Below are 56,048 nucleotides of genomic sequence, written 5' to 3' on the forward strand. Positions count from 1 at the left end.
CCGGCTTGAAGCGGCGCAGGTATTCCATCAGCACGAGCGAATGCTTCTGCTCCTCGAAGAACCACACGCTCATGAACGCGGAAAAGTCGCTGTCGTGCTGGTTGTCGCGCAGGAACATTTCCGTCGCCGGCAGCGCCGACCATTCGGTGATCGCGTTCATCTTGATCGTCTTCGCCTGCTCGTCGGTGAGCAGCGAAGCGTCGAACCTGTCCCACGGAATGTCCTTCTCCATGTCCCAGCGGACAGCTTCGAGCGACCTGAAAAGTTCCGGATAGAGCATCGTCGTCACCGTCGTCGCCATGCAATCCGCACCGGCGCTCATGCCGACTGCGTCGACGCCGGCGCGGCGGCTTCCGCATCGGGCTCGCGATCGTCCCGATCGTCGTCCACCGAACGCGGCGCGAGCCGGCCGCGCAGCAACGCATGGTAGAACTGCCGATACGAGCGGTGGTAATAGCGGATGCGCGGCGCGATCGCGCCATGCAGGTCGTGCAACCGCTCGATCGGCAGGTTCGGCATCATGTGATGCTCGACGTGATAGTTGTTGCCGTTCGTGAACCACGTCATGAACGCGTTGCTCTCGATCGTCCGCGTGTTGCGGAACGGGTCGGTGCTCGTCAGGTCGCAGCGGTAGTGCTCGGGCATCTCGACCAGCGCGTGCACGGGCGCCGCGACGAACACGAGCGGGACGACCCACACCCAGACGACGAACCACGTGTGCAGCACGAACGACAGCGCCGCGAGCAGCGCGATCGCGGCCGCCATCAGCAGGTAGTCGCGGCGGATCGCGCGCGACACGAGCGCGTTGTCGCCGAAGCGCGCACCCGGCACGACGAGCTTCACGACGTTCCTCGCGAACTGGATATAGTGCGCGGCCATCGACAGCCGCCACATCCACAGCCCGACATTGACGACGGGGCTCGCGCCGTACTGGTCGCCGTAGTCGAAGAACTCCTTGTTCTCCGGCGTGCCGAGCAGCCGGTGATGGCGCAGGTGGCTGTCCTGGTATGCGTGGAACGACACGAGCATCGGCATGCCGAGCAGCACGCCGAACACCATGTTCAGGCGCTTGCTGCGGAATCCCTGGTAATGCAGCGCCTGGTGTTGCAGCTCGACGCCGTGCGCATACATCGCACCGATCAGCAGGATGCCGACCACCTTCAGGATCACGAGCGCCGACAGCGCGAACATCATCCCGTGCGCGACGAGCGCAACGTATACAACCAGCTTCAGCGAGAAGACCACGCCGCTCGGGCGGCTCTTCATGTCTGTAACCGGTTTCGGCCGGGCGACAAGCGATGAGGTGACGGACAAGACGCTCTCCTTGGGCCGGGTTGCCCGGCACGATGACGCGGCGACGCTGGCGCGCTGCCGGGTTGCCATTCTTCTGTGAGTCGATGTTTCGGACAAACGAATTTTCCGAACGCATTGCATGACGCCCGCGCATGAGCGCACCACATCGTGAACTAGACGACCGGTCGAATGAGACCGACCAGTCACCTCGTGGATGCGTGCCGCTCATGCATAGCCTGCATAGATTCCGTTTGTCGCCGCCGATCGATCCGGCAAGAATCCTCCTCACTCGACGAACGGCGCCGCCGGCACCGTGGCGCGAGCGGCCGTGTTCCTCAAGGGGAGAACCCTCGTGACGAAGTACGCATCCACCATTCATCGCCTGATCGAATCGCTCGAGGACGTCGCGGGCGCCATGCATCGCATGACGTTCGTCGACGATGCGGGCCGCGAAGCGGGCATCACGTACCGGCACTTCGCGCAAGAGGTGTTTCGCCAGGCCGGCGCGCTGCACGAGCTCGGCGTGCGCGAGAACGATCTCGTGATGCTCGCGCTGCCCGCGTCGGTCGAGCATGCGGCCGCGATGATGGCCTGCGTGATGACGGGTGCACTGCCCTGCACCGTGCCGGTTCCCGTGCGGCGGCCGACGGCCGCGCGGCAGGTGGCGGACGTCGCGTGCGAGCTGTACCGGCCGCGCCTCGTCATCGCCGCGGATGCGCAGGCCGCGGCCTGGCGCGACGACGCGTTTCCGGCGGCCGCCACGCGCGTCGTCGATCTCGCGACGCTGTCGAGCGCCGCGGATGCCGGCGCGCGCGCGCCGATCAGCGCGAAGAGCGGCCACGATCCGCATCATGTCCAGCTCACGTCGGGATCGACGTCGCATCCGAAAGCCGCGGTGCTGAGCCACGAGAACGTGATCGCGAACGTGCTCGGCATCGGCGGGTCGGTGCGCTTCGATATCGCGGCCGGCGACGGCACCGCGTCGTGGCTGCCGCTCTATCACGACATGGGGCTGCTCACGCTGCTGTCCAACCTGCATTACCGTGCGCCGCTGCTGATGATGCAGCCGAACAGCTTCATCCGGAATCCGCTCGGCTGGCTGAAGCGCATCGCATCGGCACGCGCGACGACGACGTCCGTGCCGACCTTCGCGCTGCGCTACTGCGTGCGCCGCTTCAACGCCGCCGCGATGGACGGCGTCGATCTGTCCGCGTGCCGCAACATCTTCATCGGCGGCGAACGCGTGGACGACGCGACGCTGCGCGATTTCGCCGCGACGTTCGCGCCGTACGGGCTAGCGGCGTCGGCACTGCAGCCGTGCTACGGGATGGCCGAATCGACGCTCGCGGTATCGATGCATCGTGCATGGCACGAAGGCGCGGTCGAAGGCGCACCGTACGTGATCGCCGATACGCTCGACCGGCGCGCGCTGATCGAGCGCCGCGACGCGCAGCCGGCCGCCGCGAACGACGGCCGCGAGACGGAGACCGAAACGGTGCTCGCGATGGGCACGCCGATCGACGGGATGGCGTCCTGCATCCTCGACGACGGCGACCATGCGCTGGGCAACCGCGCGGTCGGCGAAGTCGCGATCCGCGGCACGTCGGTGATGCTCGGCTACCTGAATCCCGACGACGGCACGATCGCCGCGCCGCTGACGGCCGACGGCTGGTTCCGCACCGGCGACATCGGCTACGTCGCGGACGGCCAACTGCATATCCTCGGCCGCAAGAAGGAAGTCATCATCATCCGCGGCAGCAACTATTTCCCGCACGAGATCGAGGAAGCGCTCGCGTCGCACAGCGCGCTGCGCAAGAGCACGTGCATCGCGTTCGGCCTGCCCGACCCCGAAACCGGCACCGAGCGGCTGGTCGTCGCGATCGAGGCACGGCCCGTCGACGCGACGCCGCAAACGCGCACCGAGTGCCAGCAGTTGCTCGCGTCGCGCATCGGCTTCGCCGCGCAGGATTTGTGTTTCGTCGAGCCCGGCTCGCTGCCGCGCACCACGAGCGGCAAGCTGCAACGCCTGAAATGCCGCGATCTCTATGCGAACGGCGCGTTGCCCGTGATCGCCGCATCGGCCGCCGTCGCCGAAGCCGGCCAGGGAGCGTTCGCATGACGCCCGCGTCGCTTTCGCCGGTGCTCGAGCTACGCGACGTCACGCGCGTGTACGAGGGCGCGGGCCGTGTCGTCGCGGTGCGCGGCGCGACGATCTCGATCGCCCCGCGCGACGTCGTCGCGCTCATCGGCCCGTCGGGCAGCGGCAAGAGCACGCTGCTGAACCTCGCAGGCTTTCTCGACGTGCCGAACAGCGGCGAACGCTGGCTCGAAGGCCGCCGGATCGACGACGCGCCGGGCACGCTCGAACGGATTCGCCGCGAACGCATCGGCTTCGTGTTCCAGCAATTCAACCTGATTCCGGTGATGTCGGCGCTCGAGAACGTCGAGCTCGGCTGCTTCGCGTGGGGCACGCCGCGCACGCGGCGCGAACGCGCGCGCGCGATGCTCGACGCGGTGGGGCTCGCCGCGCGCGAACGGCATCGCCCAGGCGAGCTGTCCGGCGGCGAGCAGCAGCGCGTCGCGCTGGCCCGCGCGCTCGCCAAGGAGCCGGCGATCGTGATCGCGGACGAGCCGACCGCGAGCCTCGACAGCGCCAACGCGCGGGCGGTCGCCGAGTTGATCCTCGACACCAACCGCACACTGGGCACCGCCTTTCTGATTGCGTCGCACGACGATCGTCTGTGTGCGCACCTGCCGCGCCGCATCGAGATGCGCGACGGCGTACCGGGAGTGAATCGTGAACTGGTCGACGTTTGCGTGGCGTAACCTCTGGCGCAACAAGCGCCGCACCGTGCTGACGATGGCGATGATCGGCGTCGCCGCGTTCGCGTCGAGCCTCGCGCTCGGCTACGTGATCGCGACCTTCGACGCGGTGCGCGAAGGGTCGATCGACAGCGGCGTCGGCCATGTGCAGGTGCTGCACCACGGCTATCTCGACCTGATCGGCGAGCGGCCGCTGCAGTACGGGCTGACCGCCGACGAGCAGGCCGCCGCCACGCACGCGATCGCAAAGCTGCGCGGCGTCGCGACGACCGCGCGCGGCATCGACTTCGACGGCCTCGTGTCGAACGGCGACCTCAGCTACGGTTTCGTCGGCGAAGGCATCGAGCCGAACCGCGAGCCGCCCGGCTTCTTCGACTATCACACGGTGCTGTCGGGCCGCTACCTGTCGCCGACGAATGCCGGCACCGAAGTCGTCGTCGGCGCGGAACTCGCGCGCAAGCTCGGCGTGCACGTCGGTTCGGTCGTGCAGTTGATGGCGTCGACCGCGCACGGCGGCATCAACGCGACCGACGCGCAGATCGTCGGCGTGATGAGCACCGGCAACAAGGACGTCGACGAACGGATCGTCGACGTGACGTTCACGGCCGCGCAGGCGCTGCTGCGCACCGACCGCGCGTCGCGCATCGCGGTGTTCCTCGACGACACCGCCGGCACGCCGGCCGCCGCCGCGACGCTGCGCGCCGCGCTGCCGACGCTCGACGTGAAGACCTGGGACCAGCTCGTGTCGCTCTATCACCAGGTCGTCGCGCTGTACAAGAACCAGTTCTCGGTGTTCGGCGCGATCCTGTGCGTGACGATCCTGCTGTCGATGAGCAACTGGATCTTGATGAGCATCGTCGAGCGACGCCGCGAGATCTCGACGCTTCGCGCGCTCGGCGTGCCGGCCGCGACGGTGCGCGGCGTGCTGATCCAGGAAACCGCGCTGCTCGGCCTGCTCGGTGCGGCCGCCGGCATCGCGCTCGCGCTGCTGACGATGGTCGCGCTCAATCATGCGCAGATCCACCTGCCCGCGCCGCCCGGCCGCGTGAAGCCGATCCTGCTCGAATTCACGGTGTCGCCCGCCGCCGTGGCCGCCGTCGAAGCCGCGTTCGTCGTGCTCGGCGTGGCCGCGGCGCTGCTTGCGACGCTCGGTCTCGCGAAACGCAACATCCTCGAAGGACTCGCCCCATGAATCGCATTCGCCTGACGTTCGCCGCGCTCGTCGCGTGCGTGCCGCTCGCCGCGCAGGCGGCCGACACGCCGACGGCCCAGACCATGCTCGCCCGTGCCGACGCGTACCGCAGCACGGCCGCCGATACGCAGACCAACATCGAGATCACCAACGAGGTCGGCGGACAGTCCGGCGACGCGACGCGCTATCTCGTCTACACGCGCGGCAACGGCGACACGCTCGCGCTGACGCGCAGCGGCGAGAACGACGGCCAGAAGTACCTCGCGACGACGCGCGGGCACTGGTTCTACGTGCCGAACACGCGCAGCGCGGTGCGCATCAACGGGATGCAGCGGCTGCAGGGCGAAGTCGTGATCAGCGACATCACGCGCACGCACTGGGCGGACAGCTATCGCGCGACGGCCGCCCCCGGCACGACCATGATCGCCGGCAAGCCGGCCACCGAGCTCGACCTGAGCGCGACCGATCCCGACAACGTCTATCCGACGATCAAGCTGTGGGTCACGCCCGACACCGACGTGCCGGTGCGCGCGCAGTTCTTCCTCGCGAGCGGCCTGCTGTTTCGCAGCGCCGATTTCTCCGCGCCGGTCGACGCGAACGGCCGCAAGGTGATCCGCAAGATCACCTATCGCAACGAGGTCGAGAAGCAGCGCGCGAGCGTCGTCGACATCCTCGACGGTCAGCCGCGCAAGATTCCGTCGGGCTGGTTCAACCCCGACACGCTCGCCGATGGCCAGTGAGTACGACGCCGATGCCGATGCTCATCGTGACCGCCTCCGCTCATCACCCGATCGCGCCCGCCGCGGCTGGCCCGGTGTCGCGCTCGCGATCCCGCTCGCGCTCGGCTGCACGCTCGCGCATGGAGAATCGCTGATGGACCAGCTCGGCACGCTCAACGGCATCGGCTACGCGCGCTCCGTCGACAGCATGGACGGCCGCGCATTGCTCGGCCGCCTGATCGGCGACTCGCCGCGCAACCAGCAGGAAGCCGGGCTGCTCGCGCGCATCGACGGCGAGAACCTGTTCGCGAATGCGCGCATCGTCGCGAGCAACCATTCGCTCGGCGCGCAGGCAAGCCGCTTCAACGAAGCCGGCGTGCGCTACGCGTTCGACAACGGCATCACGCTCACGGCCGGCAAGCGGATCGACGCGCTCGACACGTCGCAGGCGTTCTTTCCGCTCGGCTTCTTCCAGAAACGGGCCGCGACGGCCGACATCTACGATCGCTACGGCGACGTCGAAGGCACGCCGCTCGTCGAAGCGAAATGGGCGGGCGAGCAGACCACGCTGCAGTTCATCGCCGGCGAGAACCGCACGCTGCGCAACGACGTCGACAACCGCGACGTAGCCGGCGCGACGCAGCTCGTGCGCGGCGCCTACAACGGATCGGGCGGCTCGGCCGCGCTGCTCGCCGGCCGTCACGCGGGCCGCGGCGGCGTCGGCGCGACGCTGTCGTTCGACGTCGCGCGCTCGAACACCGTCTATGCGAGCGCGTGGCTCGAACGCGGCACGACGCGGCCGCTGCCGGCCTTCATCGCGAACGGTACGCCGCTCGATTCGGCGGCCGCGTACGACGCCGTCGATCGCCGCAACGACCGCCAGTACATGTGGCGCAGCGCGCTCGGCATCCAGAGCGCGCTGCCCGGCAACCTGTCGCTGATCGTCGAGTGGTCGCACGACGAAGCGCGTTACGACGCGAGCCAGTGGCGCCGAATGGTCGGCGCGGCGCAGGCGAACAACGCGCTGCTGCCCGTCGCGCCCGGCGCCGCGCTGGCCGGCCTCGGCGGCACGGCCAACTTCGTGAGCGTCGACGGCAACCTGCGCGACTACCTGTTCGCGCGGCTCGGCAAGAAGATCGGCCGCGTCGAGTATTCGCTGCGCGGCGTCTATTCGCCGCAGGACAAGGGCCTGCTCGCGATCGCGCAGATCGTCGCCGACGTGAACAAGCGCGTGAGCGTCGATGTCGCCGTGTCGCGCGCGTTTTCCGACAGCAATTCCGAGTACCGGATGGTCGGTCTCGGCACCCGCATCGACGCCGCCGTGCGCGTGCGTTTCTGACTGGAACCCTGCCATGTCCACGCTTTCCGCCCCCACCCCGATCGCACCGCCGCTGCGCCTGCGCGTGGCCGACCAGGCCGCGTATCCGGTGCTGCGCCACCTCGACGCGATCGGCACGCCGCCGCACGCGGCGGCCCGGCTCGTCGAAGCCGCCGCCGTGCGGCTGCTCGACAGCGAGATGGTGATCGCGCTGCGCACCGCCGCACCGGACGTACTGCCGGATGCGTCCGCGTCGACACCGCTGCGGCACGACGAGGCGCCGCTCACCGAAGCGCTGCTCGAACAGATCGGCCGCGAAGGATTTCATCACCTGTTCAAGCCGTTCATGCGCGCGTTCATCCGCATCATGTTCGGGCTGTTCTTCTCCGACGACCAGAACCGCCGCGCATGCGAGTGCATCGACGCCGGCCATCACTTCGCGTTCCTGATGAGCGACGGCGGCGGCCCGACGCTCGCCGCCTGGCGCACGGTCGTGCGCAGCGACGACAACGGGCTCGCGCTGACCGTCGACAAGGTGTGGGGCATCGAGGCGCACCGCGACTGCATGGCCGTCGTCGCGGCACGCCTGCCGGGCGTGATGTTCCCGGCCGCCTATCTCGTGTGGCCCGACGAGTATCGAAAACTGAAACGCACGACCTGCGGCGCGCCGTTCCTCGCGGGCAACCTGCAGCTTGCGAACGTCGGCGGCCAGGTGCGCGTCGCCGCCGAGGATCGCCTGCGCATCGGCGGCCCGACCGTGTTCAACAAATACCTGACCGTCGTGCGGCCGTATTTCGTGCGCGCGCTGATGGCGCACGTCGGCTGGCTCGAACGAACCGGCCGCATCGAGCTCGACGCAGACGCGCGCGCCGTGCACCGCTTCATCGCGGACGCCGCGCGCAGCCAGACCGACGACGCGCACTACAGCTTCGGCAAGGTGCAGCGCGTGCTCGCGATCAAGCTGCTGTCGAACGAGTTCCTGACCGCGCTCGTGCGCGACGGCAAGGTGCAGCTGTTCGACGACCAGCGCGACTTGCTGGCGTTTTCGAAGATGGAAGGCAGTTCGTACCGTTGTTATCACGAGCTTCGCAAGAGCCTGCGCTGCGAAGCCGGCAGTTGACCCACGCGACAGGCCGATCGATCCCGATCAAAACCACTCAACTCCAGGAGCTCCTCTCATGACGACCCAGAACGTTCCGGCCGACGCGCTCGACATCCTGTCCCGCGAAGTCGCGAAGATCCTCAACGTCGAAACCGTCGACACGGACGCCGGCATCGGCGAACTCGGCATCGATTCGCTGAACATCGTCGAGCTGATCGTGTTCTGCGAACAGCTTTACGGTTCGATCGATCCGGAAGCGCTGAACATCACGCAGTACACGACGCTGCAGCAGCTCGACGCGCAACTGCGCAGCCAGCAGCACGCGGCCTGACACGGCGATGCTCGCGCCCCTCGCCCCCATGGCGGCCGCCGCCGTCCAGCCGGCCCCGGCCACTGCGCTGACCGTGCAGGCGCTCGCGTACCGGCGCGTCGCGCCGTCGCGCGACGGCGTGGCCGCGCCGCTCGACGACACGGCCCGCGCGATCGGCACGCTCGCGTGCGCCGAACGCGAGCGGCTGTGCGGCGCGGTCGGCGCGGACGACTACGTGGTCAGCTCGACGATCCTGTCGATGCTGCTGATGAACGATTCGCCGCAGCATCGCGTGTTCGCGCAGGCGCTGGCCGGCGCGAACGACTACACGCCCGACTGGATGACCTGCTCGTACGAATGCGCGGGCTGGGGCTACGTGCTGCGCCGCACGCTCGCGACCGCGGCCGAGACGGGGCCGCGCACGCTGCTGCTGCAGATCGTCGACATCGACGTGCACGGCTATACGTACTGGCACGGCAATCCCGCGTGGGGACGCTCGGGCTTCGGCATCTGCACGCTGCTCGTCGACGTCGGCCGCGAACCGGCGGCGTCGGTGATCGCCGACGCCGCGCCGCCGGCCAGCGCGGTCGTGCGGCTCGGCCGCGACATCCGCACGTTCTGCGCGGCGCGCCCCGGGCTGCACGCGGCGCTGCCGTTCTTCCCGGCCACGTCGCGCCGCGCGCTGCTCGCGTCGGTCGGCAAGACGCCGCTGCTGCCGGACGGCCACGGCGTGTTCGGGCATGCGTTCGGCAGCGACCCGTGGCTGTCGGTGCTGCTCGCTAACCGCGACGGCGACACGCCGCGCCGCGCGGCCGTCTGCTCGCTCGCGCTGAACGGCTATTACGCGATCGCGGACGTCGCGTTCGCGCCGGACGCGACGTTCTCTCTCGACGGCGAGGCATGACATGGTGCGTCCCGTTCATTTCACCTACCGGATCGAGCGCGACGCGCGGCAGCCGGTCGCGGTCGCGGCCAGCGCGTACCGGATGCCGCTCGGCACGCCGGCCGACTATGCGCGCGCCGCGCTCGCGGAAGCGGCCGGCGACGCGTACGACGCGGGCAATGCGTACGACGCGGCCGGTGGCGAGCGCCGCGTGCTGCTCGACCACGTGCAGTATTTCGGATTCCTCGCGGAAATCACCGTGCGGATCCGCGACGCCGTGCATCCGGACGCCCGCGTATTCATCGAAGTGTGCGCGCCGTATTTCGGCGCGCTGCCGGCCGAACTGCTCGCGCCCCACGTGCTGCTCGGCGTGCACCTGTACGACGAAGCGTTGCGCGACGCCGCGCGCGGCGCACCGGTCGTCTGGATCGGCGACCGCATTCTGCGCGATGCGGAATTCGCCGGCGACAACCGCGTGTGCTGCGCGATCTGGCCCGCGCGGCTCGCCGACGCGTTCGACGCGCAACTGCGCGGCGCGTGGCCGTCGTTCGCGATCCGGCTCGAACCGCATCCGGGCGCGTCGCGCGCCGCCGCCCCGCTCACCGATTCCGCCCATCATTCCGGCGCCGCCGCGCGGCCGGGGAGACCCTGACATGAATGACACGCTTACCGTGATGCAGGACACGGCCGATATCCGCTGGTCGATGCCCGTCGACGCGCTGATGTCGAACGACTACGCGCTGCGCGAAGAGGCGCTGAACCGGCTGTACGAGAAGGCGAAGGCCGCGCAGTGGGACGTCGCGACCGACGTCGACTGGCGCCACGACCTCGATCCGGCCAACCCGCTCGGCATGCCCGACCCGACGCTCCTGATCTACGGCACCGAGCTGTGGGGCAAGCTCGCCGACGCCGACAAGCGCGAGGTGCGCCATCACGCGCAGGGCTGGCTGCTGTCGCAGATCCTGCACGGCGAGCAGGCCGCGCTGATCTGCGCGTCGAAGCTCGCGTCGGCCGAGAGCGGCCTGAGCGCGCGGCTGTGCGCGGCCGCGCAGATGATGGACGAAGCACGCCACGTCGAGGCGTACGCGAAGCTCGTCAACGAGAAGCTCGACGTCAGCTACCCGATGAGCCGCTCGCTGAAGGGGCTGCTGCACGACACGATCACGAGCAGCGCGCTCGACATGACGAACCTCGGGATGCAGGTGCTCGTCGAAGGCATCGCGCTGTCGATCTTCCAGAGCGTCGTCGCGTACAGCACCGACCCGTTCATCAAGGACTTGTTCCTGCGGATCCAGCGCGACGAAGCGCGCCACTTCGCGGTCGGCCGGATCACGCTGTGCCGCGTGTACGCGGAAATGAGTTCGCACGAACTGCGCGAACGCGAGGAGTTCATCTGCGAAGGCGCGGCCGTGCTGTACGAACACCTGTGCGCGGACGACATCTGGGAACCGATGGGGCTGTCCAAGCGCGAATGCAGCGCGATGGTGCGCGAATCGCCGGTGTCGAGCTCGATCCGCCGCTCGATCTTCCGGCGCCTCGTGCCGACGATCCGCGAAATGGGCCTGCTCACGCCGACCGTGCAGGCGACCTTCGAAAAGCTCGACGTCCTCGACTACGCGGCGATGCCGCTCAACTGACATGACGATGCCCTCTTCCCACGCATCCCGCGACGCCGGCTTCTGGATCGGCATCGACGCGGTGGCCTACGAGCTGCCGGGCCCGCCCGTCGACATCGAGGCCTGGGCCGCCGAGCGCGACTATCCGGCCCAGCGGGCGGCCGCGATCGCGCAGTCGGGCAGCCGCTATTTCCACATGGCGCTCGACACGAGCGAGACCGATCTCGCGATCGCGGCGGTCGGCCGGCTGCTCGACACCGCGCGCGTGCATCCGTCCGACGTCGGCGCGATCGTGCACGTGCATACGCAGCAATTCAGCGTGCCGCCGGCGCCGCGCAGCCTGCCGCACGAAGTGGCCGCGCGGTTCGGCATCGAGCCGCTGTGGCTCGGCTCCGTCGCGCAACTGAACTGCGTGTCGGTCGCGGCCGGCATCGAAACCGTGCGCGCGCTGATGCGCCGCCATCCGCGGCTCGACGCGGCGCTCGTCGTGTCGTCCGACCGCGTGTACGGCGAGGACTACCGGATGCGGCAGATGACGGGCGTGCAGTGCGACGGCGCGGCCGCGATGCTGATCGCGCGCAACAGCACGAAGAACCGGCTCGGCGGCATCGCGATCGAAACGCACGCGAAATGGCATCGCGGGTCGGACACGGTCGCCGCGAACGAGGCCGACCTGATCATGATGGAGTGGCCGTACACGCGCCGGGCGATCGACGCGGCCGTCGCGCTCGAGCCGCATGCGCTCGACGCGTACGACCTCGTGCTGCCGCACAACGCCGACCTGCCCGGCTGGAACGCGCTGTGCCGCGCGATGCGCGTGCCGGCCGAGCGGCTCTATGCGGACAACATCCATGCGCGCGGCCACGCGTGCTGTTCGGATTTCCCGATCAACCTGGCCGACGTCGGGCTCGATGCGCTCGCGCACGGCAAGCGCGTGCTCGGCGTGATGCAGTCGAACTGCGGCGCGTATGCGGCCGCCACGCTTCATCCGGTGGGCCGCCATGACGCCTGAGCGCCCGCTTCCGCCCGCCGCCGATCACGCGTGGATCGCCGACCTGCGTACGCCGTGCTACGTGTACGAGCCGGAGGTCGCGATCGCCCGCTACCGGTCGCTGAAGGCGCGGCTCGGCACGCGGCTGATCGTGTCGCTGAAGGCGAACCCGAACCAGGACATGCTCGCGCGCTGCGCGCATGCGTACGAGGACGGCGTCGAACTCGCGAGCCGCGGCGAACTCGATGCGGTAATCGGCCGGATCAGGACGCCGCGCTACCTGAACAATCCGTCGATGGACGAGATGTTCATGCGTGCGGGGCTCGCGTCGCGCTGCCATTTCGTGCTCGACAACCCGGACGCGGTCGCGCGTTTCGTGCCGCTCGCGCGCGAAGCGGCGGCCGGCGGCAGCACGCCGGGCGCCGTGCTGCTGCGCGTGAACGCCGGCGCGCTGGCCGGGGTTCATGCGCGGGCGCAGTGGCACGACCACTTCGGGATGACGCCGAACGAGGCGCACGACGCGGTGCGCACGCTCGCGGCCGCCGGCTTGCCCGTGGCCGGGCTGCATGTGTTCTCCGGCCCGCATTCGTTCATCCGCCAGGACCCGGCGCAGCCCGACACGCTCGTGCTGCCCGAACTGCTCGCGGCGCTCGCCCGCGATCTCGCGCCGGCCAACGGCGCGCCGCTCGGCTCGTTGAGTCTCGGCGGCGGTTTTGCCGACGATCATCCGGGCGATGCCGCGTTCGAGCGCTATGCCGCCGCGCTCGCGCCGCTGGCCGGCCAGTATTCGCTCGCCCATGAATCCGGCCGCGCGATCTTCGCCGATGCGGGCGTGTTCGCGACGCGCGTCGTCGCGGTGAAGGCGTGGCAGGACCGCACGATCGCCGTCTGCGACGGCGGGCTGTCCCATGCGTTCCTGCTCGCGCAGACCGAATCGGTGATGCGCCGCCTGGCCGCGCCGTCGCTCGTGCGCCGCTCACCCGCGCCGCCGTCGCGCGGTGTGCCGACGCTCTACGTCGGCAGCACCTGCAGCCGCGCGGACGTGATCGGCCGCGACGACACGGGCGCGCCGCCGCAAGTCGGCGACATCGCGGTGTTCGCACGCTGCGGCGCGTATCACCGCACGTACTCGATGGCGCATTTCCTGTCCCACGAAGCCGCGCACGTGTACGTGCGGCCTGCCTGAACCAGAGGAGCCGATCATGAACGCATTGATCAGCATCGCCGACCTGCTCGAACATGGCGCCGCGCGCTGGCCGCATCGTCCGGCTTATGCCGACGGCGGCGGCACGCTGACTTACGACCAGCTCGCCCGCGCGGTCCGGCGCGCCGCCGCCGTACTCGCGGCGCGCGGCGTGCAGCCGGGCGAGCGCGTCGCGATCTATGCGCCGAAGCGCATCGAAACCGTGGTCGCGATGCTCGCGGCCAACGCGCTGGGCGCGATCTTCGTGCCGGTCAACCCGCAATTGAAGGAAGCGCAGATCGAACACATCGTCGCCGACAGCGGCGCCGCGCTGTTTGTGACCGGTGCGCAGCGGCTCAAGCGCCTGCCGGCGCTCGCCGCGCTCGTCGGCACGCGCACGCTGCTGATCGAGGAACTGGCCGATGCGATCGATTCGCCCGGCACCGACACGCCGACGTCGGCGGCGGCCCCCGCCGGCCGCCCGGTCGACGACGATCCGGCCGCGCTGCTCTACACGTCCGGCTCGACCGGCAAGCCGAAAGGCGTCGTCGTATCGCACCGCAACCTGGTGTCGGGCGCGTTCAGCGTCGCCGCGTACCAGCAGCTCGCCGACGACGACGTCGTGCTCGGCGTGCTGCCGCTCAGCTTCGATGCGGGCCTGAGCCAGCTGACGACCGCGCTGGCGTCCGGCGCGTGCTACACGCCGCTCGACTTCCTGCAGCCGGCCGAAGTACCGCGCCATTGCGACGCGTTCGGCGTCACGTCGATCACCGGCGTGCCGCCGCTGTGGATGCAGCTCGCGTCGGCCGGCTGGAGCGACGCCGCGCGCACGCGGATCCGCCGCTTCGCGAACACCGGCGGCCATCTCGCGACGCCGCTGCTGCACCGTCTGCAGGCGCTGTTCACGCACGCGTCGCCGCACCTGATGTACGGGCTGACCGAAGCATTCCGCTCGACCTACCTGCCGCCTGCGGATGCGGCGCTGCGCCCGACGTCGATCGGCAAGGCCGTGCCGAACGCGGAAATCCTCGTGCTGCGCGCGGACGGCAGCGAATGCGCGGCCGACGAGCCCGGCGAACTCGTGCATCGCGGCGCATTCGTCACGCTCGGCTACTGGAACCGGCCCGAGCTGACCGCGCAGCGCTTTCGCCCGCTGCCGCGCCGGCACGGCGAGATTCCGCGCCCGGACGTCGCCGTATGGTCCGGCGACATCGTGCGGCGCGACGCGGACGGCTACCTGTACTTCGTCGCGCGCGGCGACGACATGATCAAGACGTCGGGCTATCGCGTGAGCCCCACGGAGGTCGAGGACGTGCTGTTCGCGCTGCCGCACATCCGCGAGGCCGCGGTATTCAGCGTTCCGCATCCGGCGCTCGGCGAGGCGATCGCCGCGTGCGTCGTGTCGACGCTCGACGCCGACGCGTGCCGCATCGACATCGCCCGCGCGTGCCGCGACGCGTTGCCCACCTACATGAACCCGCTCGTCGTCGAGCCGCTGCCGGCGTTGCCGCGCAACCCGAACGGCAAGATCGACCGACCGGCGCTGAAAGCGCAGTATCGCGACGCGTTCGCGCGCCCGAACCTCGAGGAGACCGCCGCATGACCCCGTCGACGCTCGATGAACCCTGTGTCGGCGCGCCGCGCGTCGCCGCGCCCGGCACGCTCGCGTTGTCCGGCGGCGTCGTGGTGCTGCCGCCCGCCGTCGTGTTCAGCGCGATCCAGGCGCAGGAGCGCCATCCCGGCTACCGCCATCTGCTGCTGCCGCAGGCGCGCTTTGCGCGGCCGCGCGGCATGGGCGCGCTAACGCCCGACGAAGGCACGCGCCTCGCGCCGGGCGGCCGGCCCGCGCTGCGCGTCGCGCCGCCGGGGCGCAGCCTCGCGGATCTCGCCGCCGACGCGGCGCTCGACCTGCGCGACCAGCTCGGCTCCGGCGCGCTCGCGCGCACGACGCATCTGATCGTCGCCAGTTGCGCGCTCAACGAAGGCATCGGCGACTCGGTCGTCGGCCGCATGCAGTACGAACTCGGGCTGCAGCGCGTGACGCCGTTCGCGCTCGGCCAGAACGGCACGCTCGGCTGGTATTCGGCGCTGATGCTGCTCGACGGGCTGCTGCTCGACGAAGGCGACCAGGCGCTCATGATCCTCAGCGACAAGTGGCTCTACCCGTTCTTCCGCCAGTTCGGCGATCTGGTCGGTTACGGCGACGCGGCCGCCGCGCTGCTCGTGTCGCGCGCGGGGCCGGCGCCGGAGCCGGCCGCGTGGGGAGGCGTGCGCGCCGTCGCGATGGAGTTCGGGCCATCGGTCGCCGATCCGTGGGCCGATGCGCCGGCCGCGCTACGCGACACGCTCGCGCCGGTCGCCGCCCGCGCGATCCGCCGCGCGCTCGACCAGGCCAACCTGCGCGCGAACCAGATCGACTGGTGCGTGCCGCCCGGCTTCGATCCCGGCTTCGCGGCGCGCGTGGCCGACGCCGCGTCGATCCCGGTGGGCGCGCGCATCCAGCACGACGGGGCCGGCCATCTGTCGTCGGCCGAATCGGCCGCCGCGCTGATCCGGCTCGCGGGCGCGCTCGATGAAGGCGAACGCCGCACGGTGCTCGTATGGGACGCGGCGCTGCATGGCGCGGCGGCGGCGGCCGTCGTCGATCTGGCCGGCGGCCTCGACGCCGCGCTCGATATCGAAGGAGACGCATGATGAGCGCATACAAAGTCAGCCTGCGCGAGCTGCGCTTCTTTCTGTGGGAACTGTTCGAGGCCGATCGGCACTTTCTCGAACACGGGCCGTACAGCGCGCACGATCGTGCGTCCGTCGACGCGCTGCTCGAACGCGCGCGCGACTTCGCGCTCGACCTCGGGCGCAGCTACCAGCAGGCGGACGTCGAGGGCTGCACGCTGCTCGACGACGGCCAGGTACGGATTCCTTCGCATTTCCATGCGCTGTGGGCACGTTTTCGCGACGAGTGGTCGAACACGCTGTTCGGCACCGCGCACGGGCTGCCGCCGATCGTCACGCAGATGATCTACGAGATGTTCATGGGCGCGAATCCGTCGTTCATGACGTACGGCGGCTTCACGCGCCCCGCGGTCAAGCTGCTGCAGATGCACGGCACGCCGCATCAGAAGGCGCTGATCGCGCCGCTCGAAGCGTACCGCTGGGACGCGTGCTTCTGCGCGACCGAACCGCAGGCGGGCACCGACCTCACCGCGGTCGCGCTGCGCGCGACGCCGCTCGAACGCGATATCTACGCGATCGACGGCGAAAAGGTCTACATCTCGGCCGGCATGCACGAGCTGACGGAAAACACGCTGTATTTCGTGCTCGGGCGCATCGATACCGCATCGCCGGATTCATTCTCGCTGTCGTGCCTCGTCGTGCCGCGCTTCTGGCCCGACGAAGAGACCGGCGAGCTGCGGCCGAACCATGTCGACTGCATCGGCCTGCCGCGCAAGATGGGGCTCAAGGGCTGCGCGAACACGCATCTCGTGTTCGGCGCGAACGGCACGACGAAAGGCTGGCTGCTCGGCGGCCGGCGCAACGTCGGCCTGCTGCAGTTGATGCCGCTGATGAATCAGGCGCGGATGAGCACCGGGATGTTCGGCGTCGGCGTCGCGTCGAGCGCGTACCTGCACGCGGTCGAGTATGCGGGCCGCCGCCTGCAGGGGCGGCCGATCGAGCGCGCGTCGAACACGAACGCCGCGCGCGTCGCGATCGTCGAGCATGCGGACGTGCAGCGCATGCTGGTCGACATGAAAAGCCGCGTCGACGGTTGCCGCGGCCTGCTCGGCAAGCTCGCCGCGACCGCGACGCGCGCGGCGATGCTCGAAGCGACGCCCGACGCCGACCCGGCCGAAATCGAGCGCCACCGCAAGCTGCAACTGCTGCTGACGCCGATCTGCAAGGCGTTCATCTCCGACCAGGCATGGCGCATCTGCGAGACCGCGATCCAGGTGCATGGCGGGCTCGGCTATACCGACGCGAGCCCCGTCGAGCAGAACGCGCGCGACGTGAAGATCCTGTCGATCTGGGAAGGCACGAACTACATCCAGGCGCAGGACCTCGTGCGCGACAAGCTCGGCTTCGGCCGCCATTCGCGGCTGATCCAGTACTACCGCGACGAACTCGACGCATTCCTCGCCCAGCAGCATCACGCCGGCACGCAAGCGGAGCTGCGGCCGCTGTTCGACGCGCTGCGCGCGGGCGCCGACCGGATCGCCGCCGCGCTCGACGACATCGCGCGCGACGTGCAGGACGGCCACACGCATCGCAGCAGCCAGTTCTACACGCGCTTTCTGGAGATGTTCGGCGTGGTCACGTCGGCGTGGGTGCTGCTCGAATCGGCGACGATCGCCGCGCGCCGGCTCGATGCGCCGGAAACGGCCGACATGCCGGCCGAGCTCGCGTTCTATCGCGGCAAGCTGAAAAGCGCGCGCTACTACTTCGCGAACGTGCTGCCCGTCGTCGACCAGCACGCGGCCGTGATCGCCGCGATGGCGCACGCGGCGATCAGCGTCAGCAGCGACGAACTCGCCGCGGCGGAATGACATGGACACGACTCTCGATTCCGGCATCCCCGCCGCCCCGACCGCCGATGCGCCGCGCAACCTGCTCGGCCGCCCGACGACGCGCCATCGCGGCACTGACATCGACGGCGCGACGCTCGACCCCGAAGCGCTGCGCGTGCGCGATCTCGACCTGAACGCGCTGATCGGCGCGACGACGTTCGAAGGCGCGCTCGCGCATCTGTGGTTCGACGTCGCGCCCGGCCGCGCCGACCATCGCGCGCACGAGGCCGCGATCGCCGCGCGGCTCGCGGCGTTCGCCGACGCGCTGGCGCCCGGCTCGGTCGCCCAGTCGGTCGCGGCCGACCTCGGTGCGGCGGGCGTCGCGCCGGTGTTCGCCGCCGCGTCCGGCCTGCTGCGCGGCCTCGACGACGTGCTCGAACGCATGCGCGGCCCGGCGCCGGACGACGCCGATCTCGACACGATGCTGCTGTGCGCGGCCGCCGCGCCGTTCCTGCTGCACGCGGCGATCGAGGGCCGGCCGTTCGCCGCCGGCCCGCGCGCCGGCGGCGGCACGGCGCTCGACGCCGCGCGGACGCAAGCGCAACGCATGCTCGCGCTGACCGGCGCGACGCGCCACGACGCGCCGGCGCAAGCCGCGATGGACATGCTGCTCGTCGCGTGGCACGCCGGCTTCGGCTACATCACGCCGACCGTGCTCGCGCCGCGCGTCGCGATCGGCACCGGCGTCACGCTGACGCAGGCGATCGCGTCCGGCTTCCTCGCGAGCGGGCCGTCGCACGTCGGCGCGGCGCTCGAAGCGATGCAGTGGCTCGCGGCGCTCGCGCGATCGGTGCCCGGCGGCGCCGGCGCACCGTCGGCCGCGCTCGACGCAGCCGGGCGCGCGGCGATCGACGCGGCGCTCGACGCGAAACGCACGCTGTACGGCTTCGGCCATCCGCTGTTCGTCGCCGATCCGCGTCCGCCGCACATGCGCGGCCGGTTCGCGGCCTGCGGCTTCGGCGGCGGCTACGTGACGCTGTTCGACGCGTGCTGCGCGCAGGCCGACGCGCGCCGCGCGCTGCGGCCGAACATCGATTTCCTGACCGCCGCGACGCTGCTCGAACTCGGCGTCGCCGCGCCGTCGTGGGGCGTCGGCGTCGGGCTCGGCGCGCGCATCGCGGCGATGGCCGCGCATGCGGTGGAACGGCGCCGCCGCCCGGCGTTCGGCGTCAACAGCGCGACCGCGCGACGGCTGCTGGCCGCCGTGCCGGTCGGCTGGCTGTGAACCCTCACCCTTTCGCACAAGGAACGTCATGCTGCTCAAGAACCTGCGCCCGGCGAACGACTACGATCGCTTCGCCACCGAAACGCTCGAACCGTGGGACCTGCTGTTCATCAGCCGCATCCGCCAGCTCGCGCGCGGGATGACGCCCGGCACGATCGCCGACATCGGCACGGCCACCGGCGTCGTGCCGGTGCGGCTCGCGACCGATCCGGCGATGCGCGGCTGGCGCTACGTCGGCATCGACCTCGATCCGGCAATGCTCGACGAAGGCCGCCCGCGCATTCGCGAACTCGGGCTCGACGACACGATCGAGATGCGCGTCGGCGACGCGCTCGCGCTGCCGTTCGACGCCGGCACGCTGACGATGGCGGTCGGCCGCGCGACGCTGCACCATCTGCCCGACAAGGCGTTGAGCCTCACCGAGATGTACCGCGTGCTGGAGCCGGGCGGCATCGCGCTCGTACACGACATGCGCCGCGACGCGCCGCAGCACCTGCTCGACCGCTTCACCGAGATGCGCGCGGCCGCCGACTATCCGCCGACCCACGTCGAGGAAAAGATCACGCTCGACGAAGCGCATGCGCTGGTGGCCGAAGCCGGTCTGACGCAGGTTGCGTCGATCTACAGCCCGAGCGCGGGGCTCGGCGCGCTCGGCTTCGAAATCCTGCTGAAGAAACCGGCGCTGGCCTGAGCGATGACCGATCTCGCCTTCCTCGCCGCACATGCCGCCGTGCGGCTCGGCGCCGACGACGTGCACTGCACGCCGGTCGCGCCCGGCGCGACGCTGCCGCTGTGCGTGAGCCCGCGCAGCGCCGAACTCGCGACGTCGCCGGAGACGTTCGTCGCGTGGTACCGCTCGCGGCTCGACACGATCGACACGCTGCTCGATGCGTGCGGCGCGCTGCTGTGGCGCGGCTTCGCGGTGCCCGACACCGCCGCGTTCGGCCGCCTCGGCGCGCTCTACCCCGCACACGCGAACGGCTACACGGCCGGCGCCGCGCCGCGCCGGCAGATCGACGGCCAGGTCTACGAGTCGACCCGCATGCCGCCGCCGTTCAAGATCGGGCTGCACCAGGAGATGGCCTACATGCCCGCATTCCCGCGCCTCGTCGCGTTCTACTGCCGGCAGCCGGCCGACGCGGGCGGCGAAACGCCGATCTGCGACATGCGCCGCGTGACCGCGCGCGTGCCGGCCGCGCTGCGCGCGCGGTTCGCGGAACGCGGCGTGATGTACCTGCGCAATTTCGCGGCGCCGGGCGACCGTGCGGACGGCCTCGCCGCCAATCCGAACCTGCCGTTCGCCGCGTACCACCGGCCGTGGGACGACGCATTCGGCACGACGGCGCGCGACGAAGTCGAACGGCTGTGCGCGGAACGCGGCGTCGGCTGCCGCTGGCTCGACGACGGCAGCGTGACCGTGTCGCACGTCGGCAGCGCGCTGCGCACGCATCCGCGCACCGGCGAGACGGTGTGGTTCAACCAGGCGAGCGCGCAGCACCCGAACCCGCGCTCGATGGGCGCGCTCAGCTATCGCTACCTGCAGCGCATGTACGGCACGCGCGCCGCGTTTCCGTACGAGATTCGCTACGGCGACGGCTCGCCGATGCCGTTCGACGATCTGGTGGCGATCTACGACGCGCTCGACGAAGAGGAACGGGCGTTCCCGTGGCAGGCCGGCGACGTGCTCGTCGTCGACAACATGCTGGTCGCGCACGGCCGCAACCCATACCGCGGCGTGCGCGACACGCAGGTCATGCTGTTCGACTGAGGATGCCGACGATGAGCGTTTCGTTTCTTGCGTCCGTGCGCGCGATGTTCGGCCCGCCCGCCGCGTTCGACCGGCCGCGGCGCGCGGGCACGCCGCCGCTGCCCGACGCGCATGCGCCGGGCGCGGCGCTCGGCGCGCGCGCGATCGACGTCGCGGCCGGCGATTTCCGCTTCTCCGCGCGCCACGTACGGTTCCGGCTCGGCGCGATCACCGCGATCGTCGGGCCGAACGGCTCCGGCAAGACCACGCTGCTCGAAACGCTGCTCGGCTTCCGGCGCGGCGGCAGCGACGTGCGCGTGCTCGACGTGCCGGCCGAACGCTTCATGCGCGATTCGCGCTCGCTGCAGCGGATCGGCGCGCAATTGCAGAAGGTCGAGTATCCCGATCACCTGCGCGTGTCGGAGATCGTCGCGCTGCACCGCGCGATGTACGCGCACACCGATGCGGCGATCGCCGACGCGCTCGGCATCGCCGAACTGCTCGACAAGCCGTGCCGCGCGCTGTCGAAGGGGCAGCGCCAGCGCGTGGACCTCTACGTCGCGCTCGCGCATCGGCCCGAGCTGGCCGTGCTCGACGAACCGTTCACGGGCCTCGACCGCCGCTACGCGGGCGTCGTGATCGACCTGCTGCGCCACCGCGCAAGCGGCACGAGCATCGCGATGATCTGCCATTCCGAGGAAGAACTGAGCGTGGTCGACGATCTCGTGTGGGTGCGCGACGGCGGCGTGCGCTACCAGGGCGACCAGGACACGCTGCGCGCCGAGCTCGTCGGCGATGCGCGCGCGGTCCTGCATTGCCGCGACGAAGCCGATGCGCGCGCGCTGCGCAAGCGGCTCGCGGCGCTGCCCGGCGTGACCGGCGTGCGCGTGTCGGCCGCGCACGTGGTCGAGGCGTTCGGCGATGCGACGCTGCATCCGAACGTGCACCGGATCGTCGGCGAACGGGGCATCCAGCATCTCGCGCTCGCGCCGAGCACGCCGGGCGACCTGCTGCGCCTGTGCACCGAGGGCCCGAGCCATGACTAAGGTGTTCCTGATCCTCGTGCGCAACGAGCTGCTCGGCTATCTGCGCAGCCGCTCGTCGCTGTTCTGGACGCTCGTGTTCCCCGTGTTCCTGCTGAGCGTGATGCTGTTCGCGTTCGGCGGCTCCGGTTCGCTCGGCACGGCCGACATCGCGTTCGAGTTGCCCGGCGGCGCGACGCCGTACAACCAGGCGTGCCAGGCGCAGATCGTCGCCAGCCTGTCGCACAGCGACACGGTGAAGGCAACCTTCGGCGGCCACGGCGCGCCGGCCGAGCGCGTGACCGTCGTGCTCGGCGCCGACGTGCGCGCGCCGGCGACGATCCGCTACGACTTCAACGGCTCGCTCGCGGTCAAGGCGGCATCGAGAGTCGTCGAGATCGCGCTCGCGCGCTGCGCCGCGCAGCGGCTTGGGCTGCCGGCCGCGCAGGCGCGCTTCGAGAACGCGGCGCCCACGCGCCGCCCGTTCGACTACGGCGCGTTCTTCGCGACCGGCATCCTGGTGATGGCGTTCATGGCGATCGGCCTGAACTCGACGACCACCGCGATCGCCGCGCTGCGCGAGCGCAATACGTTCAAGCTGTACGTGTGCTTCCCGGTGTCGCGCGGCGTGTTCCTCGCCGCGCTGATCGTCGCGCGGATGGCGATGATGGCGCTGTCGGCGCTCGTGCTGCTGACGGTCGCGCGCGTCGCGTTCGGCATCGCGCTGCCGATCGCGACGCCGGACGGGCTGCGCGCGTTGCCGATCGTGCTGCTCGGCGCGGCGATGGTGCTGAGCATCGGCGTGCTGCTCGCCAGCCGCACGCGCTCGCTCGCGGCCGCCGAGCTCGCGTGCAACGTCACCTACTACCCGCTGCTGTTCTTCAGCGACCTGACGATCCCGATGCACGCCGCGCCCGCGTGGCTGAAGGCCGGGCTCGCGTTCCTGCCGACCAACCAGTTCGCGGTCGCGCTGCGCGGCGCGCTGGTCGACGGCGCGCCGTACGCGCAGCTCGCGCCGCAACTGCTCGGCATGACCGCGTGCACCGCGCTGTTCCTGTTCGCCGCCGCGCGGCTGTTCCGCTGGCACGACGCGTGACGCGTCGCCCCGCTGTTTCGACGAAGGAGAGACACAGATGAAATCGACCCATCCCATAACCGGCTACCTGCTGCACGCGAGCAACTTCCTGCCGGCGATCGTGTTCCTGTTCTACGGCCGGCTCGGCCCCGAACAGCCGGACCTGCGCTGGACCCACGCGTTCCTGATCGGCGGCGTGCTCGCGCTCGTGCACGGCGCGTGGCTGATGCGCCGCGCGGAGCGCAACAGCATCGCGCTCGGCGTCGACCTGTTCCTCGTGATCGGTGCGGTGCTCGCGCTGGTTTCGCCGACAGGTAGCCGTCTGTGGGGCGAGGAACTCGGGCCGGCCGCGATGCTCGTCTGCGTGCTGGTGGTCGGCATCGTGCATACCGCGTGGTCGGACGGCGGCTTCGTCGACGGCACGCTCGTCGATCGCGCGCGGGCGCGTTCGCTGTCGCTCGTGCTGCTCGCCGTCACCATCGTCGCGCTCGCGGTGTCGATCGCGATGCGCAACAGCCCGCTGTGGGGCGGCGTCGTGCCGCTGATCGCGCTGGTCGTCGTACGCGGCCGGCTGCGCAAGCAGCTCGCGCGGGCAGGCTGACGATGAACGCGCTGCCCGCACACGCGGCACACGCCGCGCCGCGGCACGCGCTCGCCGCAGCGCTCGGCGACGGCTGGCTCGAAGGCGCCGCATGCGAGCCGTATGCGACCGACGTCCTGCATCACGGCGGTGTGCCGCTCGGCGTCGCGCGGCCGGCATCGACCGCCGACGTGCGCGCGCTCGTTCGCGCCGCCGTCGCGCACCGGATCGCGCTCGTCGCCCAAGGTGCGCGCACGGGCCTCGTCGGCGCGGCCGTGCCCGATCGCGGCGGCACGCAATGCGTGGTGTCGTTCGAGCGGATGCGCGCCGTTCGCGCGTTCGATCCGGCCAATCGCAGCATCACGGTCGAGGCCGGCGTGCGGCTGTCCGACATCAATCGCGTCGCGGGCGACGCCGGGCTCTGCGTGCCGATCGATCTCGGCAGCGATCCGGCGGCCGGCGGCCTCGTCGGCGCGAACGCGGGCGGCAGCCGCCTGATCAAGTACGGCGACGTGCGCCGTCACGTGCTCGGCGTCGAAGTCGTGCTGGCGGATGAAGCCGGCACCGTGATCGACGCGCTCGCGCCGCTGCGCAAGCGCAACGCGGGCTTCGACGTCGCGCAATGCTTCATCGGCGCGAATGGCGCGAACGGGCTCGTCACCGCCGTGTCGTTCGCGCTCGCGCCGCTCGAACGGTCGTCGTGCGCGGTGTTCGTCGCGTTCGCGTCGTACGACGCCGCGCTCGCCGGCCTGCTCGCATTCGAACGCGCATTCGGCGAGATGCTGTCGGCGTTCGAATTCATGTCGGCGGCGGCGGTCGATTGCATCGCCGCCGCGTTTCCCGCATTGCGCGCGCCGTTCGAGGCCGGCACGGCCGCCTGCTACGCGCTCGTCGAGATCGCGACCGGCATGCCGGGGCTCGATGCGCTGCTGGAGGAGCGCGCCGTCGCGACGCTCGACGCGCTCGCAAGCGATCGCGCGGTGCTCGACGCCGCGTGCGGGCCGGCGGAACGGTTCTGGCGCATTCGCGACGCGCTGCCGGCCGCGGTCGCGCAGGACGGCCTGCCGCTGTCGTTCGACGTGTCGTTTCCGCGTGGCGCGCTGGCAGGATTCGTCACCGATGCCGAGCGGTGGCTCGCCGCCGCGCATCCGTCGCTGCGCTGTCATGCGTTCGGCCATTTCGGCGACGGCGGCTGCCATCTCGTCGTGTCGATTCCGCATGCCAACGCGGAACGCTACGGGGCGCTGCAGCAGGTGGCGCTGCGCGGCGCGCTGTACGACCGTGTCGTGCAGGCTGGCGGCTGCTTCAGCGCGGAACACGGCATCGGCCCGGTCAATATCGCGTACTACCGCAAGCACGTGCCGGCCGCGCAACGGCAACTCGCCGGCGCCGTCCAGCACGCGATCGATCCGCTCGGCCTGGTCGGGCGGGTCCGTTACTGATGCACCGCTTCGACACCCCACGGAGAATTCGCATGATGTCGCCATGCCCGCCCTGCCCAACCGTCGCCGCCGAGCCGGACGACGATCCGTCGTCCGCGGGCATTCCCGCGCTGCCCGACTCGGGTGCGGTGGTCAACGTACGTGGCGTCGCGTATGTCATTGAATTGCCGCCGCGTGACCATGCGCGGCCGGCGCTGTGGCGCGAGCTTGCGCACTGGCGCAACGATCGGTCGGGCGATGACGCATCGGACGGCGATGCCGAGCGCGATGCACCACCGGGTTAGGTGAGCGTTCGCGTCGCTCCGTGCGGTCGTGACGAGCGGCCGCACACGGTCGTCGTCGATGTCGATACAAGCGGGACTGCTGCTACCGGCGCCGATGCCGATGACCCACACCGCTTCACGCGGCGCGCCGAACACGGCCGCGTCGGCAGGCGGCTCACCCCGCCCGCGCCACCCGGAAGACCGACATCGCGACCTGCATCGACCCGGCCTGCTGCTCGAGCGCCGTCGCGGCGGCACTGGCCTGTTCGACCAGCGCCGCGTTCTGCTGCGTCATCTGATCCATCTGCGTGACGGCCTGGCCGACCTGGTCGATGCCCGCGCTCTGCTCGACGGTGGCCGTCGTGATCTCGGTCATGATCGTCGCCACGCGTCGCACCGACGACACGATCTCGTCCATCGCGCGCCCTGCCTGCGTCACGAGCGCATTGCCGTCGCGCACGTCGTCGATCGACGCGCCGATCAACTGCCGGATCTCCCGCGCGGCGCTCGCGCTGCGTTGCGCCAGCGTGCGCACCTCGCCCGCGACGACCGCGAAGCCGCGCCCGTGTTCGCCCGCGCGAGCCGATTCGACCGCCGCGTTGAGCGCGAGGATATTGGTCTGGAAGGCGATCCCGTCGATCATCCCGGTGATCTCCGCGATCTTCTGCGAGCTCGCGTTGATCACGCCCATCATGTCGACCGCGCGGCCGACCAGTTCGCCGCCGTGCTGCGCGAGGTCCGCCGCGCTTGCCGCGAGCGTGCTCGCCTGCTGCGCATTGTCCGCGTTCTGGCGCACCGTCGACGTCAACTGCTCCATGCTCGCGGCCGTTTCCTCGAGCGACGCCGACTGCTGCTCGGTACGGCTCGACAGGTCGAGGTTGCCGGCCGCGATCTCGCGTGCGGCCGTATGGATCGCATCGCTGCTGTCGCGCATGCCGGTGACGGTCGCCGCGAGCCCCGCCTGCATCCTCTTCATCGCCGCGAACAGCTGGCCGATTTCGTTTCGGCCGGCATCGGGCACCGTCACGGTCAGGTCGTTCGACGCGATGCGGTCGAGCAGCGCGGCCGCGTTCGCGAGCGGCCGCGACACGATCGCGCGCAGCGCGAAGTGCGTCGTGACGATCAGCGCGAGCGCCAGCGCGACGCCGATCCCGACCATCGCGATGATGCGCGTATAGGCGGCGTTGTCGGCGTCGATCGAGTCTTGCGCGAGCTGGTTGGCGATGCGCTGGAATTTCTCGACGTTCGCCGAATACACCTGACCGGCGAGCGTGATCTCCTTGTCGTTGATCGCCGCATACGCGGTGGTGTCGCCGTTGCGTAGCGCGTCGGCCGCACGCGCGAGCACGCTCGCGAGATGCGTCGACGACTCGACGAGCGCCTGCTTCAGGTCCGCGCCGAGGTTGCCGACCGGTGCGGCATCCTTGAACGCCTGCGTTTCCTTCGCGGAAAGATCGAACGTGCGTTGCGCGCTTTGCAGCGCCGAGTCGCGCTGCGCCGGATCGTCGTGCTCCTTCAGCGCCGAATACGCACGGACGAGCGCCGAGCGGGTACGCGTGCTGTCCTTGTAAGCGTCGTTGACGAGCGACGTCTGCGTCGCGATTTCGTGCAGGCGCTTCGCGTTCGTGTTCGCGCTGCCGAGCGCGACGATCCCGACGATGCCGCCGACGACGATCATCGCGGCGAACGCGGCGAGCACGGCAAGCAGACTGCTTTTCACTTTCAGATCACGCATGGCGAATCGACTCCCGAAGTTATCCCTTATCGGTTAACGACGGCGGCTGCTCCAACTTGAGTCGATCGACCGGTAGTTCGCGGCGCGGGCGAGTGTGCGAGTGCGGTTGCATTCCGTTCGCGAAACGGGCGGCACGCGATCGATGCCGCCCGTTGCGCCGCACACCGAATCAGTTCGTCCCGTCGTACGTGACGATCTCGACCCAGTTTGCGCCCTTGCCGACCGGATACTTGCCGATTGCGTCGAGATGCCCGGTAACGCGATCGATTCGGTACACGGCCAACGTCGGCGACAGTTGCCCGGCCGCGAGCAGATACCTGCCCGACGGATCGATCGCAAAGCCGCGCGGCTGCGGTTCGGTCGCGAACGTGCCGATCCGCGCGAGCGTGCCCGACTTCGCATCGACGCGATACGCGGCGAGCGTGCTCGACGTGCGCTCCGATGCGTACAGGAAGCGCCCGTCCGGCGTCAGATGCAGGTCGGCGCCCCACGGCTTGTCGCCGTGAAAATCGGGCGGCAGGATCGACACGGTCTGGATCGCCCGCGCATCGGCGCCGCCGTGCGACAGCGCGAGCACGTGCAGCTTGCCGTCGAGTTCGTCGATCAGGTAGGCGAACCGCCCGTTCGACGAGAACACGAAATGGCGTGGACCGGATTTCTCCGGCAGCCGATACGCAGGCTCGCCCGTGTCGGTCAGCGTGCCGGTCGACGCATCGAACGGCAAGCGCAGCCACGCGTCGGCGCCGAGCACCGACGCGAACGCATAGCGGCCGTCCGGCGACGGGCGGATCGCATGCGCCATCGGGCCGGTCTTCACCGTCTGCTGCACGTCGCCGGCCACGCCGTCCGCGCCGATCCGGTTCACCGCGAGCAGGTTGCCGCCATACGACGCCGAGAACAGGTAACGGCCCGACGCATCGGTCGACACGTACGCCATGCTGTCCGCGAGCGGCGCGCGGCCCAGCTCGCTCAGCCGCCCGTCGAGCGGATTGATCGCGAAGCTGACGACGCGATACGGCGTCGAACGCAATGCCGCGTACAGGCGCCGATGATCGGGCGACAGCGCCATCGGCATCACGGCGCCGCCGACCGGCACGGTTTCGATCGCGGTCAGCGCACCGGTCGCCGTATCGACGCCGAACACCGAGATGTCGCGGCTGTCGCTGTTCGACACGTACGCATACGTCGCCGCGTGTGCCAACGAAGCCACCATCGTCAACGCGGCCGCCGCCACGGCGCGCCGCAGGAGAGTCGTTTTCATGGAAGTGACGTGAAGTGAAGAAAGTGAACCGTGGATGCGACCGCGGCGCCGGACACCCTCGGTCGTCCGGCGCCGCGACGGGCGAAGCGTGCGATCAGAACACGGCGTGCCCGCTGATCACGCTCGGCAGCCACGTCGAGAAGAACGGCATGTACGTGACGATATTGATCGCGCTGAAGATCGCGAGGTAGTACGGCCACGCCATCTTCGTGGTCTCGCCGATCGACACGTTGCCGATCGCGCAGCCGACGAACTGCACCGAGCCGATCGGCGGGTGCACGAGGCCGAGCGAGCAGTTCAGCAGCAGCATGATGCCGAACTGCACCGGCCCGACCCCGCACGCCATCGCGATCGGCAGGAACAGCGGCGTCGTGATCAGGATGTGCGCGGCCATGTCGACGAACGTGCCGAGGAACACCTGGATGATGTTGATGTACAGCAGCATCAGCCAGGGCGCGGCGGTCGACTGCTTCAGCAGCCCTTCGATCGCATCCGGAATCTCCAGGTACGACATCTGGAAGCGCAGCATGTTGGACACCGCGATCAGCAGCAGCACGACGCCCGTCGTGCGCGCCGCATGCGACAGCGCGCGGCGCAGCTTCTCGGCCGTCAGCGTGCGGTAGACCACCGCGGTCAGCACGAGCGAGTAGACCACGGCGATCGCGGCCGCTTCGGTCGCGGTGGCGATGCCCTTCGCGACGCACACGAGAATGATCGCGATCACCATCAGCCCGGGCACCGCGCCGACGAAGCTGCGCAGCACCGCATACCAGCCGGGAAACCGCGGCAGCGCGGACGAGCCGTCCTCGCGGCGCGGATAGCCGTGACGCACGGCCTGCCAGTATGCGGCGGCGAGCACGAAGCCCATCACCCACAACACCGGCAACAGGCCCGAGAACAGCAGGTCGCCGATCGACACGCCGCTCACAGGCTGGCCGTGCAGCATCCCGGTGATGCCCTGCGCGGCGAACGCGTAGATGATCATGTTGGTCGACGTCGGCATCAGCGCGCCGGCGAGCGACGCATGCGTCGTCACGTTGACCGCGTACGCGGCGCTGTAGCCTTCGCGCTTCATCAGCGGAATCACCACGCCGCCCATCGCCGACGTATCGGCGGTCGGCGAGCCCGACACGCCGCCGAACAGCGTGCACGCGACGACGTTCGCCATCCCGAGGCCGCCGCGGAAGTGGCCGACGGTCGCCTGCGCGAAGCGCAGGATCCGGTCCGCGATGCCGCCGTGCAGCATCAGTTCGCCGGAGAAGATGAAGAACGGCACCGCGAGGAACGAGAACGCGTTCATCCCCGAGATCATCGCCTGCATCGCGGTCGCGATCGGCAGGCCTTCGACCATGTAGGTCAGTACGCACGCAATGCCGAGCGCGAACGACACGGGCACGCCGAGGACGAGAAAAATCAGAAAACTGACGGACAGGATCGCGAGTTCCATGGCGTTATTGTCCCGACGAAGAACGACGAAGCGCGAGCAGGTGCTCGAGCGAGAAGAGGATGATCGCAACCGCCGCGGGCATCGTGATCAGGTAGCGCACGCCTTCGGGCAGCCCGATGATCGGGATGCGGTCGCCCATCGTCTCGGCGGCCATGCTGCCGCAGCCGATCACGATCATGATCGCGAACGCGATCAGGCTCAGGTGCTGAATCGCGATGACGACCGTGCGCGCCTTCGGCGACAGCCGGCGCACCAGCGAATCGAGGCCGATATGCCCGCCGTCGCGCACCTTCATCGCCGCGCCGAACATCGCGATCACGATCACGAGCAACAGCGCGATCGGCTCGACGAAATCCGGCGCGTTGTCGAACACGTAGCGCATCACGACCGCGTAGAACACCAGCACCGTGAGCACCGCGAGACACGCCGACGCGATTCCCGCCAGCACGCGGAACAGCACGTCGTTCACGCAGCGCAACAGCGGCGCGGCGTGCGGCCGCGCGGGCCCCGCGCCGTCCGGGGCGGCAGCCGGCGAGCCCGCGGCCGCCGCGCCGTTCAGGGAAGTGCGACGCGTCACTTGGTTGCCTCGATCTCGTCGACGATCTGCTTCATCTGCGGCGTCTTTTCATACTTGGTCCACAGCGGCTGCATCGCCTTCACGAACGCCGCGCGGTCGACCTGCGCGGCCGGCACGATCTTCGCGCCGCCTTTCGTCACCAGTTGCTGCGCGGACGCCTCGCGCGCGGTCCACAGCTTCTGGTAGTACGGTACCGAATCGGCCGCCGCCTTCCTGATCGCCGCCTGCTCCTGCGGCGACAGCGTGTCCCAGACTTTCTTCGAGAACACGAGCACTTCGGGCGTCATCGCGTGCTGCGTCTCCGAGTAATCGGGCGCCACTTCGTAGTGCTTGGTTTCCTCGTACGACGGCAGGTTGTTTTCCGCCGCGTCGACGAGGCCCGTCTTCAGCCCCGTGTACACCTCGGCGAATGGCATCGGCGTCGGCGTGCCGCCCATCGCCTTGATCTCGTCGACCATCAGGTCGGACGGTTGCACGCGCACCTTCAGCCCCTTCATGTCGGCCGGCGTGCGCACCGGGCGCTTCGCGTAGATCGAGCGCGCGCCGCTCTCGTAGAACGTCAGCGCGATCATCCCCTTCGCGGTGAACGCGTCGAGGATCTTCTGGCCGGCCGGGCCGTACATCGCCTTGCGGAAATGGTCGACGTCGCGGAACAGGAACGGAAACGACGGGATCAGCGATTCCGGCACGATCTCGTTGAACGACGCGCCGTTCACGCGCGCCATGTCGATCGCGCCGATCCGCACCTGGTCGACCGTGTCCTTCTCCGAACCGAGCGCGCTGTTGCCGAACACCTTGATCGAATCCTTGCCGCCCGTCTGCTTCGACAATGCCTCGCCCATGAACTTCACGGCCATGTTGGTCGGGAAGTTGTCGCCGTGCACGTCCGCCGAGCGGAACACGCGCGCGTGCGCGGACATCGCGAAGCCGGTCATCAGCGCAACCGCCAGGGCGGTACGGGAGCCGGTGAATCGGTGCTTCATGGTGAGTCTCCTTGATGGTCGATCGTTGTTGTGCGGCGATCCGTCGGCACGCACCTGCGTCGCCGGGGCGCTTCGTCGGACCGCGGAGTCATACGTCGTATGATGTGTTGAGCGAATGTACGTCGGTTAATCGTTTAACTCACTCGGTGCATACCCCTATAACCTTTACCATCACGGGTCTTTTGCAGAAATCGGGGAACTGTATTCCCAGTATCTCAATTGTTTCGAGAAACGTTTTCCGGCGGCGAATCAGCAGGCGGTCGGACGCTGGCACCGCAGCCTCCCCGCATCCGACAGCCTTCTTTCGCTTCGCATCTCCACGTTATAGGATGACTGATCAGGCGACGCATTCGATCGATCCGGCCGGCGCGCCTACGGCAGCGAGGCGCTCGTCGGGCTCCCTGGAATGGATCGGCCGAATCCGTACGGGGTCCACGCGGGAGCGGCGCTATGACACGCGAGCGATCCGTCGCCGTCGCGCGCGGCCCGGCAGGCAGGTACGCGCGATGCTCGCCCGGACAGCGTGCCACGCGAAAGGAGCCTGTGATGTCGACCACGAAGCCATCAGCGATACCCGACCCGGCTACCCCGCCGAACGCCGGCGACGAAGGCCCGGCGGACGCGCCGGGCGTCGGCGAGGACACGTGCCGCGTGTGCCGCGGCACCGGCCGGGTGGAGGGCCAGCCGTGCACCGTCTGCGGCGGGACCGGCAAGATACTGCAGGGAATCGGCGGCGGATAGAGCCCGACGCGGCCGCGCCGGCGCGCATCGGTCGCTCAGGTCTGCATGACCAGTGACGTCAGTTGCGCGGCGCGGGCCACGTCGGTTTTCGTGTAGATCGACTTGATCTGCGCGCGGACCGTGCCGATCGATACGCCGCGCAGCGTCGCGCATTCCTGCGGCGAGCGCCCGTCGCAGCACAGCAGCACGGCGAGATCGGCCTCGGCCGACGACAGCCCGTAGAACACCCGCAAGCGCTGCGCGCGCGCCGCCGGCGAGCGCAGGTCGGCGGCCGTCATCAGCGCCGCGACCCCGGGCCGTTCACGCGCGAGGCGCGACTGTTCGGGAACGGGAATCAGCGCGAGGGGCAGCGGCTCGCCCGTCGCGCGCCGCAGCAACAGCCCGCCGCGCGCGAACGCATGTCGCCATTGCGCATCGTCGACGCAGCCTTCCGGCGCAAAGCGCCCGTTCACGATCCGCAGCGCCGGTTCCGCGGCGATCAGCTGATCGGCCGCGCGGTTCGTATAACGCAACTCGCGTCGCGCGCCGAGCAGGAACACCGGCACCGGCACGGCGTCGAGCGCGGATTCCGCGGCGGCCACGCGCGCCTCGAGCTCGCCGATGCGTGCGTGGATCCGCAGCGCCCGGCTGATGTGCGCGCCCATGATTTCGATGGTGCGGCGCTGGTCGTCGGACAGGCCCTGCGCGTCGGGCCCGCTCTGTACGCTCAGGAACGCGCCGGCGCGCTCGCCGCGGTGGATGTACAGGCCCGAGATGCTGCCGAGCCCGAACGGCTGCAGGAATTCCCGATAGAACACGCCATGTGTGCGCTGCCGCACCGACAGGTGCTTGACGTCCTCGAACCAGCGCCCTGCCGGCCAGTCGGCGGCAACCGGCACGACCGGGTCGTACAGGTAGAACTCGGTGTTGTAGCTGCGGTGGCACGCGGCCACCCATGACGAATCGTCGCCGGCCGCCCGCTCGATCGCCGGCACCCGCGCCGCATCGTCGAACGACAGCAGCGTCGCCATGCGTACGCCGACCGACAAACGCAGCCCGTCCAGCACCGCTTCCCATCGTTGATCGCCCAACGCCGCGGCGTAGACGTCATCGATCCATGCCGATGGAATCAACCCGTTCGTCTGCATCTGACCACCCCGCGCCGTGCGTTTATGTCGAACGCCGTTCGCGAATCTTACTCAATCGGTCTGGTTGTTCAAATCGGCGATGCGGGTTTGGTCGAAATACCACGTCTGTTTCCGCTTCTCGTCAGACGTAATGGTCGTTTTCGACACGGCGACGCAATCCGTGTCGACTCAGGCGACTGCCTGCGCGGTGCAGGCCGAGCGGGATGGCGGCCAGGTAAAGCAGCGACGACGACGCGATGGACCGCGTTTCGCTGACCTGCCCGACGATGTGCTTACTTCATCGCCGCGAACCGCGCTTCCATCGCGTCGATCTTCGCGAGCACGGCTTCGCTCAGCTTTCTGACGTGACGCGGCACGTTGGGCGTCGACAGCAGTTCCTCGATACGCCCGCGCCAGTAGCGCGGATGCCGGACGCGACCCGGGCCCGACATCGACACGTCGTCGACGTCCGTCTCGCTGTCCAGCAGCGCCACCATTCTCTGGATGTGAGAGAGCTCTCGTTCCACATAGTCTCGTGCGAGCATAGTGATTGACATTCCCCGAAATACGACATCAGACCTACCGCGATCCATGCGCGATCACCCGCGGCGCCAACCACGCACCGCGCACGTGGCGCATCGGCGCACGCGACGACCGCGTCGATCGCCGCGAAACGGCAGGCCTGCTCGATTGTTCTGGTGATATCCGGTCTCCGGTGCCTTGTTGACCATCGTAGGCGTACCGCTCGGCGCCGGCATCCCCAAAAGTGGGGATGCCGGCCGATATGGGCCGGGAACGGCTTCCGGAAATGACGGGGTGGAAAAACGGCGGGTGCGTCACGGCGCGACAGATTCCCGACAACACGATGGCGCGCGTTGCGGCGAGTCGCGCGGGTTTCACATCTGACGAATGGAGCGCCGGCAAGCCCGGCACGATCCGCTCTTTCCGCGCGGACCTGCTCGAACCCCGATCGCACGCCGACGCGATGGCCGATTGCGGCACGGTGTTCCATCCCGCGTCGCCCTTCACGATCACGGTCGGCGATCCGCGGAAGGCGCTGGCCGATCCGGCGGCGCTCGGCACGCGCACCGTCTCGAGACGGCAAAACCGTACGCCGTCGCCTGCGGCGTGTCGTGCCGACCAGCAGTTGCGCCGCGATCTCCGGCGACAACGCCGATCTCGCGGCGACGTCCGATGGTGTGTTCACCGAAGCAACCTGGGAACACCGGCTCGTCGCTGCCCCGTCAACCCGGTTCGTATTCGAAGACGGTTGCCGGGCGCGAAGGATGGAAGATCGCCGCAAAGCGGCTCGTTCCGTCGGCCCGGCCACTCCGGATCAACCGGCAGCGGCGCCGCGATTCAGCCCGAAGATGAAATCGGCTTCGACCGCCGCGCCCTTCGGCAATTGCAGCACGCCGACCGACGAGCGCGTATGGACACCGGCGTCGCCGAGCACCGCGTACAACACGTCCGACGCGCCGTCGGCCACTTCGCTTTGCATCGTGAAGCCCGGTGCGCTTCGCACGTACACGGTCATGCGCGGCACCGTCGCGATCGCATCGAGCGTGCCGCACCGGTTGCGGATCAGCGACAGCGCACGCAGCGCCGAGATACCGGCCGCGCGGCGGCCGTCGTCCAGCGAAACGGATTCGCCCACGATACCGACGAAATGCACGACTTCCCCGATTCGCGGAATCTGGCCGGCAATGTAGGCCGTCCTGCCATCGACCAGAACCGGCGTGTACTTTCCGCCAATGCGGATCGTTTCGTCCGGATCGAATCCGAAATCGGCGGCGACCTGTTTCAGTCTGTCATCTCTGTTCATCAGTGAATTCCCCAATCCTTCTGAAAAGAGATAAAGAATAATTGAGTCTCCGAAGCTTGTCCCGCATGAGAGGATCGGACGCAAACGATCCAATCGAACCACTTCTCAGGTGTTCGAAGCAGTCGCGCATTGCCATATCGACAATGGAATTCGTAGTCGGCGCAATTTTCTTCATCATTCGGGCTGAAACCGCTATCATGTATGGACACAACCTGAAGAGTGATATATGGCAACTTACAAGGAACTGAAAGCCCAAATGGATGCTTTGGCCGAAAAAGCCGAAGCAGCGCGCGTCGCGGAATTCCAGGCGATCGTCGACGACATCCGCACCAAAGTCGCGGAATACGGCATTACCGAAAAAGACATTTTCGGTACGCGCCGCGGTCGGCCGTCCAAACAGGCGGGCGCCCCCGTGCAGGCGAAGTATCGCGATCCGAAGACCGGGGCGACCTGGTCGGGCCGCGGTCGCGCGCCCGCATGGATCAAGGATGCGAAGAATCGCAATCGATTCCTGATCCAGGAATAAGATTCCCGCCCTGTGCCGGCGCGCGATTCAACGCGCTGTCCGGCGATTGCGGCATTGATTGGGGCATCGATACCGGCGGTATTCCAAGGCCGCACCGGTAGACGAGGTTTTGCCCGATCGGCATGTCGCGCGCCGGTCTATCGACCACGCGTGCCGCACGCCAATCCTTTCTTCAGCGTTCGTAATAGACGGCAAGCCAGACGGTTGGCACTTCGTCATGCGTCCACGCGACACGATGGCGGCAATGCGGCTCGATCAGCACGTAATCTCCGGCGTGCATGTCGAGCCGCGTTGCATTTTCTTCGAATTCGAGCACGGCCGCACCGGACAGCAGCACGACCCATTCGGCCCGCGGGTCGTCATACCAGAATCCGTCCGGGCTCGCGTGCCCCATCGATACGATTCGCTCGACATTCACGCGCGCGCCCGTGACGAGCATGTCGATTCGCTCGTCGCCGCCGCGCCGCCCTTCGACGCTGAATAAATTACCGGTTTGAAGTGGCATGGCTTCGCCTCGTCGTTGACTGTCGGGTAAAGGGTGCGGGTTTAAAGGCGCCGGGCAATGTCCGCTGCACGCTGACGTCGCCCGGGTTTGCACGAATGTCGTTAAAAGCCGCGTCAAAAAGATGAAGAATGACGGCGATTTCACCGGCGCTCATTCGTTGCAGCGATAAAGCACGCACCCGGCATTCTTTTAGCGGCGCGCACGTCACCACGGGCCATTTCGGTTAAAGCAGGCCGACATCCGGCCGGCCTGCGCAGCGTCGAGCCTGGGCCGTTCACGCGAATAACGGGCTTGCGAACGTGCGTCGATCGACGCATTTTCCGTTCGCTGTCCGGCATGAGCAAGCATCGGCCCGTACATTCATTCTTTATTTCGATTCGCGGTTGCGTTTGCCCGATCAGCGACGATATTGTCCGGGCCATCGATATCGATACAGGCGCCAACGAAGTGCCGGCCCTCGCGGCGCCCGGCATCGATTGGCGCGTCGCGCATCCGGGCACGCGTCTTCGCCGGTCGTTTGAAATCCCGCCCGGCGGCTCGCGTCAGGCCATCCCCCTCAACCAACCCAGCAACGCCGCCTGCGCACTCCCGTCCGCCACCGGCGCCGGCGTCAACAGGTAGTAATCCGATCCATCCTCGACAAATCCCATCGGGGCAACCAGTACACCGCTTTCGATATCGTCGCGCACCAGGTGCCACGGCCCGATCGCCACCCCCAGCCCCGCGACGGCCGCCTGCAAACTGAAGTAGAAGTGATCGAACCGCTGCCCGCGCCGGCCCGCGGCCGGCTGATTCGCGGCCACCGCCCATGCATTCCACGCGTCCGGCCGCGTCCGCGCATGCAGCAGCGCTGCGTCGTGCTTCAGCGCACGGGCGCCGCGACGCGACGCAAACCATGCGCCGACCTTGTCCGGCCGGCAAACCGGCCCCACCCGTTCGGCGAACAGATGCTCGGCGTGATACGCCGCCGGCCACGCGAAATCGTTGCGACGAATCGCCATGTCGATACCGCCGTCGAACGAGAACGGCCCGCCCGCGGCGGCCAGATGGATGTCGACGCCTGCATGCCGCGCCTGGAAATCCGGCCAGCGCGGAATCAGCCAGCGCATCAGCAGCGTCGGCTCGCACGACAGGACCGACCGCCGCGTACGGGCGGCCTCGGCGCGCAACGTGTGGGCGGCGTGGCGCATCAGCCCCAGGCCATCGTGGACGGCCTGGGCGAGCGTGCGGCCCGCCTCGGTCAGGAACACGCGACGACTGCGCCGCTCGAACAGCGCCACGCCCAGATCGTCCTCGAGCAGACGTACCGCGCGGCTGACCGCGCCGTGGGTCAGGCACAGCTCGTCGGCCGCGCGGGTGAAATTCTCGTGGCGCGCCGCCGCCTCGAAACAACGCAGCGCCATCAGCGACGGCAAGCCGGTACGGATCGATTGTGATTCAGACTCACCATTCCGGTCAGAAATCATCGTTTTTCCCGATGAATCACGGTGGGTAAGATTGTGCCACCAAGACATCGATCGCGGGAGCGACGCCATGACCGAGTTGATAGTCGTAGTCACCATTACGCTGCTGGCCGTCATCAGCCCCGGCCCGGACTTCGCGATGGTCACGCGCAACAGCCTGATGCTGTCGCGTCGTGCCGGCGTGCTCACCGCATGCGGGATCGGGCTCGGCGTGATCGTCCACGTGAGCTACACGCTGCTGGGCGTCGGGCTCCTGATCCGTCAGTCGCCGTGGCTCTTCAATGCCGTCAAGCTGATCGGCGCGATCTATCTGATCTACCTCGGCGCAAGAATGCTCATGACGAAAGCCGGCGATGCGCAAGCCGACGCCGCCGTCGCGCCGCTGTCCGATCTCGCCGCGCTGCGCACGGGCTTCCTGACCAATGCGCTGAACCCCAAAACCACGGTATTCATCGTCAGCCTGTTCATGCAGGCCGTCCGGCCCGACACGCCGTTGATCGTGCAGATCGGCTACGGCGCATTCATCGTGGGTGCACACGCCGGCTGGTTCAGCCTCGTGGCGATCTGTTTCTCGGCCACGCGTGTTCGCGATCGCCTGCTGTCGCTGCGGCACTGGATCGACCGCACGTTCGGATGCCTGCTGGTGGGCTTCGGCGTCGCGCTCGCCATCGCACGTGGCGGGCGCTGACGCTCGACCCGCGGCGCATGCGCGGCGCCGATTGCCCGACGCCCGTATGCACGGCGCTCGTATGCACGGCGCCCGTGTGCACGGCGCCGGCAACCTCAGAACGTACGCGCGATCGCCCGTGCTTCGTCGATCGCCCGGCTCCGATCGACCTTCCCGTCCGGGCCGAACAACGTGCGCTCGACGACGATCCCGGTGATGTCCGTCACGCCCACGAACTTGAGCCACGTTTCCATGTAAGGGCGCTGCAGATCGAACTCGGCGGCCGGCGTAAACGACCCCGGCGACTGATAGGCAAGCCCGCGCGCGTAGACCACCGCCGCCTTTTTCCCGGCCAGCTTGCCGGTAAAACCCGTTTCGTCGAACGTGAACAACACGTCCTTCTGCGAGATCACGTCGATCAGATGCTTGAGCTTGTACGGAATGCTGAAATTCCACAGCGGCACGCCGAACAAAAACCTGTCCGCTTCGTGGAACGGCGCCGCGAGCCGTTCGATCTGCCGCCACGCGGCCGCCTGCTCCTGCGTCAACGCCGTGCCGCTCAATCCCGCATATTTCGCGGCCAGCGCGGCCCCGTCGAATTCGGGCATCGGCAGATCCCAGATGTCGAGCTTCCGGATCTCGTGATCGGGATGAGCCTGCCGGTAGGTGTCGAGAAATGCATCGCACACCTCGATGGATGCCGAATAGGCCTTGTTGGGTGAGCCCTCGATATAGAGCACGCGTGTCATGGAGCCGGTCCTTGTCAGGAGTGACGGCGGCGCGCCCCATGCGCGCTCGCCCACCGTGCTTCGCAGCCTAGCGGGTGAGCCTATAATCTGGAAACGATATTAATTGATCGAATTAACCCAAACGGGTGATGAATGAACCCTCCCCTCGACACGGCGCTCCTTCATACGTTCGTCGCGGTCGCCGACGTGCGCAGCTTCACCGGCGCCGGGCGCCGGCTGAATCTCAGCCAGTCCGCGGTCAGCGCGCAGATCGTTCGCCTCGAAGAACAGGTCGGCCAGGCGCTGCTCGTGCGCAATACGCGCAGCGTCACGCTGACCGGGCATGGCGAAACGCTGCTCGGCTACGCGCGCGCGATGCTCAACCTGAGCGAGGAAGCGCGGGCAAGGCTCGGAACGGGTCAAGCGGCCGACGTCAAGCTGCGGATCGGCGTATCGGAGGACTTCGCGGGCGGCTGGCTGCCCGACCTGATGCGCCGCCATGGCGCCGCGCGGCGCGGCCTGCGGCTGGATCTCGCCGTCGATATCGGCGACAGCCTGTTTCGCCGGCACGCACGCGGCGAATTCGATGTCGTGATCGGGAGCCGCTGCTCGCACGCGGGCCACGGCACGACGTTGTGGCAAGAGCCGCTCGCCTGGGCATTCGCGCGCCACGAGCCGCTTCCGGAAGGCGACGTGCCGCTCGCGTGCTTCCCCGATCCGTGCCCATACCGCGGCGCCGCGATCAAGGCGCTCGCGCTGGCCGGCATGCGCTACCGGATCGCGTGCGAAAGCCCGAGCGTGGCCGGCGTGCTGGCGTTCGCACGGGCCGGCATCGCGATCGCGCCGATGCCGCGCAGCGCGATCGACGACACGCTGCGGGAACTGGGGCCGCCCGAGGGCTTGCCGCGGCTGCCCGATATGGAATTCGTGATGATGCACGACCCGCGGATGCCGGCGGCCGTCGAATTCGCCGCGACGATTCTGGACGAGACGGCGGCCCGCACGGGCGCCGGCAAGCGCCGCCATCGTCACGGTGTCACGCCTGCATGAACGCCCACGGGCCGCGGCGCCGGCACATGCGGAAGGCCGCGCGCCGTGCGTGGCGCGGCCGCGGTGCTACCGCGCGGGACGCAACGCGAAACCCGTCAGCGCGCCGGCGACACAGAGTACGCCTACGTACAATTCCGGCGCGTGCGGATTCGTTTTCAGCATCAACGACACGAACACCGGCGTGAGGCCGCCAAACAGCGCATACGCGACGTTGTACGAAAACGAGATGCCGGAAAAGCGTACGGCCGGCGGAAACGCGCGCACCATCGCGACCGGAATGGCCGCGACCGCACCGACGAAGAAGCCGCACGTCGCGTAAAGCGGCAGCAGCAGCGACGCATCGACGGCGAGCCGCGCGGCCATCAACCAGAACGATGCACCCAGCAACAGGCAGCCGACGAAGATCGTGCGCGCCGCGCCGATTCGCCCCGCGATCGCCCCGGCGACGACGCATCCGATCGTCAGGCAGAACGTCGCGGCCGAATTGGCCTGCAGCGCGAGCGCGGGCGCGATATGGAAGCGCTTGGCGACGAGCGTCGGCGTCATCAGGATCACGACGACGATCGCCGCGGTGAGCGTCCAGGTGAGAATCATCGACGCGATCACCGCGCGGCCGTGGTCGCGCAGTACCGTCTTCAACGGCGCCTCGGCGACGAGCGCCCGGTTCCGCTTCATTTCGACGAATACGGGCGTTTCGTCGAGCCAGCGCCGCAACAGCGCCGACAGCACGCCGAACAGCCCCCCGACGACGAACGGCAGCCGCCACGCATACGCGTCGATCGCGGCCGGTGAATAGTGATGGTTGATCGCGGACGCGATCAGCGAGCCGAGCAGGATGCCGAGTGTCAAGCCGCCCGTGAGCAGCCCGCACGCGTAGCCGACATGGCGCGGCGGCACGTGCTCGGCCACGAACACCCACGCGCCGGGCACTTCGCCGCCCACCGCCGCACCCTGCAACAGCCGGCACACCAGCAGCAGCACGGGCGCGGCGATCCCGAGGGACGCGTAGGTCGGCAGCAGGCCCATCGCGAGCGTCGGCAGCGCCATCAGCATCACGCTCAGCGTGAACATCCGCTTGCGGCCGACGAGATCGCCGAAGTGAGCCAGCACCACGCCGCCGAGCGGCCGCGCGAGATAGCCGGCGGCAAAAATGCCGAAGGTCTGCAGCTGGCGCAGCCAGTCGGGAATCGCCGGCGGAAAGAACAGCTGGCCGATGACGGCCGCGAAGAATACGTAAATCACGAAGTCGTAGAACTCGAGCGCGCCGCCCAGCGCCGCGAGCACGAGCGTTCGGTGATCGCTGCCGGTCAGCGGGCGGTTCGGTACGGCCGGAAGCGAAAGCGGATGGGTGGAATTCATCTTCTGAAAAGGTCCGGAGGAAGGGGAAGCGGGTGACGCCGACGGCGTGCTACTGGCTAACAACACCTGAGCAGTAGCGGTCATTCCATTGCGTGACGATGATTCGGCACACGGTTCGAGACCGGTCGCCGCCCCATCGGGAATAGTTGGCGCGACTCGCGTGTTCTATACCAATGGGTGGGCCCGTTGGCCCGGCCCGTCACATGCGGATACCGCATGCATGACACGTCGACGGTTTCCCCTCTGGAGCAATCATGCGGTTTGCGGTTCTCGGCGCCGGCGCGGTCGGCTGCTACTTCGGCGGCATGCTCGCGCTGCACGGCCACGATGTTGTGTTCATTGGCCGGCCGCTTCACGTCGACGCGATCCGCGCCCACGGCCTGCGCCTGCATACGCGCACGTTCGACCAGCGCGTGCCGGTCGACGCATCGATCCAGACCGACGCGGCCCGATCGGCCGAGGTCGTCCTGGTCTGCGTGAAGTCCGGCGATACCGCCGACGCGGCACGCGCGTTGCGCGACGTGCTGGCCCCGCACGCGATCGTGGTCAGTCTGCAGAACGGCGTGGACAACGCCCCGCTGCTGCGCGCCGAGCTCGACCGCCCCGTCATTTCGGCTGCCGTCTACGTGGCGAGCGAGATGGCCGGCCCGGGCTATTTGCTGCACCATGGCCGCGGCGATCTCGCGATCGAGGCGTCGCCGTCCAGCGAGCGGCTTGCGCACGTGCTGCGCGAAGCGGGCATTCCGACCCGGATCGACGACGACGTGCGCGCCACGCTCTGGCGCAAGTTCATGCTGAATTGCGCGTACAACGCAATTTCCGCGATCGTGCATCTGCCGCTCGGCGAGATGCCGCATCGCGACGCGCTGCGCGCGACGATGGGCGCGGCCGTCGCCGAGTGTCTCGCCGTGGCGGCCGCCGAAGGCGTCCATTTCACCGAGGGGCCGGCGGAGATCGTCGCGCAAATCGAAGCGACGATTCCCGCCGGCCAGTATTCGTCCACCGCGCAGGATCTCGCGCGTGGCAAACCGTGCGAGATCGACCACCTGAATGGCGCGATCGTGCGGCGCGGGCTGGCCGCGGGCATCGATACGCCGGTCAACCGGACGCTCCATCTGCTCGTGAAGATGCTCGAAGCGAAGGCCGCGGCCCGCGCGTGACGGGCGGCGGTCGATGCAAACGCGCTTGCGCCGTGCAGGTTCGCCGCACCGCTCCCCGGTCAGCCCGCTTCGTCACCGGGTCGCGGCGTTTGCCGTTGCGCACCGCCGGATACCGCCGGTCATTCCCGTTCGGCGAACAATCGCTCGAGCGCGGCGGCGATGCCTGCACCGTACGCCGGGTCCGCCCGCGAGCAGTTGTCGATGTGACGCTGCCGCACCGCCGGCGACACGCCGGCAATCTGCCGCGCGGTGGTGTCGAACAAACGCTGCCGCTGCCGTGCGTCCATCAGCCGGAACAAATCGCCGGGCTGCTGGTAATGGTCGTCATCGACGCGATGATCCCAGTGCGCGGCCGCGCCGTCGAGTTCGAGCGGCGGTTCGTCCAGTTGCGGCCGGTCCGACCACGCGCCGCTGCTGTTGGGCCAGTACGCGGGCGCGCCGCCGAGATTACCGTCGGTGCGCATCGCGCCGTCGCGGTGGTAGCTGTGGAACGGGCACTTCGGCGCGTTCACCGGAATATGCGCGAAGTTCACGCCGAGCCGGTATCGCTGCGCATCGCCGTAGGAAAAGAGGCGCGCCTGCAACATCCGGTCGGGCGAATAGCCGATGCCCGGCACGACGTTCGCGGGCGAGAACGCGGCCTGCTCCGTCTCGGCGAAGAAATTGTCCGGATTGCGGTTCAGTTCGAATTCGCCGACCTCGATCAGCGGAAATTCGGCCTTCGGCCATACCTTGGTCAGGTCGAACGGGTTGAACCGGAACGCTTTCGCCTGCGCATCGGTCATCACCTGAATGTACAGCGTCCAGCGCGGGAAATTGCCGGCCTCGATGCTGTCGTACAGATCGCGCTGATGGGTTTCGCGGTCCTTCGCGATCAGCGCCTCGGCCTGCGCGTCGGTCAGGTTCTCGATGCCTTGCTGCGAGCGGTAGTGGAATTTCACCCACGTCCGTTCGTTCGACGCATTGATCATGCTGTAGGTATGGCTGCCGAAGCCGTGCATGTGCCGGTACGAGCGCGGAATGCCGCGCTCGCTCATGACGATCGTCACCTGGTGCAGCGCTTCGGGAAGCAACGTCCAGAAATCCCAGTTGTTTTCCGCGCTGCGCATGCCCGTGCGCGGGTCGCGCTTGACGGCATGATTGAGATCGGGAAAGCGCAGCGGATCGCGAAAGAAGAACACCGGCGTATTGTTGCCGACGATATCCCAATTCCCTTCCTCGGTGTAGAACTTCAGCGCGAAGCCGCGGATGTCGCGCTCCGCATCGGCCGCGCCGCGCTCGCCGGCCACCGTCGAGAAGCGGACGAACATCGGCGTCTGCTTGCCGATCCCGGAGAACAGTTTCGCCTTCGTATACCGCGAAATGTCGTGCGTCACGGTGAAGGTGCCGTATGCGCCGGCGCCCTTCGCATGCATCCGGCGCTCCGGGATCACTTCGCGATCGAAGTGCGCGAGCTTCTCGATCAGCCAGACGTCCTGCAGCAACGCGGGGCCGCGCGGGCCGGCCGTCTGAATGTTCACGTTGTTGCTGACTGGTGCGCCGTTCGCATGCGCAAGCTCGCGCGGAACCCGATTCTCTGACATGTCCAGTTTCCCCCAACCGTCTGCGGTTTCGATTCGTCGGTCGCGCGCATCCCGCCACGGGTTCAGGTATCGCGCGTCGTGAGGACGGCCGTCGGCCGATCCATGCATCGATTAGAAACGGGCGATGTATCCGGGATTTGTCTGGCGTGTATCCGTTTGTACGCGCCGCGCCGTCACGCCTGTTCGGACCATGCCGGCACGCACCCGCAATGCGGTGAAGCCGTAGCGGCATCGTCGCGCGCCGCACGGGATCGCCTCATCGCGACATCGCGGTGCCGACAACCTCGGCGTGCCCATTCGTATCGCTTACGATCGTTCATCGTCGGCGATCCGCTCGCCGAGCGCGCCGAGGTCCGTCTCGCCGGACGCCGCGATCAGCGCATAGGCCAGGCTGGCCCGGCGCCAGGTCACGACGTCCATGTTGCCGACCTGACGAAGGCCGAGCGCGGTATCGGGTCGTTCGTCCTTCATCACGCACAGCGCGACGGGCAGGCCTTTCTCGGGCAGATAGACGATCTGCACGAGCGGCTTGCGGTTGAAGTTCAGGCGCTGGATGCGCTTGAACGTCAGACCGGCCGCGCGCAAGTCCGGAATCCGGATCGGCAGCCCGTCGACACGGTGAACGCTGTCGACCGTACGCGCGACGGCAGCGAGATTCGATGCGTCGGACGCCACCGTATCGCGCGTGTAAAGCTGCTGGTAGTTCACGGCCGCCGTGATCCATGGCGACATCGTCGCCTGCGCGGTCACGGATTCGCGCTGGGCCGCGACACCGCGCACAGCCGTGTCCGGGGCGTGGCGCAGGATGGCGCCGCAACTGAACGCGCCGGCGACGAAGGCCACCGCGAGCCACGGCACCATCGCGCGCATGGGCGAGCGCCCGGGCGGCGAGGCCGGCACCGCGGCGCGCCGATCGTCTGCGTTCGCGAACGGCGCCGCCGGCGCGGCATGCGCGTGCGCGAGCCCGTCGACCTCGCGGACGAGGCGCGGCGGCACGGGCGGCACCAGCTGTCGCTCGAACGCACGCCGATACGGCAACACCGACGCTTCGAACAACGCAACGCGCGCGGCGATCTCTGCCGACGTTTCGATCGCCCTGTCGACTTCGGCGCGTTCATGCGGCGCAAGTTCGCCATCCACGTATGCCATGAGCAGGATGTCGTCCATTTTCATGCCCCCTGGTCTTCGGCATTCGCCGCGCGCGTTGCACGCGGTGCGCCTTGCTCGCCGAACAGCGCACCGATCGCCTGGCGTGCACGCGACAACCGGCTCATGACCGTGCCGAGCGGTACGTCGAGTACGTTGGCCGCTTCCCTGTACGTGAAACCCTCGACGCCGACCAGCAACATGACGACGCGCTGCGCTTCCGGCAACTGCTGCACCGCCCGGACGATCTGTGCATCGAGCGCCTGCTGCTCGAAGGTTGACGCCGCGGGATCGGCCACGGTTTCCAGCAGTTCATCGTCCCAGTCCATGCCCGCGCGCCGCCGCACGCTGCGCGCGCGAAGCTCGTTGAGCCACGTGGACTGGACGATGGAGAACATCCAGCTGAGCGGCGCGGTTTCCGGCTGCAACTGATGGGCGCGTTCGAGTGCGCGCACGCACGCACACTGCACGAGATCCTCGGCATCGTGCCGATCGCCGGCGAGGCGCAGCGCGAAAATCCACAGCCGCGGCAGCATTGCGGGGAGCATCGCGGACAGTTCGGCGGCGGTCATCGACGTCGAGCCCCCCGCGGTTTCGCCGGGCCGGCGTTGATCGACTGCAGTATCTGACGTGTGTGCATGGGTGTTGGCGAAATTGACCGGGCAGCGCCCCTCCAGCCCGTAAACAGCTGGACAGCCCGGATATTCCATCTGCATCGCGATGTATCCATGCCGCGCACGTACGCAATACGATACAAATCGGTCGGCACGCGGCCGACATGGGTTCGCCCACGCACAGGTTTTTCCAGGAGAATGGCGCTGCAACGGCGAGCACCCTTTCGCGTGTTCGTCCAGGACAACTTCCACGGAGAGACTACCGATGTACCGACATGCACTCGCCACGCTGGTCTTCACCGGCATCGCGATCTCGAATGCAGCGTGCGCGCAGACCATCAAGCCGATCAAGGCGTCGGCCTCCGACCTGGCCGGCGCCATCTTCGCGCGCGGCGACGCGGCGAAGCAGGATGCCGCTCCCGGGCACGATGCGGATGCCGTGACGTTCACGTCCACCGACACGGCCTTCCAGACCGGCGTGTACCGATCCGGGCCCTCGCACGAGGAAATCGCCGGTCCGCAAGGGCTGCCGTACAACGAATTCCTGTACTTCCTGTCCGGCAGCGTGAAACTGACGTCGTCCGACGGTTCGGTGATGGTCGTGAAGACCGGCGAAGCGGTCACGCTGCCGAAGGGATGGACCGGGCATTTCGACACGCCGGGCTATACCAAGCTCTACGCCACGTACAACCCCGACGACGCGAAACCCGCCCCCTCCGCCTCGCAACCTCCGGCAGCGGCGCGATAGCGCACGGGGCTCAGCACGCCGCCGGCGCCATCCGCTTCCGGTGTTCGACGATGGAAAGTACCAGCGCCGCCAATCCGCATGCGGCGATGAGCGTGAGCAGCATCGTCCGGCCCAGGTTGACCAGCACCAGGCTGCCGAGCGCCGGGAAGCCGAACACGCCGACGAAATAGGACGCGACGAACCACGTGAGCACCGCGTGCCGGTGCCGCGTGTGCGCGCTGTTGACGGCTTGCGCCTGCACGATCGGATAGATCAGGCCGTAGCCGGTGCCGAGCAGCACGGCGCTGGCCGAGTGAAGCAGCGCGTTGTGCGGCACCGCGAACGTCACCGCGACGCTCAGGATCATGAAGCCGAGGAGGATCTGCGTGGTCGCGTCGACGCGCATCCGGATCACGAGCGCGCCGAGCAGCCAGCGAATGATGACGACCGTCGCCGAATACAGGCCGAAGAACGTTCCGGCCTTCACGCCGGTTTCCGTCGCCATCGACATCTGGAACGTCATCAGCCCCGAGAACACGCTCGAGCCGAGCGCGATGATGGCGATCGGATAGATCGCGTTCGTGCGGGCGATCGCCGCCATCTCGCGAACCCACCGGTCGCGCGCCGGCCGTGCGGCCGGCGGCGACGCCGGCGACAGGCGGCCGAAATACTCGAGCATCAGCGCGGCCATCGCGCACAAGCCGCCGACGGTGCAAAACACGGTGCCGGTCGTCCAGTGCCAGTTGCGTATCGCGAGCGCCGCAACCGCCGGCCCGCCGCCGACGCCGGCCATCTGGAACGACCCGAACCGCAGGAACCAGCGCTCGCGCTCGTGATCGGTGGTGCGCTCGGCGAGCATCATCGGCGCGGCCAGATAGAAGCCGCCCCAGCCGACTCCGACGAGCAGCCCGGGCACGGCGCTCAACGAGCCGGTGCGCCCGATCAGCGCGAAGCCGACGACGCCCGCGCCGACCATCAGCGCGGCCAGCGCGGTGGTGCGGGCCGTGCCGATCCAGCGGGCCAGCCACGCGACGAGCGGCAGGCCGAGCAGCGCACCGACCAGCGCCTGGACGAGCGCGATGCCGGTATCGATCTCGCCCCCGCCCGCCGAGCGGAAATGCATCGACAGCAGGAACGTCGCGCCGTATCCGCACGCGGTCAGCAGCGCGCCGAGCAGCACGAACGACGCGACGCGCGGGGACATCGTATCCGCACCGGCCATCACGCCCCCTGTTCGTTTCGACATGCCGTATCGGCTCACGCGACCGCAAGCGGCAGCGTCACTGTCGCCTCGAGGCCGCCGGTGCTGCGATTGTTCAATTGCAGTTCGCCCTGCATCGCCCGCGTCAACCGACGCGCGATCGCGAGCCCGAGCCCCGAGCCCGGCGCACGCGCGGCCGTCTGCGGCGCGCGGTACCACGGCTTGAACACCGCCTCGAGCTCCGCCGGCACGATGCCCGGCCCGGAATCCACGACCGTCAGCATCACGCGCCGCGCGTCGACCTGCACGCATACGCGAACGTCGTCCCCATAACGCAATGCGTTGTCGATCAGGTTGACGAGCACACGGCGCAGCGCATGCGGGAAGGTCACGAGCGGAAGGCCCACGCGTCCGTCGAGGCCGATGCGCTGGCCGGCGTCGCGATAGTTGCCGACCAGCGCACCGAGCAGCGCATCGGCGTCGACGCGGCGCGGCGGCTCCGGCACGCTGCATTGCAGCCGTGCGCACACAAGGCTCGCCTCGACGAGCTCATTCATCTCCGCCAGATCGCGCTCGATCGCGTCGCGCAACGCGCCGTCCTCCAGCATCCCGCTGCGCAGCATCAACCGCGTGAGCGGCGTACGCAGATCATGCGCATAGGCGGCCAGCACGTGCAGCAATTCCGTCATGCGCTCGGCGTGCTGGCGGTGCGCGCCGTCGATCGCGCGCGCGAGTTTCGCCACCGACGGCGCACCACGCTGGATCAACGTGTCGGGCAGCGATTCGATGCCGTTGTCCCCGATCGCATCGGCCAGGCGGCCGACGGTCGCGTCCAGTCTCATCAGGCGGAGCAGCTTCAGCCCCAGTACCGCCGCGACCAGTGCAACCAGGCCCGCGAATGCAGCGGCGATCAACAGCTCGTGCGTCGCCGCCGTCTGCCACGTGCGCGCGAGCATCGCGCGCACGTCGTACATCGCCGCCGCAGCCAGCAGCACACCGGTTGCGAGCATGAAGCGCACCGGCCAGACGACGAACTCGCGCGCATGCGCGAAGATCGTGCGGACGAGGGTGCGCAGCGCGCGCGTGAGCCTGGACTCAAACAAGGCTTCTGACGATAAAGTCGGAAAGTTCGCCATCTTGGTTCTCCTGTCGCCGTCGCCGCGGACGGTACGAGACAGATGAAAACACGCAGCGGGGCCGCGCACCATCAAACAAGCGGCCATTCATCCCCTACGAAGGTTTAGGTTGGCAGCGCGGCACGGCCGCCGATCAGACGCAACCGAGCGCGCGCGCGAGCCACGTTTCGAGCTCCCGCGCATCGAGCGGCTTTTCCAGCAGGCACAGCGCGGTGCTCGCGCGCACGCGCTCGCGTTCGCGCGCCGTCGCGAACGCCGTGACGAACAGGGTAGGAATGCGCAGGCCCAGCGCGTCGATTCGCGCCAGCAGGTCGATGCCGTCCATCGCCGGCATCTGGACGTCGCAGATCAGGCAACCCGCGCGGCGCGACACGTCCGACGCGAGGAATGCCGCTCCCGACGCGAACTCGCACGCGTTCCCGCCCAGCGACCGCACGAGGCTTCTCACGGCGGCGCGCACGAACGGGTCGTCGTCGACAATCGCTACGAGATCGGTGGCTGAGAGTGAAAGAGGCATCCGTGCTGATGGCGAGGGGAACGGACCGGCCCGTCCCACATACTGCGATCCAGATCGCCAGCATACCCGCGCGCTGCCGCGCCGCCACCATATCTACGTATGGGTCGACCTTGCGCCGACCGCGCTCGGCCCGGGCCGGTTCACGCTAATCGCCGGCGGGCAGCTCGATGCCGAGCGCACTCATCTTGCGCACCAGTTCGGCGACCGAACGGCATTTCATCTTTCGCATCGCCTGGCCGCGATGGATCTTCGCCGTGATCTCCGCAATGCCCATGTTCCCCGCCACCTGCTTGTTCATCAGCCCCGTCGCGACGTGTTGCAGCACCTCGCGTTCGCGCGGCGTCAGCGATTCCCAGCATGCGCGCAGGTCGAGCAGCGACTGGCTGGCCTCCAGGCGCTTCGCGTCGCGCTCAAGCGCCGCCACCACTGCATCGATCATTTCCTGGTCGTGAAACGGCTTGGTCAGGAAATCCACCGCGCCCGCCTTCATCGCCTTCACCGTCATCGCGATGTCGCCGTGCCCCGTCATGAAGATGATCGGCATCTGCGGACCGCCGTTCTCGACCAGCGACTTCTGGAACGCGATCCCGCTTTGCCCGCGCAACCGCACGTCGAGCACGAGGCACGACGGGCCGCTGCCCTTCGGCGCCGCGAGAAATGCTTCGGTCGACGCAAATGCGTGCACCTCCAGGTCGATCGAGCGCAGCAGGCCGGTCAACGCGGCCCGCACGAATTCGTCGTCGTCGACGACGTAGACGACACGGCCGCTTTGGTCTCCGGATGAAGGCGCCACGTTTGGCATTCTGATCTCGGGCATTGCAATTCTTCGCTTGTGAATGTGCTGGAGCGGCCGCGGTCGGTTCGACGGCATCGCGACGCACGCCGCGCGGCGCGCGGCACCCTTGAAAACACGCACCCCCCGCGGATTATTCCAGCCGCCCTCCGCCGCGGCAACCGCGGGCCGCGCACCCGCGGTTCATGCCCCGCCTCGACTTCGTCACGCGCGCGGCACTCGCGCGTACGGCGGCGCCAGCGCGCAGACGAACGCGAACGGCGCCTGCCCGACCCGCTCCGCTTGCGCCCGCCGTCGCGCGCATCTGTATCCGCATGTATCGGGTTTTCGCATCGATACATGACCTTGCAAAACGGCGCGCACCGGACACATGCGAGATACCTGCCAGGCGCTCAATACACACACGGCGGCACCTGACGCCAACCACGACGCGGCGGCCGCATTCGGGCGTCGCCATCGGGTGCCGCGACGACGTTCCCATCCATCCCGCTCCAGGAGATTCACATGAATGCCTCGAAAATCACCTTCGTGCTCGCCGCCCTTGCAACCACCGCATCGGTGTACGCCGCGTCCCCCGCCGAATCGGCCGCCGCCGGTTACGACGCACCGGCTGCCACGCAATGGGCGCCCGTCGCCGCGATGCCGAAGACCCGCTCGGAAGTCCGCCACGAGCTCGCGCTCGCGCGTCGGAACGGCGAGCTCGACGCGCTCAGGAAGCTCTATTCCGGGCATTGATCGCCCGTCCTGCCAACCGGCCGGGTACCGGCGCGCACCGCCGGCATCCGCGCCGTCACCGCGTTGCCCCCGCGACTTCGGGCACGCCGCCTTCCCATGAAGCGAACCGAACTTGCAACGATGCTTCCCGACCTGCTGCCGCGCCTGCGGTCGTTCGCGATGCGGTTGACCGCGAATCGACACGACGCGGACGAGCTCGTGCAGCGCGCCTGCCTTCGCGCCCTCGAACGCGCGCATCAGTTGCGGGCCGGCACATCGCCCGTCAGCTGGGTCTTCTCGATCATCCATTCGATCTGGCTCAACGAACTGCGCCGGCGCAATCATCGCGATCGCCTGCTGCTCGAATGGAGCCACGCAGCGGCGGAGACGGTCGCCGATCCGCGCGCCGCATCCGAGACGCGCGTCGCCGTCGGCCAGATCCTCGCCGCCGTCGAGCGGTTGCCGGCATCGCAGCGCAGCGCGCTGCTGCTCGTGAGCATCGACGGACTCAGCTATCGGCAAGCCGCCGCCGCACTGGACGTCCCGGTCGGCACCATCATGAGCCGGATATCGCGGGCGCGCAAAGCGATTCGCGTCGCGCTCGATGCATCCGGCACGGCGCACGCGCGGCTTGCACGACCGGCCGCGGAATAAACCGCGCGCGTCGCGTGTTCAGTGTAGGCAAGCGCTTCCGCGACGACGGAGGCACCCGACCCTTCACGACTCGAAACCCACATGTCAGCGCTCTCCAGGATGCTACTCGTCTATGACGGAACCGATGAGGCCCAGGCCGCGCTCGCGCGATGTTCGGCGCTGTCGCGCGCGCTGTCCGCCGCGGTCGACGTCGTGGCCGTGGTCGACCCGGCAACCGCGAACGCGCAGTCGGCCGGGCTGCTCAGCGATCTCGCGCACCGTCGTCTCGAGGAGTTCGCCCGCGACGAACTGCAACGCGCGCTCGGCACGCTCGCCGACGACGGCATCGTCGCGCGCGGCTTCGTGCGCTTCGGACGTGCGGCCGATGCCGTCGCCGCACATGCGATGACGACGCGCGCCGACCTCGTCGTCGTCGGGCACCGGGCCCGCAGCGGAATCGCGCGCTGGTGGCGCGGGCGCCCCGTCCATTTCGATCTGGCCGAGCGCCTTCGCGGCGTGTCCCTGATCGTCGTGACGGTCGATGCGGCCTAGGCCCGTCACGCGGCCGCCTCGACCCTCTCGACCGCGTCGTGCACCGGTGCGTCGCTGCATGGCGCAATGGTCGCGGCGAGGATCATGCGCTGCCGATTGGCACTCAGGCAGACATCGCTCGCGCGCGGACGAAACACGCGGTCACCGCGCTCGATCGCGCGCCCCGTCAACGCGCAGACCGCCGGCGCGCGTGCGCGGCTCCTGCACCAGATCTGCTCGGTGTATCGCCCCGAACGCGCATCGCTCCATGACACGCTGATCAACGACGACGAAAGGCGCTCGATCACCGCGATCGCGGAAAGCGGCTCGTCTCGCGCGAATGCGCGATCGTCGTCGTCCAGGCGCAAGCCGAGGCGACGCGACTTGTATCGCGTGCGCTGCGCCTGCAGGCACACGTCGCGTTGCTCCAGCGAAGGATGGAGGACATTGATCAACGTGCGAATCATGATGTCTGCTTCAGGCAGTGTCGCCATCACCCTTTCTCCCACCGATCGGGTCAGTCGTATGAAAGCGGGCGCACGCATGCCGCCGGCGATGCGCCCGCGCGTCGCTCAGGCGCCGCCTTCCTCGCGCAGCGTGAGCCGGCTGTTGACCGACGTGACGCCGCGCACCTTGCGCGCCGCCTCCACCGCCAGACGATCCTGGTCTTCGCTCGTGATCTGGCCCGACAGCGTGACGCGTCCGGTCGCCGCGTTGCCGAACACCGCGATCGGCATGCCTTCCAGCCCCTTCGTCCGGTACAACGCCTTCTCGACCGTGCGCGAGAACGTGCGGTTGGCTGCCCGTACCGCCTTCTTCGACGTGCCGGCCGCCGGCGTCGACGTGACCGCGGCGTTCGCGCCGGCCGTATCGAGCCGCTCGTCGGCGAACGCGCGCAGGTTGACGCCTGCGATCAGGACGACGGCCAGGCCGCCGGTTACGACGATGTGTCGGAGTTTCATGATGGATTCCTTGGATGTCTGGTATCGAGTCGACCACTACGCATGTGCCGGTGACCTGCATCGTCACGATGCGAACGGATCGCGCGTGCGCAGCTTCGCGCATCGGGCACGACGCATGCCGCGGAACCGTCGCCGTTGCGATCCGTGTACCGGTGGATCGAGCATAAGGGGATGCGTCGACGCGCTCCATAGCATCTGCAGGTGTTCGGGGTGATGCATCGGCATGAGGTATCGCATACGTTGGTATAGGCATCCGGTCCGTTCATGTGCATCCGCTCGCAGTCGAACCAGGCGCGCTCACATCGGAAACAGCGGAAGCGTCACCGTTGCCCGCGTTCCGCCGTCCTGCCGCGGCGTCAGCGCGAGCTGACCGTGATGCGCGTCGACGATGGATTTGCAGATCGACAATCCCATGCCCATTCCGTGCGGCTTCGTGGTGAACAGCGGCTCGAAGAGACGCGCGGCCAGCTGCGGATCGAAGCCGTCGCCGCGATCGTCGATCCGGATGCACACCCGGTTCCGGTCCGACTCGCACGTCAGTACGATGACACGCTCGTGCTCGGGCGTGCGCAGCATGGACTCGGCGCCGTTCATCAGCAGGCTGATGATCGCCTGCTGCAACTGCGTGCGTTCGCCGTGCATCGGCAGCGGCGCCGCGCATCCGTCGATCCGCAAACGCACCTTCATCGCGTCGAGCGTGCTTTCCAGGATGTCGGCCGTCTCGCGCAGTGCATCCGCGAGATCGAACTCGGCGAACACCGGCGCCGCCTGCCGCGCCTTCGCGCGCAACGCGCTGATGATGGTCCGCGCACGCACCGCGCATGCGCAGATGTGCGCGAGCATCTCGCGGGCCGCGTCGATATTCGGCACGCCGCGATCGAGCCAGTTCAGCCCGGCGCGCGCGGACGTGTCGATCGCCGTGACCGGCTGCGCGACCTCGTGCACGATCGACGCCGCCAGCTCGCCGTACGCGGTGAGCCGGCCGACGCGATCCATCTCGGACTGTGCGTCGCGCATCGCCGCTTCCATCGTGGACAGCCGCGCGTGCTGCACGGCAAGCTCGTCGCGCAACCGCAGGTTCTCCAGGACGAACCCCGCGTGCAGCGCGATCATCTCCACGAGCGCGACCTTCGCCGGCGTGAAGATGCCCGGCAAGTCGCCGTGTTCGAGATACAGCGCACCGAGCAATGCGCCGTTGCATCGGATCGGCACGCAGATCACCGCGCGCGGCTTGCGCCGGCGCACGTAGTCGTCGGTGCGCCATTGGTCGGCCGCGCAGGCATCGCGCAGCACGAGCCCGTTGCGCAGGTGCACGGCGGCGGCGACGATCGGAACCGGCAGTCGATCGGCCGGCGGTCGCTCCCGGCGCGGCGCATTCGGCGCGGTCGCGTCGGCGGCCCGCTCCCAGCCGCCTTCGCGCAGGACCGCGATCGCCCCCCACGTGGCCGCCGCGCCGTGCATCGCGGCATCGAGCAGCGCGCCGATGCGCGCCGCCGGCGGCACCTCGTCGGCCATCGCGCGCGACACGTGACGCAACACGTGCATGTCCGGCGCGAGCAGCGATCGACCCATCAGTTCGTCGAGGACCGGGCTCATGTCGGGACCGGCCGCGTCGGCGGCCGATTTCCACACCGTCCGCGCAGCGAAAGCGCTGCAGGAATCGTCGAGTTCGTTGTTCATGCGTCTATCTCCCGCGTACCGGATTTCGGCCTCGTCCGACCTGAATTCTATGTTTCATGTAGTGAGTACTCCACAAACGAATGTTAGCAGCACTTTCTCGAAATAAAAATGTGAAGATACGTTTCCGGTGCGTTGTCCGGCGGCCAACCACCCCCAAACCACAACGATAAAGCATTGATTTATATCGATATTTATCTTTTGTTGCGCACCGCTCGCGAGATCAGTAGAATCCTCACATTCATGTAGCGTTCCCTGTATCAAATTCAAGGAATGCCGCCATCTCGGGTATTTTCATGCGGCATGGCCATACGGCCGTGCCGGTGTAGGAACGGTATGACTCAGGCAGCAAAAGGCAAGGCGGTGCGCGGAACCGGTGTCCGGGAGGCAGCGGCACAGGAAACCCGCGACAAGATCCTGCGCGCGGCGACCAAGGTGTTCGCGCGCTACGGCTACGAAGGCGGCAGCGTGGAGCGGATTTCCAGGCTGGCGAAGTCCTATGACCGGATGATCTACTACTACTATGGGAGCAAGGAGGGGCTGTTCGTCGCGGTGCTCGAGGGCATCTACCGGCGGATGGACGAGGCGGAGCTCAGGATGGCGCCCGATCCTTCCGATCCCGTCGAAGCGCTGAAGTCCGTGATCCGCTTCAAACTGGACTACTATTGGCGCAATCCCGATTTCATCACGCTGCTCAATACCGAGAACCTGCACCAGGGCAAGCACTTGTCGAAGCTCGAGCGGCGCGGCGAATATTCGTCGCACGCGGTGCAGATCGTCACACGGATTCTCGACAGCGGTGTCGAACAGGGGTTGTTCCGCAGCGGGTTGAACGCGCGCGACGTATTCCTGCTGATCATTTCGGCCGCGTATTTTTATACGTCGAACCGTTATACGCTGTCCGCATTCCTCGGCGAGGAACTGAACGCGCCGGATGCCATGCGCCGCTGGGAAGCGTTCGTGATCGACAGCGTGCTGCGGGTCGTCCGCAAGGATGCATCGACCGGCGATTGAATGCGTTGCGTGCCGAGATCGGCGCGCGTAATCATGAAGATTCCCACACCGTCGTGATGAACTATCTTCGCGCCCACACCCTCGACGAAGTACTCGGCGCGCTCGCCGCCGAACCGCGGCCGCGCATCGTGTGCGGGGCCACGGACGTCTTCGCGGAGCTCGCGCTCGTGCCTGCCCGGTCGTCATGGCTGGACGTCAGCCGCATCGACGCGCTGCACGGCATCGCGCTGCGCGACGACGTCGTCCGGATCGGCGCGGCCAGCACGTGGGCCGCGATCGCGCGCACGGCATGGCTGCCGACGGCGCTCACGGAAGCCGCCG

At 68.6% G+C, this 56,048-nt stretch carries 57 protein-coding genes and 1 pseudogene (1 of these 58 running past the window's edge); 34 read left to right on the forward strand and 24 right to left on the reverse strand.

The window, feature by feature from the left end:
- Positions 1-289 (reverse strand): annotated as a pseudogene (locus tag CFB35_RS29370) (ferritin-like domain-containing protein); the annotation flags it as partial.
- Between the two features lie 29 nt (positions 290-318).
- Entirely contained in the window at positions 319-1,266 is a 948-nt protein-coding gene (locus tag CFB35_RS29375; RefSeq protein WP_089465919.1) for a fatty acid desaturase, read from the reverse strand.
- A 379-nt stretch (positions 1,267-1,645) separates the two neighbouring features.
- On the opposite strand from CFB35_RS29375, the gene CFB35_RS29385 reads away from it, so the two are divergent.
- From CFB35_RS29385 to CFB35_RS29495, 23 genes are read left to right on the forward strand one after another with little or no spacing between them, the layout of a single operon-like run.
- Entirely contained in the window at positions 1,646-3,412 is a 1,767-nt protein-coding gene (locus CFB35_RS29385; RefSeq protein WP_256940236.1) for a fatty acyl-AMP ligase, read from the forward strand.
- Positions 3,409-4,119 (forward strand): ABC transporter ATP-binding protein, encoded by a 711-nt coding sequence (locus CFB35_RS29390; protein ID WP_089465921.1) that lies wholly within the window; start codon positions 3,409-3,411, stop codon positions 4,117-4,119. The genes CFB35_RS29385 and CFB35_RS29390 overlap by 4 nt, the downstream gene beginning before the upstream one ends.
- Complete coding sequence (locus tag CFB35_RS29395) at positions 4,091-5,308, forward strand: ABC transporter permease (RefSeq protein ID WP_089465922.1); 1,218 nt, start codon at positions 4,091-4,093, stop codon at positions 5,306-5,308. Before CFB35_RS29390 ends, CFB35_RS29395 begins: the two co-directional genes overlap by 29 nt.
- Complete coding sequence (locus CFB35_RS29400) at positions 5,305-6,048, forward strand: outer membrane lipoprotein-sorting protein (protein WP_089465923.1); 744 nt, start codon at positions 5,305-5,307, stop codon at positions 6,046-6,048. Before CFB35_RS29395 ends, CFB35_RS29400 begins: the two co-directional genes overlap by 4 nt.
- Positions 6,038-7,366, forward strand: coding sequence for a hypothetical protein (locus CFB35_RS29405; protein WP_059579140.1), 1,329 nt, complete (start codon positions 6,038-6,040; stop codon positions 7,364-7,366). The genes CFB35_RS29400 and CFB35_RS29405 overlap by 11 nt, the downstream gene beginning before the upstream one ends.
- Positions 7,367-7,379: 13 nt before the next feature.
- A complete protein-coding gene (locus tag CFB35_RS29410) occupies positions 7,380-8,465 on the forward strand; it encodes a hypothetical protein (RefSeq protein ID WP_059579142.1) in 1,086 nt (361 codons plus the stop codon).
- A 58-nt stretch (positions 8,466-8,523) separates the two neighbouring features.
- Positions 8,524-8,778, forward strand: a complete 255-nt coding sequence (locus CFB35_RS29415; protein ID WP_006481176.1) for an acyl carrier protein — start codon at positions 8,524-8,526, stop codon at positions 8,776-8,778.
- Between the two features lie 7 nt (positions 8,779-8,785).
- A complete protein-coding gene (locus CFB35_RS29420) occupies positions 8,786-9,661 on the forward strand; it encodes a hypothetical protein (RefSeq protein ID WP_059579144.1) in 876 nt (291 codons plus the stop codon).
- 1 nt (position 9,662) lies between these two features.
- Positions 9,663-10,292, forward strand: coding sequence for a hypothetical protein (locus CFB35_RS29425; protein WP_059579148.1), 630 nt, complete (start codon positions 9,663-9,665; stop codon positions 10,290-10,292).
- A 1-nt stretch (position 10,293) separates the two neighbouring features.
- The gene (locus tag CFB35_RS29430) at positions 10,294-11,277 is read left to right on the forward strand and encodes a ferritin-like domain-containing protein (protein WP_059579151.1); all 984 of its coding nucleotides are present in this window, start codon (positions 10,294-10,296) and stop codon (positions 11,275-11,277) included.
- Between the two features lies 1 nt (position 11,278).
- Positions 11,279-12,268 carry a 3-oxoacyl-ACP synthase gene (locus CFB35_RS29435; RefSeq protein WP_089465924.1) on the forward strand — a complete coding sequence of 330 codons (990 nt, stop codon included), beginning with the start codon at positions 11,279-11,281 and terminating at the stop codon, positions 12,266-12,268.
- Complete coding sequence (locus CFB35_RS29440; protein WP_060009055.1) at positions 12,258-13,433, forward strand: PLP-dependent decarboxylase; 1,176 nt, start codon at positions 12,258-12,260, stop codon at positions 13,431-13,433. Before CFB35_RS29435 ends, CFB35_RS29440 begins: the two co-directional genes overlap by 11 nt.
- A gap of 16 nt (positions 13,434-13,449) precedes the next feature.
- Complete coding sequence (locus CFB35_RS29445; protein WP_089465925.1) at positions 13,450-15,033, forward strand: acyl-CoA ligase (AMP-forming), exosortase A system-associated; 1,584 nt, start codon at positions 13,450-13,452, stop codon at positions 15,031-15,033.
- Positions 15,030-16,124 carry a hypothetical protein gene (locus CFB35_RS29450; RefSeq protein WP_089465926.1) on the forward strand — a complete coding sequence of 365 codons (1,095 nt, stop codon included), beginning with the start codon at positions 15,030-15,032 and terminating at the stop codon, positions 16,122-16,124. Before CFB35_RS29445 ends, CFB35_RS29450 begins: the two co-directional genes overlap by 4 nt.
- Positions 16,124-17,971, forward strand: a complete 1,848-nt coding sequence (locus tag CFB35_RS29455; RefSeq protein WP_059579165.1) for an acyl-CoA dehydrogenase — start codon at positions 16,124-16,126, stop codon at positions 17,969-17,971. Before CFB35_RS29450 ends, CFB35_RS29455 begins: the two co-directional genes overlap by 1 nt.
- 1 nt (position 17,972) lies before the next feature.
- Positions 17,973-19,217 carry a citrate/2-methylcitrate synthase gene (locus CFB35_RS29460; RefSeq protein WP_089465927.1) on the forward strand — a complete coding sequence of 415 codons (1,245 nt, stop codon included), beginning with the start codon at positions 17,973-17,975 and terminating at the stop codon, positions 19,215-19,217.
- Between the two features lie 28 nt (positions 19,218-19,245).
- The gene (locus CFB35_RS29465; RefSeq protein ID WP_059579171.1) at positions 19,246-19,908 is read left to right on the forward strand and encodes a class I SAM-dependent methyltransferase; all 663 of its coding nucleotides are present in this window, start codon (positions 19,246-19,248) and stop codon (positions 19,906-19,908) included.
- A gap of 3 nt (positions 19,909-19,911) precedes the next feature.
- Positions 19,912-20,985, forward strand: coding sequence for a TauD/TfdA family dioxygenase (locus CFB35_RS29470; RefSeq protein WP_089465928.1), 1,074 nt, complete (start codon positions 19,912-19,914; stop codon positions 20,983-20,985).
- Positions 20,986-20,996: 11 nt separating this feature from the next.
- Positions 20,997-22,010, forward strand: a complete 1,014-nt coding sequence (locus CFB35_RS29475; protein ID WP_059579610.1) for an ATP-binding cassette domain-containing protein — start codon at positions 20,997-20,999, stop codon at positions 22,008-22,010.
- Entirely contained in the window at positions 22,003-23,082 is a 1,080-nt protein-coding gene (locus CFB35_RS29480) for an ABC transporter permease (RefSeq protein WP_089465929.1), read from the forward strand. The genes CFB35_RS29475 and CFB35_RS29480 overlap by 8 nt, the downstream gene beginning before the upstream one ends.
- A 37-nt stretch (positions 23,083-23,119) precedes the next feature.
- The gene (locus CFB35_RS29485; protein ID WP_089465930.1) at positions 23,120-23,662 is read left to right on the forward strand and encodes a permease; all 543 of its coding nucleotides are present in this window, start codon (positions 23,120-23,122) and stop codon (positions 23,660-23,662) included.
- 2 nt (positions 23,663-23,664) lie between these two features.
- Positions 23,665-25,083 (forward strand): FAD-binding oxidoreductase, encoded by a 1,419-nt coding sequence (locus CFB35_RS29490; RefSeq protein WP_089465931.1) that lies wholly within the window; start codon positions 23,665-23,667, stop codon positions 25,081-25,083.
- Positions 25,084-25,115: 32 nt separating this feature from the next.
- Complete coding sequence (locus tag CFB35_RS29495) at positions 25,116-25,367, forward strand: hypothetical protein (RefSeq protein ID WP_059579186.1); 252 nt, start codon at positions 25,116-25,118, stop codon at positions 25,365-25,367.
- A gap of 154 nt (positions 25,368-25,521) precedes the next feature.
- Here CFB35_RS29495 and CFB35_RS29500 read toward each other — a convergent pair whose 3' ends face one another.
- The 5 genes from CFB35_RS29500 to CFB35_RS29520 all read right to left on the reverse strand — a co-directional run bounded on the left by CFB35_RS29500 (position 25,522) and on the right by CFB35_RS29520 (position 31,349).
- Positions 25,522-27,081, reverse strand: a complete 1,560-nt coding sequence (locus CFB35_RS29500) for a methyl-accepting chemotaxis protein (RefSeq protein WP_089465932.1) — start codon at positions 27,079-27,081, stop codon at positions 25,522-25,524.
- Between the two features lie 169 nt (positions 27,082-27,250).
- Positions 27,251-28,342 carry a beta-propeller fold lactonase family protein gene (locus CFB35_RS29505; RefSeq protein WP_059579190.1) on the reverse strand — a complete coding sequence of 364 codons (1,092 nt, stop codon included), beginning with the start codon at positions 28,340-28,342 and terminating at the stop codon, positions 27,251-27,253.
- Positions 28,343-28,436: 94 nt separating this feature from the next.
- Complete coding sequence (locus tag CFB35_RS29510) at positions 28,437-29,789, reverse strand: TRAP transporter large permease (protein WP_059579193.1); 1,353 nt, start codon at positions 29,787-29,789, stop codon at positions 28,437-28,439.
- 4 nt (positions 29,790-29,793) lie between these two features.
- Entirely contained in the window at positions 29,794-30,366 is a 573-nt protein-coding gene (locus CFB35_RS29515; RefSeq protein ID WP_059579196.1) for a TRAP transporter small permease, read from the reverse strand.
- Complete coding sequence (locus CFB35_RS29520) at positions 30,363-31,349, reverse strand: TRAP transporter substrate-binding protein (protein ID WP_089465933.1); 987 nt, start codon at positions 31,347-31,349, stop codon at positions 30,363-30,365. Before CFB35_RS29520 ends, CFB35_RS29515 begins: the two co-directional genes overlap by 4 nt.
- A 546-nt stretch (positions 31,350-31,895) precedes the next feature.
- Here CFB35_RS29520 and CFB35_RS29525 point away from each other — a divergent pair.
- Positions 31,896-32,090, forward strand: a complete 195-nt coding sequence (locus CFB35_RS29525) for a hypothetical protein (protein WP_081066444.1) — start codon at positions 31,896-31,898, stop codon at positions 32,088-32,090.
- A gap of 35 nt (positions 32,091-32,125) precedes the next feature.
- On the opposite strand, the gene CFB35_RS29530 is transcribed toward CFB35_RS29525, so the two are convergent.
- The 3 genes from CFB35_RS29530 to CFB35_RS29545 form a co-directional block, all read right to left on the reverse strand.
- Positions 32,126-33,160 carry a helix-turn-helix transcriptional regulator gene (locus CFB35_RS29530; protein ID WP_256940237.1) on the reverse strand — a complete coding sequence of 345 codons (1,035 nt, stop codon included), beginning with the start codon at positions 33,158-33,160 and terminating at the stop codon, positions 32,126-32,128.
- A gap of 329 nt (positions 33,161-33,489) precedes the next feature.
- Positions 33,490-33,741, reverse strand: a complete 252-nt coding sequence (locus CFB35_RS29535; protein WP_059639011.1) for a hypothetical protein — start codon at positions 33,739-33,741, stop codon at positions 33,490-33,492.
- Between the two features lie 791 nt (positions 33,742-34,532).
- Positions 34,533-35,021, reverse strand: a complete 489-nt coding sequence (locus tag CFB35_RS29545; protein WP_089465935.1) for a RidA family protein — start codon at positions 35,019-35,021, stop codon at positions 34,533-34,535.
- 226 nt (positions 35,022-35,247) lie between these two features.
- Between CFB35_RS29545 and CFB35_RS29550 the strand changes: the two genes are divergently transcribed.
- Complete coding sequence (locus CFB35_RS29550) at positions 35,248-35,547, forward strand: H-NS family nucleoid-associated regulatory protein (RefSeq protein ID WP_059579211.1); 300 nt, start codon at positions 35,248-35,250, stop codon at positions 35,545-35,547.
- Positions 35,548-35,719: 172 nt separating this feature from the next.
- On the opposite strand, the gene CFB35_RS29555 is transcribed toward CFB35_RS29550, so the two are convergent.
- Positions 35,720-36,052, reverse strand: coding sequence for a cupin domain-containing protein (locus tag CFB35_RS29555; protein ID WP_089465936.1), 333 nt, complete (start codon positions 36,050-36,052; stop codon positions 35,720-35,722).
- Positions 36,053-36,594: 542 nt separating this feature from the next.
- Positions 36,595-37,518 (reverse strand): LysR family transcriptional regulator, encoded by a 924-nt coding sequence (locus CFB35_RS29560; RefSeq protein ID WP_089465937.1) that lies wholly within the window; start codon positions 37,516-37,518, stop codon positions 36,595-36,597.
- A gap of 67 nt (positions 37,519-37,585) precedes the next feature.
- Here CFB35_RS29560 and CFB35_RS29565 point away from each other — a divergent pair, with 67 nt between their 5' ends.
- Positions 37,586-38,203, forward strand: coding sequence for a LysE family translocator (locus tag CFB35_RS29565; protein ID WP_089465938.1), 618 nt, complete (start codon positions 37,586-37,588; stop codon positions 38,201-38,203).
- Between the two features lie 95 nt (positions 38,204-38,298).
- On the opposite strand, the gene CFB35_RS29570 is transcribed toward CFB35_RS29565, so the two are convergent.
- Positions 38,299-38,931, reverse strand: a complete 633-nt coding sequence (locus CFB35_RS29570; protein WP_059639007.1) for an FMN-dependent NADH-azoreductase — start codon at positions 38,929-38,931, stop codon at positions 38,299-38,301.
- A gap of 132 nt (positions 38,932-39,063) precedes the next feature.
- Here CFB35_RS29570 and CFB35_RS29575 point away from each other — a divergent pair, with 132 nt between their 5' ends.
- The gene (locus CFB35_RS29575) at positions 39,064-39,960 is read left to right on the forward strand and encodes a LysR substrate-binding domain-containing protein (protein ID WP_089465939.1); all 897 of its coding nucleotides are present in this window, start codon (positions 39,064-39,066) and stop codon (positions 39,958-39,960) included.
- 66 nt (positions 39,961-40,026) lie between these two features.
- Here CFB35_RS29575 and CFB35_RS29580 read toward each other — a convergent pair whose 3' ends face one another.
- Complete coding sequence (locus tag CFB35_RS29580; RefSeq protein WP_089465940.1) at positions 40,027-41,319, reverse strand: MFS transporter; 1,293 nt, start codon at positions 41,317-41,319, stop codon at positions 40,027-40,029.
- 254 nt (positions 41,320-41,573) lie between these two features.
- Here CFB35_RS29580 and CFB35_RS29585 point away from each other — a divergent pair, with 254 nt between their 5' ends.
- Complete coding sequence (locus CFB35_RS29585; RefSeq protein WP_089465941.1) at positions 41,574-42,479, forward strand: ketopantoate reductase family protein; 906 nt, start codon at positions 41,574-41,576, stop codon at positions 42,477-42,479.
- Positions 42,480-42,598: 119 nt separating this feature from the next.
- Here the strand turns inward: CFB35_RS29585 and CFB35_RS29590 are convergent, their stop codons facing one another.
- From CFB35_RS29590 to CFB35_RS29600, 3 genes are all read right to left on the reverse strand, one after another.
- On the reverse strand, positions 42,599-44,062 hold the full coding sequence (locus tag CFB35_RS29590; RefSeq protein ID WP_059639003.1) for a catalase: 1,464 nt from the start codon (positions 44,060-44,062) through the stop codon (positions 42,599-42,601).
- Between the two features lie 306 nt (positions 44,063-44,368).
- On the reverse strand, positions 44,369-45,235 hold the full coding sequence (locus CFB35_RS29595) for an anti-sigma factor (RefSeq protein ID WP_089465942.1): 867 nt from the start codon (positions 45,233-45,235) through the stop codon (positions 44,369-44,371).
- The gene (locus CFB35_RS29600) at positions 45,232-45,780 is read right to left on the reverse strand and encodes an RNA polymerase sigma factor (protein WP_059639001.1); all 549 of its coding nucleotides are present in this window, start codon (positions 45,778-45,780) and stop codon (positions 45,232-45,234) included. Before CFB35_RS29600 ends, CFB35_RS29595 begins: the two co-directional genes overlap by 4 nt.
- A gap of 307 nt (positions 45,781-46,087) precedes the next feature.
- Here CFB35_RS29600 and CFB35_RS29605 point away from each other — a divergent pair, with 307 nt between their 5' ends.
- Complete coding sequence (locus CFB35_RS29605; RefSeq protein ID WP_089465943.1) at positions 46,088-46,570, forward strand: cupin domain-containing protein; 483 nt, start codon at positions 46,088-46,090, stop codon at positions 46,568-46,570.
- A gap of 10 nt (positions 46,571-46,580) precedes the next feature.
- Here the strand turns inward: CFB35_RS29605 and CFB35_RS29610 are convergent, their stop codons facing one another.
- The 4 genes from CFB35_RS29610 to CFB35_RS29625 form a co-directional block, all read right to left on the reverse strand.
- Positions 46,581-47,774 (reverse strand): MFS transporter, encoded by a 1,194-nt coding sequence (locus tag CFB35_RS29610; RefSeq protein ID WP_089465944.1) that lies wholly within the window; start codon positions 47,772-47,774, stop codon positions 46,581-46,583.
- Between the two features lie 32 nt (positions 47,775-47,806).
- Positions 47,807-48,886: a sensor histidine kinase KdpD gene (locus tag CFB35_RS29615; RefSeq protein ID WP_089465945.1), complete on the reverse strand. Its 1,080-nt coding sequence runs from the start codon at positions 48,884-48,886 to the stop codon at positions 47,807-47,809.
- A 133-nt stretch (positions 48,887-49,019) separates the two neighbouring features.
- Positions 49,020-49,403 (reverse strand): response regulator transcription factor, encoded by a 384-nt coding sequence (locus CFB35_RS29620; RefSeq protein ID WP_089465946.1) that lies wholly within the window; start codon positions 49,401-49,403, stop codon positions 49,020-49,022.
- Positions 49,404-49,548: 145 nt separating this feature from the next.
- Positions 49,549-50,220, reverse strand: a complete 672-nt coding sequence (locus CFB35_RS29625) for a response regulator transcription factor (protein WP_373453025.1) — start codon at positions 50,218-50,220, stop codon at positions 49,549-49,551.
- Positions 50,221-50,700: 480 nt separating this feature from the next.
- Here CFB35_RS29625 and CFB35_RS29630 point away from each other — a divergent pair, with 480 nt between their 5' ends.
- The 3 genes from CFB35_RS29630 to CFB35_RS29640 all read left to right on the forward strand — a co-directional run bounded on the left by CFB35_RS29630 (position 50,701) and on the right by CFB35_RS29640 (position 52,095).
- Positions 50,701-50,931 (forward strand): DUF4148 domain-containing protein, encoded by a 231-nt coding sequence (locus tag CFB35_RS29630; RefSeq protein ID WP_059638997.1) that lies wholly within the window; start codon positions 50,701-50,703, stop codon positions 50,929-50,931.
- Positions 50,932-51,027: 96 nt separating this feature from the next.
- The gene (locus CFB35_RS29635) at positions 51,028-51,564 is read left to right on the forward strand and encodes an RNA polymerase sigma factor (RefSeq protein ID WP_059579252.1); all 537 of its coding nucleotides are present in this window, start codon (positions 51,028-51,030) and stop codon (positions 51,562-51,564) included.
- An 81-nt stretch (positions 51,565-51,645) separates the two neighbouring features.
- On the forward strand, positions 51,646-52,095 hold the full coding sequence (locus tag CFB35_RS29640) for a universal stress protein (protein ID WP_226094162.1): 450 nt from the start codon (positions 51,646-51,648) through the stop codon (positions 52,093-52,095).
- Positions 52,096-52,100: 5 nt separating this feature from the next.
- Here CFB35_RS29640 and CFB35_RS29645 read toward each other — a convergent pair whose 3' ends face one another.
- The 3 genes from CFB35_RS29645 to CFB35_RS29655 form a co-directional block, all read right to left on the reverse strand.
- The gene (locus CFB35_RS29645; protein WP_060009116.1) at positions 52,101-52,568 is read right to left on the reverse strand and encodes a DUF3331 domain-containing protein; all 468 of its coding nucleotides are present in this window, start codon (positions 52,566-52,568) and stop codon (positions 52,101-52,103) included.
- A 78-nt stretch (positions 52,569-52,646) separates the two neighbouring features.
- A complete protein-coding gene (locus tag CFB35_RS29650; RefSeq protein WP_059579260.1) occupies positions 52,647-53,036 on the reverse strand; it encodes a BON domain-containing protein in 390 nt (129 codons plus the stop codon).
- A 297-nt stretch (positions 53,037-53,333) separates the two neighbouring features.
- Entirely contained in the window at positions 53,334-54,716 is a 1,383-nt protein-coding gene (locus CFB35_RS29655; RefSeq protein ID WP_089465948.1) for a sensor histidine kinase, read from the reverse strand.
- A 333-nt stretch (positions 54,717-55,049) separates the two neighbouring features.
- On the opposite strand from CFB35_RS29655, the gene CFB35_RS29660 reads away from it, so the two are divergent.
- Together CFB35_RS29660 and CFB35_RS29665 are read left to right on the forward strand one after the other, a co-directional pair.
- Complete coding sequence (locus tag CFB35_RS29660) at positions 55,050-55,727, forward strand: TetR family transcriptional regulator (protein ID WP_059579268.1); 678 nt, start codon at positions 55,050-55,052, stop codon at positions 55,725-55,727.
- A 56-nt stretch (positions 55,728-55,783) separates the two neighbouring features.
- A protein-coding gene (locus CFB35_RS29665) for a xanthine dehydrogenase family protein subunit M (RefSeq protein ID WP_089466022.1) crosses the window boundary here: on the forward strand, positions 55,784-56,048 show its beginning. It continues 590 nt past the right edge of the window; only the first 265 of its 855 coding nucleotides appear in the window; the start codon lies at positions 55,784-55,786; the stop codon falls past the right edge of the window.

Source organism: Burkholderia sp. AU16482 (assembly GCF_002223285.1).
Lineage (GTDB): Bacteria > Pseudomonadota > Gammaproteobacteria > Burkholderiales > Burkholderiaceae > Burkholderia > Burkholderia semiarida.

Coding starts and splice junctions, on each gene's coding strand:
- CFB35_RS29600 (WP_059639001.1), bottom strand. CDS start 45,780: ATGACCGCCGCCGAACTGTCCGCGATGCTCCCCGCAATGCTGCCGCGG.
- CFB35_RS29480 (WP_089465929.1), top strand. CDS start 22,003: ATGACTAAGGTGTTCCTGATCCTCGTGCGCAACGAGCTGCTCGGCTAT.
- CFB35_RS29375 (WP_089465919.1), bottom strand. CDS start 1,266: ATGAAGAGCCGCCCGAGCGGCGTGGTCTTCTCGCTGAAGCTGGTTGTA.
- CFB35_RS29630 (WP_059638997.1), top strand. CDS start 50,701: ATGAATGCCTCGAAAATCACCTTCGTGCTCGCCGCCCTTGCAACCACC.
- CFB35_RS29650 (WP_059579260.1), bottom strand. CDS start 53,036: ATGAAACTCCGACACATCGTCGTAACCGGCGGCCTGGCCGTCGTCCTG.
- CFB35_RS29430 (WP_059579151.1), top strand. CDS start 10,294: ATGAATGACACGCTTACCGTGATGCAGGACACGGCCGATATCCGCTGG.
- CFB35_RS29595 (WP_089465942.1), bottom strand. CDS start 45,235: ATGAAAATGGACGACATCCTGCTCATGGCATACGTGGATGGCGAACTT.
- CFB35_RS29415 (WP_006481176.1), top strand. CDS start 8,524: ATGACGACCCAGAACGTTCCGGCCGACGCGCTCGACATCCTGTCCCGC.
- CFB35_RS29505 (WP_059579190.1), bottom strand. CDS start 28,342: ATGAAAACGACTCTCCTGCGGCGCGCCGTGGCGGCGGCCGCGTTGACG.
- CFB35_RS29465 (WP_059579171.1), top strand. CDS start 19,246: ATGCTGCTCAAGAACCTGCGCCCGGCGAACGACTACGATCGCTTCGCC.
- CFB35_RS29485 (WP_089465930.1), top strand. CDS start 23,120: ATGAAATCGACCCATCCCATAACCGGCTACCTGCTGCACGCGAGCAAC.
- CFB35_RS29520 (WP_089465933.1), bottom strand. CDS start 31,349: ATGAAGCACCGATTCACCGGCTCCCGTACCGCCCTGGCGGTTGCGCTG.
- CFB35_RS29580 (WP_089465940.1), bottom strand. CDS start 41,319: ATGAATTCCACCCATCCGCTTTCGCTTCCGGCCGTACCGAACCGCCCG.
- CFB35_RS29535 (WP_059639011.1), bottom strand. CDS start 33,741: ATGCTCGCACGAGACTATGTGGAACGAGAGCTCTCTCACATCCAGAGA.
- CFB35_RS29390 (WP_089465921.1), top strand. CDS start 3,409: ATGACGCCCGCGTCGCTTTCGCCGGTGCTCGAGCTACGCGACGTCACG.
- CFB35_RS29565 (WP_089465938.1), top strand. CDS start 37,586: ATGACCGAGTTGATAGTCGTAGTCACCATTACGCTGCTGGCCGTCATC.
- CFB35_RS29400 (WP_089465923.1), top strand. CDS start 5,305: ATGAATCGCATTCGCCTGACGTTCGCCGCGCTCGTCGCGTGCGTGCCG.
- CFB35_RS29525 (WP_081066444.1), top strand. CDS start 31,896: ATGTCGACCACGAAGCCATCAGCGATACCCGACCCGGCTACCCCGCCG.
- CFB35_RS29440 (WP_060009055.1), top strand. CDS start 12,258: ATGACGCCTGAGCGCCCGCTTCCGCCCGCCGCCGATCACGCGTGGATC.
- CFB35_RS29645 (WP_060009116.1), bottom strand. CDS start 52,568: ATGGCGACACTGCCTGAAGCAGACATCATGATTCGCACGTTGATCAAT.
- CFB35_RS29615 (WP_089465945.1), bottom strand. CDS start 48,886: ATGGCGAACTTTCCGACTTTATCGTCAGAAGCCTTGTTTGAGTCCAGG.
- CFB35_RS29510 (WP_059579193.1), bottom strand. CDS start 29,789: ATGGAACTCGCGATCCTGTCCGTCAGTTTTCTGATTTTTCTCGTCCTC.
- CFB35_RS29635 (WP_059579252.1), top strand. CDS start 51,028: ATGAAGCGAACCGAACTTGCAACGATGCTTCCCGACCTGCTGCCGCGC.
- CFB35_RS29470 (WP_089465928.1), top strand. CDS start 19,912: ATGACCGATCTCGCCTTCCTCGCCGCACATGCCGCCGTGCGGCTCGGC.
- CFB35_RS29575 (WP_089465939.1), top strand. CDS start 39,064: ATGAACCCTCCCCTCGACACGGCGCTCCTTCATACGTTCGTCGCGGTC.
- CFB35_RS29640 (WP_226094162.1), top strand. CDS start 51,646: ATGTCAGCGCTCTCCAGGATGCTACTCGTCTATGACGGAACCGATGAG.
- CFB35_RS29435 (WP_089465924.1), top strand. CDS start 11,279: ATGACGATGCCCTCTTCCCACGCATCCCGCGACGCCGGCTTCTGGATC.
- CFB35_RS29570 (WP_059639007.1), bottom strand. CDS start 38,931: ATGACACGCGTGCTCTATATCGAGGGCTCACCCAACAAGGCCTATTCG.
- CFB35_RS29410 (WP_059579142.1), top strand. CDS start 7,380: ATGTCCACGCTTTCCGCCCCCACCCCGATCGCACCGCCGCTGCGCCTG.
- CFB35_RS29405 (WP_059579140.1), top strand. CDS start 6,038: ATGGCCAGTGAGTACGACGCCGATGCCGATGCTCATCGTGACCGCCTC.
- CFB35_RS29475 (WP_059579610.1), top strand. CDS start 20,997: ATGAGCGTTTCGTTTCTTGCGTCCGTGCGCGCGATGTTCGGCCCGCCC.
- CFB35_RS29455 (WP_059579165.1), top strand. CDS start 16,124: ATGAGCGCATACAAAGTCAGCCTGCGCGAGCTGCGCTTCTTTCTGTGG.
- CFB35_RS29620 (WP_089465946.1), bottom strand. CDS start 49,403: ATGCCTCTTTCACTCTCAGCCACCGATCTCGTAGCGATTGTCGACGAC.
- CFB35_RS29450 (WP_089465926.1), top strand. CDS start 15,030: ATGACCCCGTCGACGCTCGATGAACCCTGTGTCGGCGCGCCGCGCGTC.
- CFB35_RS29560 (WP_089465937.1), bottom strand. CDS start 37,518: ATGATTTCTGACCGGAATGGTGAGTCTGAATCACAATCGATCCGTACC.
- CFB35_RS29545 (WP_089465935.1), bottom strand. CDS start 35,021: ATGAACAGAGATGACAGACTGAAACAGGTCGCCGCCGATTTCGGATTC.
- CFB35_RS29655 (WP_089465948.1), bottom strand. CDS start 54,716: ATGAACAACGAACTCGACGATTCCTGCAGCGCTTTCGCTGCGCGGACG.
- CFB35_RS29490 (WP_089465931.1), top strand. CDS start 23,665: ATGAACGCGCTGCCCGCACACGCGGCACACGCCGCGCCGCGGCACGCG.
- CFB35_RS29550 (WP_059579211.1), top strand. CDS start 35,248: ATGGCAACTTACAAGGAACTGAAAGCCCAAATGGATGCTTTGGCCGAA.
- CFB35_RS29605 (WP_089465943.1), top strand. CDS start 46,088: ATGTACCGACATGCACTCGCCACGCTGGTCTTCACCGGCATCGCGATC.
- CFB35_RS29625 (WP_373453025.1), bottom strand. CDS start 50,220: ATGCCCGAGATCAGAATGCCAAACGTGGCGCCTTCATCCGGAGACCAA.
- CFB35_RS29660 (WP_059579268.1), top strand. CDS start 55,050: ATGACTCAGGCAGCAAAAGGCAAGGCGGTGCGCGGAACCGGTGTCCGG.
- CFB35_RS29425 (WP_059579148.1), top strand. CDS start 9,663: ATGGTGCGTCCCGTTCATTTCACCTACCGGATCGAGCGCGACGCGCGG.
- CFB35_RS29445 (WP_089465925.1), top strand. CDS start 13,450: ATGAACGCATTGATCAGCATCGCCGACCTGCTCGAACATGGCGCCGCG.
- CFB35_RS29500 (WP_089465932.1), bottom strand. CDS start 27,081: ATGCGTGATCTGAAAGTGAAAAGCAGTCTGCTTGCCGTGCTCGCCGCG.
- CFB35_RS29585 (WP_089465941.1), top strand. CDS start 41,574: ATGCGGTTTGCGGTTCTCGGCGCCGGCGCGGTCGGCTGCTACTTCGGC.
- CFB35_RS29590 (WP_059639003.1), bottom strand. CDS start 44,062: ATGTCAGAGAATCGGGTTCCGCGCGAGCTTGCGCATGCGAACGGCGCA.
- CFB35_RS29460 (WP_089465927.1), top strand. CDS start 17,973: ATGGACACGACTCTCGATTCCGGCATCCCCGCCGCCCCGACCGCCGAT.
- CFB35_RS29420 (WP_059579144.1), top strand. CDS start 8,786: ATGCTCGCGCCCCTCGCCCCCATGGCGGCCGCCGCCGTCCAGCCGGCC.
- CFB35_RS29555 (WP_089465936.1), bottom strand. CDS start 36,052: ATGCCACTTCAAACCGGTAATTTATTCAGCGTCGAAGGGCGGCGCGGC.
- CFB35_RS29495 (WP_059579186.1), top strand. CDS start 25,116: ATGATGTCGCCATGCCCGCCCTGCCCAACCGTCGCCGCCGAGCCGGAC.